At 39.2% G+C, this 57,671-nt stretch carries 35 protein-coding genes; 9 read left to right on the forward strand and 26 right to left on the reverse strand.

Going from position 1 to position 57,671, the window contains the following annotated elements; genetic code table 11:
• Positions 1-384 precede the first annotated feature (384 nt).
• The 8 genes from B3317_RS12950 to B3317_RS12985 all read left to right on the forward strand — a co-directional run bounded on the left by B3317_RS12950 (position 385) and on the right by B3317_RS12985 (position 12,244).
• Positions 385-3,723 carry a glycoside hydrolase family 2 protein gene (locus tag B3317_RS12950; protein ID WP_291112261.1) on the forward strand — a complete coding sequence of 1,113 codons (3,339 nt, stop codon included), beginning with the start codon at positions 385-387 and terminating at the stop codon, positions 3,721-3,723.
• A gap of 124 nt (positions 3,724-3,847) precedes the next feature.
• Positions 3,848-4,237 carry a VOC family protein gene (locus B3317_RS12955; protein ID WP_291112263.1) on the forward strand — a complete coding sequence of 130 codons (390 nt, stop codon included), beginning with the start codon at positions 3,848-3,850 and terminating at the stop codon, positions 4,235-4,237.
• Positions 4,238-4,387: 150 nt separating this feature from the next.
• Positions 4,388-6,061 carry a DUF6377 domain-containing protein gene (locus tag B3317_RS12960; protein WP_291112266.1) on the forward strand — a complete coding sequence of 558 codons (1,674 nt, stop codon included), beginning with the start codon at positions 4,388-4,390 and terminating at the stop codon, positions 6,059-6,061.
• Between the two features lie 242 nt (positions 6,062-6,303).
• A complete protein-coding gene (locus tag B3317_RS12965; protein ID WP_291112268.1) occupies positions 6,304-7,377 on the forward strand; it encodes a Gfo/Idh/MocA family protein in 1,074 nt (357 codons plus the stop codon).
• 34 nt (positions 7,378-7,411) lie between these two features.
• Positions 7,412-8,881: a Gfo/Idh/MocA family protein gene (locus B3317_RS12970; protein ID WP_291112269.1), complete on the forward strand. Its 1,470-nt coding sequence runs from the start codon at positions 7,412-7,414 to the stop codon at positions 8,879-8,881.
• A 34-nt stretch (positions 8,882-8,915) separates the two neighbouring features.
• Positions 8,916-9,803 carry a 3-keto-disaccharide hydrolase gene (locus B3317_RS12975; RefSeq protein WP_291112270.1) on the forward strand — a complete coding sequence of 296 codons (888 nt, stop codon included), beginning with the start codon at positions 8,916-8,918 and terminating at the stop codon, positions 9,801-9,803.
• Between the two features lie 94 nt (positions 9,804-9,897).
• On the forward strand, positions 9,898-10,812 hold the full coding sequence (locus B3317_RS12980) for a sugar phosphate isomerase/epimerase family protein (protein WP_291112271.1): 915 nt from the start codon (positions 9,898-9,900) through the stop codon (positions 10,810-10,812).
• Positions 10,813-10,858: 46 nt separating this feature from the next.
• Positions 10,859-12,244: a DUF1080 domain-containing protein gene (locus tag B3317_RS12985; RefSeq protein WP_291112272.1), complete on the forward strand. Its 1,386-nt coding sequence runs from the start codon at positions 10,859-10,861 to the stop codon at positions 12,242-12,244.
• Positions 12,245-12,299: 55 nt separating this feature from the next.
• Here B3317_RS12985 and B3317_RS12990 read toward each other — a convergent pair whose 3' ends face one another.
• From B3317_RS12990 to B3317_RS13010, 5 genes are all read right to left on the reverse strand, one after another.
• Positions 12,300-13,244 (reverse strand): DMT family transporter, encoded by a 945-nt coding sequence (locus B3317_RS12990; protein ID WP_291112273.1) that lies wholly within the window; start codon positions 13,242-13,244, stop codon positions 12,300-12,302.
• Between the two features lie 102 nt (positions 13,245-13,346).
• Positions 13,347-15,221, reverse strand: coding sequence for a TonB-dependent receptor (locus tag B3317_RS12995; RefSeq protein WP_291112274.1), 1,875 nt, complete (start codon positions 15,219-15,221; stop codon positions 13,347-13,349).
• A 365-nt stretch (positions 15,222-15,586) separates the two neighbouring features.
• Positions 15,587-16,762 carry a PepSY-associated TM helix domain-containing protein gene (locus B3317_RS13000; RefSeq protein ID WP_291112275.1) on the reverse strand — a complete coding sequence of 392 codons (1,176 nt, stop codon included), beginning with the start codon at positions 16,760-16,762 and terminating at the stop codon, positions 15,587-15,589.
• Positions 16,762-19,143, reverse strand: coding sequence for a TonB-dependent receptor (locus B3317_RS13005; RefSeq protein WP_291112276.1), 2,382 nt, complete (start codon positions 19,141-19,143; stop codon positions 16,762-16,764). Before B3317_RS13005 ends, B3317_RS13000 begins: the two co-directional genes overlap by 1 nt.
• 261 nt (positions 19,144-19,404) lie before the next feature.
• A complete protein-coding gene (locus B3317_RS13010) occupies positions 19,405-21,198 on the reverse strand; it encodes a glycoside hydrolase family 15 protein (RefSeq protein ID WP_291112277.1) in 1,794 nt (597 codons plus the stop codon).
• 206 nt (positions 21,199-21,404) lie between these two features.
• Here B3317_RS13010 and B3317_RS13015 point away from each other — a divergent pair, with 206 nt between their 5' ends.
• Positions 21,405-23,591 carry a bifunctional alpha,alpha-trehalose-phosphate synthase (UDP-forming)/trehalose-phosphatase gene (locus tag B3317_RS13015; protein ID WP_291112279.1) on the forward strand — a complete coding sequence of 729 codons (2,187 nt, stop codon included), beginning with the start codon at positions 21,405-21,407 and terminating at the stop codon, positions 23,589-23,591.
• A gap of 53 nt (positions 23,592-23,644) precedes the next feature.
• On the opposite strand, the gene B3317_RS13020 is transcribed toward B3317_RS13015, so the two are convergent.
• From B3317_RS13020 to B3317_RS13120, 21 genes are all read right to left on the reverse strand, one after another.
• The gene (locus B3317_RS13020) at positions 23,645-24,763 is read right to left on the reverse strand and encodes a DEAD/DEAH box helicase (RefSeq protein WP_291112281.1); all 1,119 of its coding nucleotides are present in this window, start codon (positions 24,761-24,763) and stop codon (positions 23,645-23,647) included.
• Between the two features lie 187 nt (positions 24,764-24,950).
• On the reverse strand, positions 24,951-26,174 hold the full coding sequence (locus B3317_RS13025) for a DUF4374 domain-containing protein (RefSeq protein ID WP_291112283.1): 1,224 nt from the start codon (positions 26,172-26,174) through the stop codon (positions 24,951-24,953).
• Positions 26,175-26,211: 37 nt separating this feature from the next.
• The gene (locus B3317_RS13030; protein WP_291112285.1) at positions 26,212-28,629 is read right to left on the reverse strand and encodes a TonB-dependent receptor; all 2,418 of its coding nucleotides are present in this window, start codon (positions 28,627-28,629) and stop codon (positions 26,212-26,214) included.
• A gap of 368 nt (positions 28,630-28,997) precedes the next feature.
• Entirely contained in the window at positions 28,998-29,336 is a 339-nt protein-coding gene (locus tag B3317_RS13035; RefSeq protein ID WP_291112287.1) for a DUF2149 domain-containing protein, read from the reverse strand.
• Positions 29,333-29,935: a MotA/TolQ/ExbB proton channel family protein gene (locus B3317_RS13040; protein WP_291112289.1), complete on the reverse strand. Its 603-nt coding sequence runs from the start codon at positions 29,933-29,935 to the stop codon at positions 29,333-29,335. The genes B3317_RS13035 and B3317_RS13040 overlap by 4 nt, the downstream gene beginning before the upstream one ends.
• Before the next feature lie 9 nt (positions 29,936-29,944).
• Positions 29,945-30,661, reverse strand: coding sequence for a hypothetical protein (locus tag B3317_RS13045; protein WP_291112291.1), 717 nt, complete (start codon positions 30,659-30,661; stop codon positions 29,945-29,947).
• Between the two features lie 50 nt (positions 30,662-30,711).
• Complete coding sequence (locus tag B3317_RS13050) at positions 30,712-34,929, reverse strand: cobaltochelatase subunit CobN (RefSeq protein ID WP_291112293.1); 4,218 nt, start codon at positions 34,927-34,929, stop codon at positions 30,712-30,714.
• Between the two features lie 106 nt (positions 34,930-35,035).
• Positions 35,036-36,436 (reverse strand): HmuY family protein, encoded by a 1,401-nt coding sequence (locus B3317_RS13055; protein WP_291112295.1) that lies wholly within the window; start codon positions 36,434-36,436, stop codon positions 35,036-35,038.
• A gap of 20 nt (positions 36,437-36,456) precedes the next feature.
• Positions 36,457-38,757 (reverse strand): TonB-dependent receptor, encoded by a 2,301-nt coding sequence (locus B3317_RS13060; RefSeq protein WP_291112297.1) that lies wholly within the window; start codon positions 38,755-38,757, stop codon positions 36,457-36,459.
• 313 nt (positions 38,758-39,070) lie between these two features.
• Positions 39,071-39,493 carry a bactofilin family protein gene (locus B3317_RS13065; protein ID WP_291112299.1) on the reverse strand — a complete coding sequence of 141 codons (423 nt, stop codon included), beginning with the start codon at positions 39,491-39,493 and terminating at the stop codon, positions 39,071-39,073.
• An 81-nt stretch (positions 39,494-39,574) separates the two neighbouring features.
• A complete protein-coding gene (locus B3317_RS13070) occupies positions 39,575-39,940 on the reverse strand; it encodes a hypothetical protein (RefSeq protein ID WP_291112301.1) in 366 nt (121 codons plus the stop codon).
• A 302-nt stretch (positions 39,941-40,242) separates the two neighbouring features.
• Positions 40,243-45,369, reverse strand: a complete 5,127-nt coding sequence (locus tag B3317_RS13075; RefSeq protein ID WP_291112303.1) for a choice-of-anchor L domain-containing protein — start codon at positions 45,367-45,369, stop codon at positions 40,243-40,245.
• 138 nt (positions 45,370-45,507) lie between these two features.
• Positions 45,508-46,479, reverse strand: coding sequence for a FimB/Mfa2 family fimbrial subunit (locus B3317_RS13080; RefSeq protein ID WP_291112306.1), 972 nt, complete (start codon positions 46,477-46,479; stop codon positions 45,508-45,510).
• 79 nt (positions 46,480-46,558) lie between these two features.
• Entirely contained in the window at positions 46,559-47,950 is a 1,392-nt protein-coding gene (locus B3317_RS13085; protein ID WP_291112309.1) for a fimbrial protein, read from the reverse strand.
• An 81-nt stretch (positions 47,951-48,031) separates the two neighbouring features.
• The gene (locus B3317_RS13090) at positions 48,032-48,532 is read right to left on the reverse strand and encodes a hypothetical protein (protein WP_291112311.1); all 501 of its coding nucleotides are present in this window, start codon (positions 48,530-48,532) and stop codon (positions 48,032-48,034) included.
• 74 nt (positions 48,533-48,606) lie between these two features.
• A complete protein-coding gene (locus B3317_RS13095) occupies positions 48,607-51,069 on the reverse strand; it encodes a Calx-beta domain-containing protein (RefSeq protein ID WP_291112313.1) in 2,463 nt (820 codons plus the stop codon).
• Positions 51,070-51,085: 16 nt separating this feature from the next.
• Positions 51,086-52,945 carry an OmpA family protein gene (locus B3317_RS13100; RefSeq protein ID WP_291112315.1) on the reverse strand — a complete coding sequence of 620 codons (1,860 nt, stop codon included), beginning with the start codon at positions 52,943-52,945 and terminating at the stop codon, positions 51,086-51,088.
• A gap of 31 nt (positions 52,946-52,976) precedes the next feature.
• Positions 52,977-53,576, reverse strand: coding sequence for a DUF3575 domain-containing protein (locus B3317_RS13105; protein ID WP_291112317.1), 600 nt, complete (start codon positions 53,574-53,576; stop codon positions 52,977-52,979).
• 38 nt (positions 53,577-53,614) lie between these two features.
• Positions 53,615-54,622 carry a hypothetical protein gene (locus tag B3317_RS13110; protein ID WP_291112319.1) on the reverse strand — a complete coding sequence of 336 codons (1,008 nt, stop codon included), beginning with the start codon at positions 54,620-54,622 and terminating at the stop codon, positions 53,615-53,617.
• Positions 54,623-54,761: 139 nt separating this feature from the next.
• Positions 54,762-56,009 carry a FimB/Mfa2 family fimbrial subunit gene (locus tag B3317_RS13115; protein ID WP_291112321.1) on the reverse strand — a complete coding sequence of 416 codons (1,248 nt, stop codon included), beginning with the start codon at positions 56,007-56,009 and terminating at the stop codon, positions 54,762-54,764.
• A gap of 478 nt (positions 56,010-56,487) precedes the next feature.
• The gene (locus B3317_RS13120; RefSeq protein WP_291112323.1) at positions 56,488-57,195 is read right to left on the reverse strand and encodes a helix-turn-helix domain-containing protein; all 708 of its coding nucleotides are present in this window, start codon (positions 57,193-57,195) and stop codon (positions 56,488-56,490) included.
• Positions 57,196-57,671: the final 476 nt, after the last annotated feature.

Consider the following 57,671-nt stretch of genomic DNA (forward strand, 5'->3'; position numbering starts at 1 on the left):
ACATCGGCATATTGGCTAATTAGTACATTAGTTTTCTGTTACTTCTGTTACTTTTCAACTATATACAGTTAAAGAAAGCAAAAACAACAAGATAAAAATAGTAGAAAAAGTGTCAGATGTGTCAGGTTTTAACATTATATAGTTAATAAATGAAAATTAAGCTAATAATTATAAGTGACAATTTTCGTACATTTGCCCGACTTTTTATTACTTCATTTTTATATATAATAAATAAGACCTCACATTTTAATCTTTTTTTTACCTAAAAGTTAATCAGACCGTTAATCAGTTCCGGCTTTATTTGTATAGCCCTTCCGGAAAAGTTTAGCCTTTTCCCGATAGCGGTAATTATGTGTCTTAAATTATTATATAAATACCAGTTTCATGAAAAAAAATTATTTAAAGTTTATAGCAGCTATCCTCCTCTGTACGATATGTACAAATAAAGTACAGGCACAGTCCCGGATAGATTATAAATTTCCATTTAATCCGGTAAGAGGGTTAGTATATGAAGAAGAAAAGCCTTACCGTCAGGAATTATGTTTAAACGGGAAATGGGATTTTATGCCTGTTTATAATGCAAAAGCCACAGATTTCCGGTTCCCGTCCACATTCAAAAAAGAGAATGTTCCTATAAAAATACCATCTCCCTGGAATGTAAATAATTTCACAGATGGACAAGGTGGTGATTTTATAACCTATCCCAGTTATCCTAAAGAATGGAAAAAAGCTCAAATAGGCTGGATGAAGAAGAATATATCTATACCGGCCGACTGGAACGGAAAACAGATAATACTCCATTTTGAAGGAGTAATGGGAAAAAGCGAAGTATATGTGAACGGACAAAAGGTAGCGGACAATTTCGAGCTATTCCTGCCTTTTGAAGCAGATATCACCCCGTATATCAAAGCCGGACAGAAAAATGAAATAATGGTTGGTGTTGCTAAAGGTAGTCTGTTCGACGAACCGGGCAAATACGGACGCCGGACATATGTCGGAGGTTCAATGTGGGGTATAGAAATGGCGGGAATCTGGCAGGATGTATATTTATTTGCATATAATCCTGTGTATATACGAGATATCTTTATTCAGCCTGATGTACAGAACAAAAATCTAAAAATAGAACTCGAAATTAATAATACCACTGCCCAAAAGAAAACAATAAGCCTGAACACAGAAATAAAAAAATGGTATAATCTGGCCGGCCGTTCAATAAATGAAAGTCCTGAAGAAAAGAGCGAGCTTGCAACAAAAGCATCTCTGACCTTTCCTGAAGAGAAAAAAGTGACATTAGCGGCAAATACTGTAACTAAAATAACCATACAGAAAGCCGTTTCTAACGAATTGGATTACTGGACACCTGATACTCCAAATCTGTACGGAGCTGTAGTAAGCCTGAAAGAAAATAACAAGACAATCGACATAAAGCAAGACAGATTCGGATGGCGCCAATTCTCTATATCCGGCGACCGCCTCTTACTTAATGGAGATCCTATCTCATTAAGGGGCGACTCATGGCACTTTATGGGTGTACCTCAAATGACCCGCCGTTATACATGGGCATGGTTCAGCATGCTGAAAGATGCCAATGCCAATGCAGTACGCTTTCATGCCCAGCCTTTTCCCCGTTTTTATCTGGATGTTGCCGACGAAATGGGAATATGCGTACTTGATGAAACCGGCATTTGGTCGAGCGATGGCGGTCCTAAAATTGACAGTGACAACTACTGGGAAAGTTGTGCCGAGCATATCCGCCGTCTGATAAAACGGGATAAAAATCATGCATCGGTATTTGGTTGGAGTGTTTGTAATGAAACGGTACCTGTAGCCATGCATGTTTTTAAAGCCCCGGAACCGCTTATTCAGAAGCAACTGGATGAAATAAACAGATGGGTTAAGATCACAATGGAAGCAGACCCTACCCGCCCCTGGATTTCCGGTGATGGAGAAACCGACCGTCCAACAAATCTTCCTACAGTCATAGGACATTATGGAGGCATGGATGGAATGAAAAAATGGTCATCGGAAGGTAAACCCTGGGGCATAGGAGAACAAAGTATGGCATACTATGGAACGCCCAAACAAGTTTCTGAGTACAATGGAAACAGAGCATACGAAAGTATGCAGGGACGAATGGAAGCCGTTGCTATCGAGAGTTATGGATTAATAAAAACACAACGGGAGTTGAACGCGTCATACAGCTCGATATTCAATATGGCCTGGTACGCCTTGCAACCTCTCGAACTAGGGCTGAAAAATACGAAGCGCCCACCTTTACCCGAAGATGGAATTTTCTTTGGATTCGAAGAAGGAGCATATGGCATGCAGCCTGAAAGGTTGGGGCCATATACAACAACATTGAATCCGGGTTACGACGCCTCACTACCCTTATACCGTACATGGCCCCTATTCGAAGCCGTACGGAATGCAAATGCTACGCCCATACTCCCTTATAGCGGAAAAATAAAAGATAAGATAGAAAAGGAAAAGGAAGTAGATATTGCAGATGCAATCATTGTGTATGCATCGCAAAGTTCTAAACTGAAAGAAGACTTAGAAAACATAGGGTTAAAAATTCTTACAGAGGGTAAAGTGACCAATAAGAGCGTTGTAATAGTCGATGGCAATAATTTAACGGATAATACCCAAAATCTGTTGTCTAAAATACAGAAAGCGATAGAGGCCGGGGCTAAAATATTTGTAATAGGTATTAACAGACAATCAATAGACTTTATTAATAAATTTATGCCATATGTTGTGACTTTAGAAGACAGGCAGGCTACATCTTTCCTGAAAGAAGGGAATCCTTTACTTCTGCAAGGGTTAAATCATTCCGATTTCTATTTCTCTGAACTAATCCCTAGAGGAAAAACAGCTATGCATTATGGCTTATCGGGTGATTTTGCTATGAAAGCAAATATTATCCTGAGAGCTTGTAATACAGATTGGCAGCGCTGGAATTATCAAGCGGAAACATCTAAGACGGGAAATGTTTTTCGTAGCGAACGCGAAGCAAAAGGTTCTGATATCGTAATTGCTTCTATAGAATCAGGAAACGCAGAAATTATCATTTCCTCTTTAGACCTGAGTGAAATCTCGATGGAAACAACCGCTCTATTGACAAAGATTTTGTCTAATCTGGGGGCTGCCATATCAAATGACAATATAAAGAACATGCAAGCTCTCAGTAGTAACGCCAGATTGCACCGCACACTGTTGTTAGGGCCTTTAAGTAAAAATCCCCAGAGCGCAGACAAACTGTTATCTACCGATTTTATACATGGCGAATCATCCATTGTTCCACAACTAAACACTATATCCGATAATGAGAATTGGAAAGTTGCCACCAGTGATAATAATGGAACCTTTACTTTAGCCAAACCCGAAAGAGACAGAGTACCTGTGGCATATATGAGTTTCTGGATATATAGTCCGCGTTCTTTAAGCAACCTGCTGGCTGAGCCGGATATGCCTAGTATGGATATGTATGTAGGATTAGAGGGTGGCATTACGGTTTATCTGAATAGCCATCAGATTGCTTCTATGGAAATTACAGGAAAAGAAGACAGTAAAATTCCCAATATTATGCTTGACAAAGGTTGGAACCATATAATAATAAAACTTGTGAATCCAAAGAATAATTTCCAGATAAAGTCAAATATACGCTTCGACTCTGATGATAAAAACTTTATGAAACAAGTATTATCTTCTGTTGTAAGATAGGACGAACATCAAATTTTCATAGTGCGTTTCCGATACTTATAGGAGGTGAAACACACTATGAAAATTTTGATATAGTTGTCTTAGCATGTATCTTTGGACGACGATAATCATCAGTAAATATATTATGAGAATAGAACATTTAGCTATATGGGTCGAAGATATTGAACGAATGCGCGAATTTTATCTTAAATACTTTGACACAACATCCGGTGAAAAATATTTTAATTCCCAAAAAAGATTTACCTCATATTTTATAAAATTTAATGATGGAGGATGCCGGATAGAATTGATGAACCGTCCCGATATTTCAAGTAATCCCGGAAACAGGGGATTAATTATGGGAAATACTCATTTTGCCGTTACGGTAGGTAGCAAAGAAGCTGTCAATGAACTGACGGAACTACTCCGTAAAGATGGATACATAATAGAAGGCGAGCCCAGAACATCAGGCGACGGTTATTATGAGAGCGTAATATCGGACCCTGAAGGCAATATTGTTGAGATAATAGCTTAACATATGGAGAAGGTTCTTTACGATCAAAGATAGACCTTAAGTTGTGAATTTTATACAAAAATTGACCTGTATCATTTCGCATCTGAATATAATCAGATACATTTGTATTTCAACAAACAGATGTGCCCCGGGACAAGGTTATAAAGAACCATGAGAAACAAAAGAAGTATACGTCAAAAGTATTATATTGTGCCTCTTATTTTTTTCATTTTTTCTATTTCACTATATGGAAAAGATGATCTGAAGTCCATGTCTGATTATCTGGATCATATAATTGATAATAAAGAACAATTTACAGAACAAAAAGAAAAAGGAATCAGCAACCTCAAAAAGCTGTTGGAAAAGAAATCTTCTTCCTCGGAATATGAATATGAGATAAACCTCAGGCTGTACAACGAATACAAGAAATTTAAACTGGATTCGGCAATACATTATGCTGAAAGAAATGTGCAGATTGCAGAATCTCTGAATAACCAAAATCTGAAATATAATTCAGACATTAACCTTGCCAAAGTCTACTCCTATGCCGGAAGATTACTGGAATCGGAGAAAATACTGACAAGCCTGGATTCGCACAAACTTCCAAAAGACCTGTTGGCCGAATATTATGAAACATACTCCCGGTTTTACGAACACTACGGAGCTACAAGCAACCAAAGTAAATACTATCATCAGGTGGAAATGTACAGAGACTCATTGCTAGGTGTTTTGGATCAATCTTCTTTTTTATATAAGATTAATATTGCCCACAGATATATCACTTTGCGCAATACGGAAAAAGCATCCGAGTTACTGAACGACCTGCTTAACACAGAAGATATCGACACTCCTGAATATGCTTTGATTACTCATTATCTGGGAACAATAAACGCGATGAAGGGCAATACGGAACTGGAAAAAAAATATTATACTATGTCGGCCATAGCTGATATAAAAAATTCCATAAAGGAAAATGCCTCTTTTCAACGTCTGGCGGTTATATATTATAACAGTGACGATATATCAAAAGCCTTCAAGTATACACAATCTGCTATCGAGGATGCTGTCTTTTCGGGAGTTCAATTCCGTACCGCAGAAATGTCAAAGTTCTATTCGATTATCAATGCTTCGTATCAGGCAAAAGAAGCAAAGACAAACAGTAAATTAAAAACTTATCTGGTATTGATAAGCCTACTGTCTCTATTTCTCATTTTATTGGTGATATATATCTATAAACAGATGAAAAAATTATCCCGGATTAAAGAAGAACTGTCCGGAACCAATAAAAAGCTGATTACTCTGAATGAAGAGATTAATGGTACCAATAATTTGCTGAACGAAAGGAATGAGCAGTTATGGGAATCGAACCAGATCAAGGAGCAGTATATTGCTCAATTTCTGGATCTTTGCTCGACTTACATCGACAAAATGGAGGATTATCGTAAGACCCTTTACAAGTTGGGTATAAACAGGCACTATGAAGAACTGATTAAAAAATTGAAATCGACCACAGTAGTTGATAAAGAACTGGATGACTTATATGCACATTTTGACAATACCTTTTTAAGTTTATACCCCACATTTGTTTCCGATTTTAATTCTCTTCTGGCAAAGGAAGAACAGGTTACACTCAAAACGGAAGATCTGCTAAATAAGGAATTACGGATTTATGCCCTCTTACGGTTAGGCATAACAGACAGTACTAAGATTGCTAGTTTTCTTCGCTGCTCTATGAGTACAATTTACAACTACCGGACAAAGATGAGAAACAAAGCCGCTTCCAATCGTGATGAGTTTGAAGAAATGGTTATGAAAATAGGGACAATAAGCAAAAAAACAGAATAAATTTATTCTAACCGGTCTACATTTTTTAACTTCAAAAAAAACCTTATCCATTACATATCAACAACATACAGAAAAACTACTTCTACAAAATACTACTTAGAAAAACCGACCGGTATCATTTGCTGCTAGTTTTGTAATCAAGAGGAAAATCCGAATATTTTTTACCATGAAAGGCAATTGAAATGTTTTTGCCTGACGCTTTTCCTCTATAAATTAACAAATGATCTTTTATCGTTAATAGCATGAATACTAAAATTAAAGTCGGACTCATAGGGTTTGGCAGGATGGGAAGGTTTTATCTTCAGGAGATGCAGAAGAGTGGACGGTGGAATGTGGCTTATATATGTGACGTAAGCCCAAGCTCACGGGAACTAGCCAGAAAACTTTCTCCGGAATCTGAAATTATAGAAAACGAACAGAAAATATTTGATGACCCGACAGTACAGGTTGTTGGTCTGTTTGCTCTGGCCAACTCAAGAAAGGAACAAATAGAGAAAGCGATTCAAAGCGGAAAACACGTCATTTCCGAAAAACCGATAGCAGATACTATTACAAGGGAATGGAATGCTGTGAGTGTTGCAGAAAGTACACATTTGTTCTCTACAGTAAATCTTTATCTGCGCAACTCGTGGTATCATAAATTAATCAAAGACTTTATACAAAAAGGCGAAATCGGCGAGTTGGCCATCATACGCATATGCCATCTTACACCGGGATTAGCCCCGGGAGAAGGGCATGAATACGAAGGCCCGTCATTTCACGATTGCGGAATGCATTATGTAGACATCGCACGCTGGTACACCGACTGTAATTTCAGGACATGGAACGCGCAGGCTGTACGGATGTGGAATTATAAAGACCCGTGGTGGCTACAGTGTCACGGGACATTTGAGAATGGTGTTGTCTTCGATATTACACAGGGACATGTCTATGGACAATTATCAGCCAAGCAGACACACAACTCATATATAGATATGATTGGAACTGAAGGTATTGCCCGTATGACACACGACTTTAAAACAGCTGTGGTCGAACTACACGGAGTCACCCAGACTATACGGGAAGAAAGGCCATTCGGGGGGAAAAACATAGACGTATTATGTAACTTGTTTGCCGATTCCATAGAATCAGGTATCAGACACCCCAACTTGCCAACACTCCGAGACTCGGCCATATCCTCAGAATATGCATGGGAATTTCTGGAAGATGCCAAGAGTAAGGACTTGCCGGCTATAGGAGAAATACAGACTCTGGAAAAAATATTGCAAAGGAGAAAAACAATGAAAAACGGGTATGGCCTGTTACAACAAATATAATATTTCAGTTACTAATAAATACAATTTTTAAATTATGTCAGACTTTTCAAGAAGAAAGTTCCTGAAAACAGGAGCTACAGCATTAGCCGGACTAGCAGTAGTGCCAAATACCGTTCTGGGAAAATCATTCGGACATGTTGCTCCCAGTGATAAACTTAACATCATAGGTGTAGGTGTAGGCGGTCGCGGGGCACACGTCTTAAGAAGTATGAATTCTCAGAATATCATAGGACTATGCGATGTGGACTGGAAATATAGCGCAAATGTATTTAAGGAATACCCTAACGCGAAGAAATATTACGATTATCGCAAGATGTTTGAGGAACTGGGAAAAGAGGCTGACGGGGTAATGATTGCAACGGCAGACCATACACATGCTATTGTAGCGGCTGAAGCTATGACAATGGGAAAACACGTGTATGTAGAAAAACCATTGACCCATACTGTCTATGAATCACGCCTACTCACAAAACTGGCTGAAAAACATAAAGTTGCGACACAAATGGGTAATCAGGGTGCATCCGGTGAAGGCGTGCGCAAAATGTGTGAATGGATATGGAATGGTGAGATAGGTGAAATAACAAAAGTGGAAGCCTTTACCGACCGTCCTATCTGGCCACAAGGGCTTAACCGTCCCGAAAAAGGAGAAAAAGCCCCAAATACCCTTAACTGGGATCTATTCCTCGGACCTGCAAAATATCGTGAATATAACTCTATTTATACACCGTGGAACTGGCGTGGCTGGTGGGATTTCGGAACAGGCGCGTTAGGAGATATGGCCTGCCATATCCTGCATCCTGTTTTTAAGGGTTTAAAGTTAAGTTATCCAACCAAGGCACAGGCGAGCTCAACTCTTCTTCTGACTGATAGTGCACCTAGTGCCCAAACTGTAGAACTAACATTCCCGGCCCGGGAAAACATGCCTAAAGTAGCAATGCCTGAGGTTAAAGTAATCTGGTACGACGGAGGATTGAGACCAAGACTGCCTGAAGGATTCCCTGCCAATAAAGATCTGAATGATGAAGGGGGTGGCGTGATATTTCATGGAACAAAAGACACTCTTATCTGTGGTTGCTATGGTGTACGCCCATGGTTGCTTTCCGGCAGAACCCCGAATGCGCCTAAAGTATTAAGAGAAGTGACAACTTCCCACGAAATGGATTGGGTACGTGCATGTAAAGAAGATGCTTCGAACCGTGTTCAGACTGCATCACCTTTCAGTGAGGCCGGTCCGTTTAACGAAATGGTGGTTATGGGTGTGCTTGCGGTGAGATTACAATCTCTTAATCAGGAATTGCATTGGGACGGACCAAATATGAAATTTACCAATATCGGTCCGAACGCAACCATTCGCACTGTTATCAAAGATGGCTTTCAGATTAAAGACGGGCATCCGACATTCGACAAGACATGGACTGACCCGGTAAATGCGCAAGCTTATGCACAGGAGTTAATCAAACATACATACCGTGAAGGATGGAAACTCCCCGAAATGCCAAGATAAACCATATAATTATTACAATATAAAAAATAGAGAGATGAATAAATCTTTATATACAATCAGTTGCATCCTGCTATCAGGCTTTATGGCAGCATGCGGAGGTAGTTCAAACAAGGCTGAAAGCAGCAATACTAATATGGACGAAAGTAAAACAGAAGAAAGCAAGTTGCCTGAATATAGAGCTCTTGATAAGCCGCAGGTTAACTTATCCGAGTTTAAAACAGACAAAGATGGCTACATTATCCTGTTTGATGGAAAAGACCTGAAAGGCTGGCGTGGATACGGCAAAGATAATGTTCCGGGAAAATGGACAATAGATAATGGAGCTATTAAATTCAAAGGTTCGGGTGGTGGAGAAGCACAGGACGGAGACGGAGGTGATCTGATTTTTGCACATAAGTTCAAAAATTTCGAACTCGAACTGGAATACAAAGTAGCTAAGGGAAGTAATTCCGGTATATTTATTCTGGCGCAAGAAATAGAATCCAAAGATCCCAAAACAGGAGAGATGAGAATGGAGCCTATTTATATTTCTTCTCCTGAAGCACAGGTTTTAGATAACGAAAATCACCCTGATGCAAAATTGGGTAAAGATAACAACCGCAAGTCAATGTCATTATATGATATGATCCCGGCTAAACCACAAAACGCGAAGCCTTTCGGCGAGTGGAACCAGGCTAAGATAATGGTCTATAAAGGGACTGTGATACATGGGCAAAACGGTGAAAACGTGGTTGAATATCATCTTTGGACTCCACAATGGACAGATATGCTGCAAGCAAGCAAATTCAGCAAGGAAAAATGGCCGCTGGCTTTCGAATTATTGAATAATGTAGGAGGACCAGACCGGGAAGGATATATCGGACTCCAGGATCATGGAGATGATGTATGGTTCCGCAATATACGTATAAAGGTTTTAGATTAATAGTTTTTTAGAGTTTGGTTATCAATTCCGTAGGGGAGTTTAAAGACTCTCCTATGGAGTATGTTTCAGTATTAACAATCCAGAAATAAATATCATGAAAAATAAGGTTTATTTACTGTTGGTATTAGCTTCATTAATAATATTACCACAAACGATTCATGCACAGAACAAAGGAAATGCAAAAAAAGATATAGCCATACAGTTATATTCAGTCAGAGATAGAATTGGCAGTTATGTAAATCAAACAGGGAAGTATGATGCCGATTATACAGCAATACTCAAAGAACTGGCACAAATGGGGTATACCGCAGTAGAAGCAGCCGGATATAATGATGGCAAATTCTATAACCGCACACCACAGGAATTCAGAAAAGACGTAGAAACAGCCGGGTTGAAAGTCCTGTCTTCACATTGCACCAAACCATTGGCACCCGAAGAGCTGGCTTCCGGCGATTTTACAGAATCTTTAAAATGGTGGGATACAGCAATTAAAGCACATAAAGATGCCGGAATGACTTATATTGTTACCCCATGGCTGGAGATACCTAAGACAGTTAAAGACTTAAAAACGTATTGTGATTATTACAACGAAATAGGTAAAAGATGTAAAGCTAACGGGCTGAAATACGGATATCATAACCATGCCCATGAATTCCAGAAAGTAGAAGACGAAGTAGTGATGATGGACTACATGATTGAAAATACAAATCCGGAATTTGTATTTATTGAGATGGACGTATATTGGGTCGTAATAGGCAAAAATAGTCCGGTCGATTATTTTAACAAATATCCGGGCAGATTCTCTGTCCTGCATATAAAAGACCATCGTGAAATCGGACAAAGCGGGATGGTCGGATTTGACGCTATCTTTAAGAATGCCGAAACAGCCGGTGTAAAACATATCATCGTTGAAGTAGAAAAATATAGCACGACTATTGAAGAAAGTATAAAAACCAGTCTGGAGTATCTGCTCGATGCCCAATTTGTGAAAGCCAGCTATAGTAAATAATTAAGCTTTTTCTATCTGTAGAAAAATTGAATTAAGCCTTTGATATATGAGCCGGATAATAATATTATTACTCGTTTTAAGTTTCATTTGGTTAAATTCCTGCACTGATTCGAAAAGCAGGATATTATTTAATGGTAACGGCAATAAAGATTGGCAAACTGTCGGTAATGTTTCTATAAATGACAGCATACTAATACTCTCAGGACCAAATTCCCGTGCCACACTGAAAAACGGTAAATATAAAGATTTCGACTTAAAGTTAGTATTACGAACCACACAAAATGGCAAAGGCTTTATCTGTTTTCATACTGATGATTCCGGTAAAGGCTACCGGATAGCAATTAACAATGACGCTACTGACCCGATATGGTGGAGAATGACTGGTAGCCTCTTATCTGTACGCAATCTCACCAAAAGTCTGGTAAAAGATAATCAATGGTTTACTATGAATATCCGGGTAGAAGGTCAATCCATAGTAGTGAAAGTGAACGGAGAGCCTGTTGTAGAATATATAGAACCCGCAGATCCGTTGCGTATATCACCAAACGATAAATGTATTCTCTCGAGCGGTACAATTTCGGTAGCAGGCAAAGGGGACGGAGCTATAGAGCTTAAAAATATTTCAATTGAAACACTCGACAGAAAAGATATAAACATTCCTGCGCAACTGACCATTGCTAAAGACGAACAAAACGATGACATACTTCATCTTCATCAGGAAGATTTTCCGGTTCTCGATTATCATGTACATTTAAAAGGAGGATTTACAAAGGAAGCAGCGGCAAAGCAATCACGAAAGACAGGTATTAACTATGCCGTTGCTCCTAACTGCGGAATTGGATTTCCGGTTACAAACGACAAAGATGCCTTTAATTTTCTGGACACAATGCATACCCAACCCTTCATACTTGCTATGCAGGGCGAAGGCCGGGAATGGGTAACAACTTTCTCTGAAAAGGCCCGGCACGGGTTTGACTTTGTATTTACAGATGCTTTGACCTTTAATGACCTAAGAGGGCGACGGGTGCACTTATGGGTAAATGAAGAAGTTGTAATCAATGATGAGCAACAATACATGGACATGATTGTTGATCGAATATGTTCGGTTTTACAAGAGCCGGCTGATGTATATGTCAACCCATTCTTTCTTCCTGAACAAATGAACGACCGTTATGATGCATTCTGGACTGAAGACAGGATAAATAAAGTCATCGATGCGCTCGCTAAAAGTGGTATGGCTTTAGAAATAAATGAACTATATAACATTCCCAACAAAACGATCATAATGAAGGCAAAAAGAGCCGGAGTTAAATTTACTTTTGGCTCAAATAATATTAGCCCGGAAGTAGGAAGATTGGAATATTCCATACGCATGAAAAAAGAATGTAACTTAATGCAACTGGATATGTACAAGCCAAAAGTTAAACTTTGAATATTCGCAATCGATATTTCCTCAATCACAGGTATAAGAGTCTACCTAAAATATTTTATTTCCATCTGAAATATTTTTTCAGAACCCGCCCAACGCTATTAACGGCTGCATGAAGTTTAAGAGGCGTAATGGATTTTCCGGCTATGATGATAATAACAGCGGATAAAATCAAAACAATACCTGTAGCTAACCTTACAGTAAGAATCTCTCCAAAAATCGCTATGCCGATAACTACAGCTGTAAGTGGCTCCAGTGCGCCCATTATTGCAGTCGGTGTAGAACCGATAGCATGCACTGCTTTAACCATTGTAATCAGGGATATAACAGTAGGAACCAATGCCAGCATGGCAGCCCACATCCACATAGAAGGTGTTGTAAGTAGTTGTAGATGGTTCTTTGTTTCGGAGAATGAATGTACTACAATTACCAGCATGCAAAAAATCAGAACATAAAATGTAAGTTTTACGGATGACATCATTAATGTTGATTTGTTCACAACTATTATGTAGACTGCATATGTTAGGGATGACAACATCACCAGTAATACCCCTATTGAACTTAATGTACTCCCACCCTCTCCATTATAAAGTAGAGCTATCCCTCCCAGAGCCAATGAAATAGACAATACGGTCACCATAGATAGTTTCTCTTTAAAGAATAGAGCCATTATAACAGCCACCATTACAGGATAAACAAAAAGAATGGTAGATGCTACCCCTGCATCCATATAGTGAAAACTGGTGAATAAGGACAAAGCTGAAGTGGCAAACAATATACCTAAAATACCTAACAGGCCTAATTCCTTTCGGGTTACGCCAAACGATTTCTTTTGTACGAAGATTATCCCGGCGAGGATTATAGCTGCCAAAGAGAACCTGTAAAATAATACCGAATTCACATTTAGTCCTTCCTTATACAGGAACAATGCGCCAAGAGGATTTGTCCCATAGCTTACAGCTGCAATAACACCGTATATAGTACCTTTTAGTTTTGTGCTCATTTTTTCAACTTTTCTATGGGATGCAAAAGTAGATAAATAGTCTGTTAATTCTTTTTATAGTAAATGAGAATTATTGGGACTTATGGTTTGCCCTTTACTATGTTAAAAATTAAAGTTTACTCCGCCCATGAATGTAGCACGTGGCATAGGAAAGCCAAGCATTGTCTCGTATTTTCTTGCTAATAGGTTATCTCCCTTAGCAAAAACTTCGAGCCATTTCATTGCACGATAAGACGCACGGGCATCTACTAATGTATAGCTGCTTTTTTGAGCATTGTCTCCGGTAGAAAGATACAGTTTATCTATAAGTTGTGCACCTGCACTAAATGAAAACTTACCCGGATTGTACGACATACCTGCATATAGCTTATGTCTCGGGGCACCTGTTATGGGTGTATCCATATGGAGATAACTGTAATTAGTATGCAATCTGAAGTTTTTCAGCAGTTGATAATTGAGGCTGAATTCTATTCCTTTGTTGGTAAACTCACCCACATTACGGTTTTGCGGACGACCATCTACCTGAACGGTCTCTACTATGTTATCCCCTTCGGTGTAGAAAAAAGTCAATTCTGCTGACATACGATTGTCAAACAAGCCTTGTGTTATGGAAAGATCATAACTCCAGCTACGTTCGGGCAATAAATCTTCATTGGCAGAAGCATACATATACAATTCACGCAAATTAGGTGTACGAAAGCCTTTGGACGCAGAGAATTTCAAGTGTGTATAATCAGATGCCTTTACCGAAAAACCTGCTTGTGGTATCCATTCAGTCCCATATAACTTGTGATTTTCCAAACGGATTCCAACATTCAGCATAAATATATCCACTTCTTGTTGTGCAAAAAGATAGCCGGCTACTTCGTGAAGTTTAATATGATCGGCATATACCTCTGTCTCAGGATCACGGTAAGCGTTTCCACCATATATCTTTGCATCGAATCCTCCTGTTATTGTATTTCCTTTAAACAGGCTTGCCGACTGGTAAATATTCGCACCACCCATATAGTCTGTGGAATTGAAAAGATACGGACGAGGTGTTTCTCCTGCAAAATAACCGTCGTTTATTTCATGGTCACCCCAGTTGTAATACAGGTTTACGGCTCCACTGGTTTTACCATAATTATTCTCGATAGACAGGCCCGACATACCGCGCAGTACATCGGCTGTTCCATCCAGCATAGGCTTGCTTTCTGTTCCCGGATTTTGGGATTTGGACCTGGCAATATTTACATTACCTGTTACATTCCATTCCTCTGTAAGTTCATAACCCAGTTTTGTAAATCCACTGAAAGATTCGAAACCGGAATTGATACGATGCCCGTCGGTGCGTTCGTAATTACCGCTTACCACACCTGCAAACCGCCCATTACGATAGGTATCTGTAATGGAATAGCGTTGTGTACCATAGGAGCCTCCCGTCAATCTTGCCGAAAGCTTATTACCATCTGCCGTCGCCCTGCGGGTTATGATATTGATGGCTCCCCCCATCGCATTGGAACCGTAGAGAATAGATGCCGCACCGCGTGAAACTTCTACACGTTGCGCATCTGATGCAATATAAGCATCAGCCACAGGATGCCCATAAATGGTCGCATATTGGGGATGTCCGTCTATCAGGATAAGCACGCGTCCGGCCCCTCCACCGAAACCACGCAGGCTGATACCACCCGCCGCACCGGTAGATACTCCGTATCCTGCTATCCCGCGGGATGTAACGAACAGGCTGGGAACATATTTCATCAAAACGGGAAGGAGATTAGTCTCTTCACTCTGTTCTATTATTTCACGGTCTACGATACTTACCGGCACAGGGATTATATCGCGCTGAACAGGTATACGCGAACCTGTTACTACGACTTCGTTCAGGGCATATTTTCTTGTTGATGCAGTATCAGTCACTTGTTGGTTTTGAGCCTGAACCGATGTTGACAGCAGGATACTGCAAATAATCAGGTTTCGTATTCTTTTCATTATTCTCTATTAATTTCCTTTTTGCTTAGATATAAACTAATGAATATTAATACAAATATCTGTTTTTTTTCTCAAATTATTCTCTACGTTTGACAAATGAGAAAAAAATATTCATAAAAGTGAATAATAGCAAATCTGAAGGAATAAAGTTATCAGGAAATATCCTGAATCAGTCAACAACCCAAGCTAAATAGTGTTACATGATGAAAACGAAAAAGTGAGCAGGCATTAATACTGCTGTGTATATTTCCAAAGCATACTTTATACATAGATGACACACTGCAATACCGCGAGATATCAAAAGAACAAAGGCCGCCTGCTATAATGCCGACAGCCTCATTTATATATTCAATGGTTATTCCAATTTATTTCTCCACTTTCGGCTTCTTTTTCTTAAGCCATATAATAAAACCGGTCACGGGTAAACTGGCAATAATAAAGCTTGCCAGAAACATGATTATCTTGCCCGGTAAACCTCCTATTGCCCCAACATGAATATCATAAGTCATACGGTAGAACTTATCCGCATTGGAAGATTCCTCATAACTTATGCCATATATACCTCCGCCTTCCAATTCCTGCAATGAGTTACGGTCAAAAAAACGAAAATGCCGCTTGTAATACGTCTCATTATTATCAGCCGAATTAAAACAAATACGGTAAGCACCTGTTTCCCCGATAGGGAAATCAAATATAAATACACCTTGTTCTCCTATTTTATATTCCTGCTTAACACGTTCCCACAATACATCATCCGGATTTGAAAATGAGGAAACCAAAGTAGTATCGGAAAAAGCCGGAGTCCACTCTTTGAGTTCTTCTCCTCCGGAGATTACTTTATAATAAGTATTTGAATACCATTTGAAACTCCATGTCAGCCCTGTTAGAGCGAAAATAAGGGCAAACAAGACCGTATAAAATCCTAATACTTTATGCAATTCGTAGAATAACATAAATGATCTGCTTTTCCGTTTTATAACCAGCCCCGCCTTTATTGCCTTTTTCTTCCATTTACGCGGAATCCACAGCACAATTCCGGTTATTGTTACTATCGCAAATATAACAACTGCCCAACCCACTATCTGATGCCCTATGGCATAAGGTAACCAGAGATTGCGATGACCGGAAAGAATAAAACCGAAAAAATCGCCACTATAAGTTTGTTCTCCAATATATTCGCCCGAATAAGGGTTTAACAACAGAAGAGTATATCCTTTTTCGCTATGATTATATGCCACTGTAACGGGTTTGTCCCGTTTACTGTAACTTACGCCGTAAATTGCATTCAGGCTGTCACCGGGTAGTTTGAATACATATGGCTCTGCCTTCTCTTTGAGCTGATGGGGTGACAAAAACGGCTTATCTTCCTCTACAACAGATTGCTGAGGCTGGAAGATGCTGCGTAGTTCTTCCTGAAAAGTATAAATGCAACCGGTGATAGCTATAATAAAAACAATAATCCCTGATATTAAACCAAGCCAAAGGTGCGCCCAATGGCACACCTTACGGAATGAAAAGCTTTTCTTCTGTTTTGTGTTCATTAAAAGTGAAATGAAATATTTCCGATTACCTGTCTTAACTTCTGAGGTTCAACAGTGCTCCAGCCCTTCCAATATTTTTTATCGGTTAGGTTATCCACTTTCAAACCAAAACGGAATGCCCCTGTCGCATAAAAAGCGGTGGCATTCAATATTGTATATGCCGGAATAACGAATCTGCCTGTTTCTGCGGTATTAGTTATTGCATTCTCACTTGCATAATTACCGCCGAATCCGAATCCAAGACCTTTGGCAACACCATTCTGTATTGTGTAACTTACCCATCCGTTTACTAAGTTTCTGGGGCCTGCGCTTATCTCCCTGCGACCATCAACAGATGGACTTGTCTTTTTGTTTACGCTTTCGTTGTAACTGTATCCGGCGATAATACTAAGACCAGCGATAGGATTAACAGTAAAGTCAAACTCCACTCCACGGCTATAAACATCTCCGTTCTGAATTGTAAAACCGACTTGATCGGGGTCAGGACGAGTTACGTTAGTCACATATATATCATAATAACTCGCTGTACCTACCAGTTTTCCATCAAACAATGATGTTTTAATACCTCCCTCTATTTGGTTTGCCTGCTTTGGTTTGAACGTACGGACAGAACCGTCCGGCTGAACCGAAGAACCTACATTCTCAAATCCATTCATATAGTTGGCAAAAATAGAAAGTTTTTCCGGTAATATCTGATAAACGGCCCCAAACTTAGGAGAGAAAGCTGTCTGACTATAATCGCCTGATGTTTCCCCGCTACTAACATCATAATAACCTTTGTCGTCAAAATAATCGAGCCGTAAACTCGCCATCAATAGAAGCCGGTCGGTAGCATTCAATACATCAGAGAAATATACGCTATATGTATTTGCATTCGAATTCGACTTGGAAGGGGTATTTCCTGATAGTTTGGCATTTACAGCAGCCTCACTCAGATTTGTATAGTTTGGATCGGCTCCGGTACTACTTATTTTATCAAACAATATATAGTTGCTGCTACCATTCGATTTACTGTTGAAATAATCAAATCCAACCACCAGGCGGTTTCTCATATTTCCTATTTTGAAATCTCCTATAAAATTTTGCTGGATATCAACTGTTGTTCCTGTTGTATTCTGCGAACCGACATACCTGCTCAATGTATCGTCTCTGAGAGGTTGGAGAAACATCACATACGAGTATAAACCTTTCGACTGACGGTTGCTGTACGAAACAGATGTTTGCGACGTCCATTTATCAGATAATTTATATTCCATCATACCAAACAACTTAGTGGTAGGTGTTTTTATTGTTATGTCATTACTTGTAAATGAACGTTTATAGTCCATTCCCAGTTCATCAGGTGTCTTAAATTCCAATTCCCGGCTTCTGTTAAGGAATACCATCAACGGATTTGTACTTTCCGACGTATAAAATTCTGTATTCACGGTAAATGTCAATTTATCATTCGCCTTATATAGCAAAGATGGCGCAAGAAATACAGACTTCTTAAAGCCTGCGTCCTGAAAACTGTTTTCTGTCTGATAGGCTGCATTTGTCCTTAACAACAATTTCTTTTCCTTGTCTATCGGTGTATTTATATCGGCTGCGATCCGGCTTAACCCGTAGCTACCCATGGTATATGATATATCACCGGCAAAATTCTCAAATGGCCTCTTAGTTACAATATTTATCAATCCGCCAAAAGAAACGAGACTACTTCCAAACAGTGTTCCCGAAGGGCCTTTCAGCACTTCAATACGTTCTATATTTGCCGGATCGAGACCTCCGTTTGTTTGTCCACCCAGACCATTTACCATTGTTGGCTGAACAGCGAACCCCCTTATTGTAAAGTAGGCAGCACCGTCACCACCGCGTCCGGTAGAAGACCAGAGTTTATCAATTCCCGAGCTATTTTTAAGAGCATCGTCAAAATTGACGATTATTTGCTCTTTAATCAGATCCTTTCCAATTACGGAATATACCTGCGGATTTTCAAGATTCTTGAGCGGGAGTCTGGCTATATACTCAGACTCTTTGTTCGAGAATCTGTTTACAGCAGCTTCAACAACCACTTCTGTTAATTCATGGGCCTTTTCCGTCAATACAATATTGAACGTATTTTCGCCCCGTTTAAGGTTTACAGCCGATTTATACGGCTTATGATCCAATGACGAAACAACAAGCATATATTGGCCTATTGGCCCGCTGAAACGGAATTTCCCATTTTCATCACTTAAAGCCCCATAATGGGTACCTTCAATCGAAACAGATACATTCTCCAAGGGTATCTTATCAGGAGATACAACTGTGCCCGATACAGTAGAACGGGCATTCTGGGCATGTATAGATATACTGGTTATAAATAGCATAACCATGAAACAAAATCGCAAAGTTTTCATCGCTTTATTTAAAATGTCAATTTGTGAAATAAAATCGACACAAACCTACAATAATGACACATTTCGTACAATCACTATATATGATTATATATATACCATTTGATACCAAATTATAGTGATACCAAAAACAAAAAAATTAAATTAAATGAATAAATGTAGCAATAACATATATAACAAAGAAAATAGCATACATAATAACAACAAGAACATTAACCTGATTTTAGCCTGTACAAAATCTTTTATTTGTATAATTATTATCAATTACGCCCTTACAAATTTAGAGAATGGACGCTCATCTGAAAATAATAAAGCCGTATTTATCAATGCCAGATGTGAATAAGCCTGTGGGAAATTTCCCAACTGCCTCTTCGTATCAAAATCCAAATCCTCACTGAATAATCCCAAGTGATTTGAATATGTAAGCAATTCATTAAATATCCTCAATGCTTCATCTTTCTCTCCTGTAACATACAATGCGCGTATCAGCCAGAATGTGCAAATAGTAAAAGAAGAAGATGGTAAACCAAAATCATCCTTATTCTTATAACGGTACATCAACCCGTTGTGAAAGAGTTCTTCCTTTATTTTCTTCACGGTTTTGATAAACTTCTCATTATCCGGTTCAATAAATCCGTATTGTTCCATCAACAAAAGGGAAGAATCTACATCGCAATTATCGTAGGCCTGCGTAAAACTCTGAATCTCCTCACTCCATCCATTTGTCAACACATCGTTTTTTATAAGCTCAGCCTGCTCTTTCCATTCCGTCTCATACTCATGCATATTCAGGAAGATAGCAATACTGACAGCCCTGTCAAGCGCTACCCAGCACATTACTTTCGAAAATACAAAATGCTTTTCCGTATTCCGGAATTCCCAGATACTCTGGTCGGTATTCCGCCATTCGATAGTTACCGTTTTAACGATAGTTTTCACGACTTCCCACATCTCCTCAATTTCGTCCAAAGTACCCGGAAAATGAATATAATAGTTGTAGATAACATCCATAAGATATCCTAACGAATCGTTTTGCCGCTGATTATAGGCTGCGTTTCCGATTCTTACGGGTTGAGAATTCTCATATCCTGACAAATGCTCCAGTATTTCCTCCCGGAGAATACGGTTGCCATCTATCGCGTACATAATCTGGAAAGAATCGGATTTGGATTTCAATATTCTTTTTATGAATCCCATAAACCGCTTGGCTGATGCCTGATGCCCCATTTTCAGCAAAGTCTCTATCGACATGGAAGCATCCCTTATCCAACAAAAGCGATAGTCCCAGTTGCGCACCTCCCCTATCGTTTCGGGCATACTGGTCGTCAGAGCGGCAATTACCGCCCCCGAATCCTGCGTAGACATCAATTTTAGTATCAACAAACTACGGGATATAACATCATTGTATTGAACAAATTTACGGGACCGGCTATTCCAGTTAAGCCAGTAGACTTTAGTCCGCTGATATTCGAGATAAACCCGGTCGATATCTATGGAAACAAGCTTCTGACTGTATGATAACATCAGAAACTCCTCTTTTTCGAGTATCATTTCGTCTTCATTAAGAATCGTATCAAAATCAATGCTCGAATACAGATACATATTATCCTTGGCATTCTCGCACGAAGATGTTTTTATACAATCCTCAAATTTACGGTGAACGGCTGTTTCTTTAGCATAATTCATTACAGGTTCATATTTGACACGGAAACGCGGCTTGCCTGCAATTAAACGGATATACCGGTAAATCTCAGCAGGATAAAAGTAATCCATTTGCATAGTCCTGTATCTGGGCATAAAATCAAGGACTTCGAAACTCCCTTCATCTGATACAAATCTGGTACAAAGAATATTAGTACCTTTCAAATATTGCTGCGAACATTTATAATCTTCCGATACTATGAAAGCAAAACTTCCGCCTGATTTTTCATCCAGAATTTTAGAAAATACCGATGGAGAATCAAAATTAGGTACACATAGCCAATCTATGCTCCCGCTTTCAGATACTAATGCCGACGACTTGCAATTCCCTATAACTCCGTAATTTAGATTATGCATGCTTATATTTTTTTTATTCAATGATTATGACGTTCTTTGCAACACAATATAGCCTTTGATTGAACCAAATACGCTATTTTTCTGTTTTAATTAGTATTAATTCACATTTTTACTATTATTTATTTCTCTCCTTGTTCTGAAAGAAATACATTGTCTGGAATATCTCTTGGTATTCCGGCAACTTTTAATTATTAAAAATCGAAAAGATGAAACTTATTATTATATCTAACAGGTTACCACTGAAAATAGTTGAAAAAAATAACATATATAAAGTAATATCCAGTCCGGGAGGATTGTCTACAGGCCTCGATTCTTTGGAAATGAATATGGAAAAGCACTGGATCGGCTGGCCGGGAATGTACCTCGACGATTGTAAAGAAAAAGAAGTTATAGATCACCAGCTCGAAGGGCAAAATTTTCATCCGGTCTATTTATCCCCTGAGCAAATTGAAAACTACTACGAGGGGTATAGCAATAGCGTACTTTGGCCACTCTGCCATTATTTCTCCAACTATATGCACTACGAAAATAAATACTGGGAGGCTTACAAAGAGGTGAATAATTTATTTTGCGAAGCAGCTCTGGAAATTATAAAACCCGGAGATATTGTATGGATACAGGATTATCAATTGATGTTATTGCCCAAAATGATCCGGGACAAGATATCCGATATCAGCATCGGATATTTCCATCACATTCCTTTCCCTTCTTACGAACTGTTTCGTGGTTTGCCCGAAAGGGCTGAAATACTGAACGGACTGCTGGGCGCGGATTTAGTAGCTTTCCATACTCACAGCTATATGCGCCACTTCATAAGTGCTGTTTACAGGGTATTGAAGCTGGATTGTAATCTGGATGAAATACAAATGGACAGGCGCGTAGTCGATGTGGATGCTTTCCCTATGGGTATCAACTATGATATGTTTCACAGTGCTTTATTAAATCCCGATATAAACAAAAATGCAGAAGAGCTCAGAGCTAGTTTCGGGACGGGTAAGCTAATCTTATCTGTAGACAGATTAGATTACAGCAAGGGAATTATGATCCGGCTCAAAAGTTTTGAAGAGTTTCTTGACAATCATCCGGAATATACGGGTAAAGTCTCATTGGTAATGATTGTAGCCCCTTCCCGCGACAATGTGGATATTTATGCCGATCTAAAGAAGGATATAGATATGAAAGTGGGAGCGATCAACGGGAAGCATTCAACGATAGACTGGACTCCTGTCTATTATTTTTACCGGGCATTCAATTTCGAGGAATTGGCTGCCCTTTATCATATAGCAGATATAGCTCTGGTAACCCCGCTACGGGACGGAATGAATCTGGTTGCCAAAGAATATCTGGCGACCAAAAGAAATGAGCCGGGTGTTCTTATTCTGAGTGAAATGGCAGGTGCTTCCATAGAATTGTCAGATGCCATTATAGTGAACCCTACAGATACCAAAGAGATCGAAAATGCAATAGTACAAGCCTTGGAGATGCCTGTGGATGAACAATTAGAAACGATAGCATCCATGCAGGAAATCATATCTGCTCAAACAGTCAATCAATGGGCTAAAGATTTCATAGAAGAACTGACCGACATAAAATCTAAAAACGACGCATTGCAACAAAAGATAGTTGAGAAAACGAACTTTGATATTATTAAACAAGCATATGATAAAGCTCAAAACAGGCTGATTATACTTGACTATGACGGAACATTATCACCATTCAGAAAAGAGCCGATGCAAGCATATCCGACACCCGACCTGCTCAAAATATTGGAAGAATTAAGTACCTACCCGGGAAATCATGTAGTCATAAGTAGCGGACGCGATAAGAAAACCCTCGAAAAATGGCTTGGACATCTGCCAATAGGACTGGCCGCCGAACATGGCGCCTTTTACCGGGAAAACGGGATATGGTATCAAACCGCCCAGAAAGTAGAATGGGATGAGGAGATACCAAATATAATCAAACAAACTGTAAAAAGAACTCCACGTTCGAAAATGGAGGTAAAAGATACAGCACTAGTGTGGCATTACCGGAACGTAGATATCTGGCTTGCCGACCTGCGTGTCACCCAACTTATCAATGCTTTGTTAAACCCTTGCGCCCGTCATAATTTACAGATAATGAAAGGAAATAAGATAGTAGAAGTAAAATACGGTGATATAAGCAAAGGCTCGGAAGCCAGAAGGCTGATAGAAAAAGGGAGCTACGATTTCATAATGGCTATAGGAGATGATACTACCGATGAAGAAATGTTTCTGGCATTGCCTCAAAATGCGATAACAATTAAAGTCGGCCAGAGTTCCAATGCTGCATTATACAATCTGCCGACACAGGAACAAACCGTATTATTTCTGAATAAACTGATGAAGAAAAAAAAGACCGGCTACATTTAAGTATCCGGCCCTGATCTTTTGTTTTATCTCCGGATTCCTGTCCGGAAATCCGTTTAAATAGCTACAGGTAATACTTTTCCGGTCAGCTTTTGAATATCTTTAAGCATCGGCCGTTCATCCTCAGCACAGAATGTCAGGGCCGTGCCACTATGACCGGCCCTCCCTGTACGTCCTATACGGTGCACATAAGTTTCAGGGACATCCGGCAGATCATAATTAATAACCAGTTCCAATTGATTGACATCTATTCCGCGGGCGGCAATATCGGTGGCAATAAGTACACGTGTCTTATGCGATTTGAAATTTGCCAATGCTCTTTGACGGGCATTCTGTGATTTGTTCCCGTGAATGGCTTCACTGCCAATCCCCGCTTTACAAAGTAAACGTGCTATCTTATCGGCTCCGTGCTTCGTACGGGAAAATACCAGAACCGATTGTTTCTTATCTTTTTTTAGTAAGCTGATAAGCAAATCTTTCTTATCCTGCTTTTCTACAAAGTAAACACTTTGCTCGATCACATCCACTACAGACGAAACGGGAGCAACTTCCACCCTGACAGGATTCCTTAATATAGAACGCGAAAGTGCAGCTATAGCCGGAGGCATTGTAGCCGAGAAGAACAGAGTCTGCTTATCCTTTGGCAGTTTGGGCAATAAACGCTTTATATCATGTATAAAGCCCATATCCAGCATCCGGTCAGCTTCATCGAGTACGAAGTGAGTTATAGCATTCAGGTTTATAAAGCCCTGATTCATTAAGTCCAGTAATCGCCCGGGTGTAGCAACGAGGATGTCGATACCTTTATGCAGTTCATCTGTCTGAGCCTTTTGCTTCACACCTCCGAATATCACACAATGGCGTAATCCTGTATATAGCGTATATTCCTTGATACAATCGTTAATCTGAATTGCAAGTTCACGGGTGGGAGTGATAATCAACGCCCTTATTTCTCTTTTTCTCCCGCTTATTTTATTCTGATACAAATGTTGTATAATCGGTATTGAGAATGCTGCCGTTTTGCCTGTACCGGTTTGTGCCAGTCCAAGCATATCTTGCTTTTTGAGAACTACGGGGATTGCGTCTTGTTGTATCGGGGTCGGATTTGTATATCCTTTTTCTTGCAGAGCCCTCAATATCGGCTCTATAATGTCTAATTCTTGAAATGATGTCATCTAATATCCAGTCTGCTCTTCCGGCAGTCATCTTTAATTTATTAATGTGCAAAATCGTGGAGGAAAATAACCTCAATACGAATTGTTTTGCGCAACAAAGGTAAGACTAATAATCGATTTGACAACATAAACCTGATTTATTCACCGATATCTCAGGTTTATCCGATCAGAAAGATTAAACAATATCTCAATTAAGTTTGAAAAAGCCACCGACAAAATTAGTAGAGACTTTAGCTCCCCGCTCCGCTGTTGCCGTTTTAGGATCGATACGATAAATATAGACGCCTTCATCCTTTACCTTTACGGGGAAATAAACGTATCCGCCGTCAACCAGGACAGAAAAGCGGCGTCCTCCATCCCCGTCATGTACAGGAATCTCCGGTATTTTTTTAAATGACTGGTTGTTCAGATCTATTATATAACATGCCAGCGATTTATCTCCCCATCTGTCATTTGCTGTCTGGGGATTAATGGTACTAACCTCAGCGAATACCAGACCGTCGCTAATATACTTTACATGGGCAGGTTTCAAGCCTCCCGACTTAGTCTCGAAATCGAAAAAATAATCGTCGAACCCGGTCGTGCCTGCCGGTATACGCAAAAATCCGGCTTTTTTCGTACTCTGCGAATATCCGTTGGCAATGGCAGAATTAGACATGATATACATATCCCCTGATTCGACCTTGAATATACCATTATGCGCATACCACGATCCCGCCGGGCCTGTACGCGTATCTTTCATCACCTTATCCAATGTCATTTCAGGATAAGAATATACAGCGACATAAGTGGTATCGGTATATTTGGTTTCGTACGTCTTCGGATTCATATGGAAGTAAGTCATGTAAATCTTATTACCGCTCATACACAAGCCAGTAATGCTCGGCCATTCGAATTGGGAAAGAGGCGCTATCGGAGCAGTCTTGCGACTGGTAATAGCAACACTGTTAATATCAACATTATAAAACGTTATATTACTTCCCTCTTCGGCATTACCGGGAATCTCTATTCCCATCATACTATTATTGTCAATCTGTGTAAATGCACTAAGAGACTGATTGAAGGTGAATTCACCTTTTTCAAGCAAGTAACCGTCCCCACCCCTTACTACTCCGGTAGTATTGGTAACTCCAAGACCACCTACACAAAAAATAGTTTGGTTGCCCTGCTCATAATCATGGAATCCGCTTTGCTCTATTCCTTTGCCTACCGCATTGATGTTCCCCAACATAAGGTCTTCCGCTGTAACGAGATAATAGGCTGTTGTCCCACCGGATGTAATCCCCAGGCTTAGAACATAAGGAGCAAAAGGAATTTCTTCAGTGCCAAATTCATCGTCATCGCATGAGGAAGCAAATAAGATGATACATCCTACAATTATATATGCTGTAATTTTATTTATATATTTCATGCTCGTTTTCATTAAGTAAATCTGATTGTATAGTTTATTATTTCAGAAAATAACGGAATTTCAGATTAAATGCCCTACCCGGCTTCTGTAATCTGTAGTTATCATATAATTTTTCATCCGTGAAATTCGTACATTCCAGCATAACGCTATAACGCCCATTCTGCATCGTGTAGCCCAGGGAGATATCATGCGAAGTCTGTTCGGGAATTACATCTTTGGTCGACTTTGCCCCAAGACCGGGAAAAGACAGATAATACTTCCACATATAATTGATCGAATAGTCTAAAGACAATTCCGAATCTTTTAGCCCTATATTCTGAAACTGCACCCCTATGTCTCCATGACCGAAAAAGTAAGGGATATTAGGCAAACGACGCTTATAATTGAGGTTCTCGGATTTTCCGTTTCCTACATAAGTGCCCGTATTCTCTTCATATTTCTGATTATCCTTTATGTCCTGATAAGTCAGATTTGCTCCCGCATGAAGGCGGTTTTTCCATTGATACTTTATTCCGCCCTCTACACCTTTGGTAAGGACTTTCCCCATATTTTTATAACCGGTAACAGCCGAAGCTTCTGTCAGGTCTTTTAATATAAAGTCTTTCGTATCCCTGTATATAAAGTTACCTTCGAAAAAGATAGTATGTTCTTTTAAATTCTGTTCGAATATGAAACCTAAATTCGCATTATTACTACTCTCCGGTTTCAGATCGGGATTACGCAACTGATTAAGTCCGTCTCCAAACATTTCGGTGCTTTCCGGCAAGCGGTAGGCCTTTTCATAAGAAAGTTTAGCCTGTAATTTGGGTAAAATAAAATAAGTAAATGCAGCCCCGTATCCAATATTTGTTTTATCGTCATCTACTTTATCGAGCCTTTCATCTTCTTTATACTGGTTTATTATCTTATAAGTAGAACTGCTTGTACTGTATAATTTAGTAAAAACATTGGCGTTCCACCTATCGTATTTTACCTGCCAACCCAGACCTGTTATGTTCTTCGTCAATTTTTGAGGTATTTTGTTCGATTCATTGTCTGGATCTACCTTGTCATGAATTTTCCGGTTTAAAGATGAAAACACATGATTCAGCGTAACGGACTGATGATTATCTATCATATAGCTGATATTGGCATTGGCTACCCATTCTCTATTCCTTATTTTGGAATCGGTATAAGAATTAGTTCCCCGTTCGCCCTTTGTATCAGAAGGTTGCCATTCACCCAGCCAGTTATAGTTACGTGCCAGAGTATCTATGCTGAATGAATTGACCATGCTGTATGCTCCATAGAATGAAGCGGATAATCCTTCAACGAACAGATCATCCTTTTTGTAGCGGATAGACGGTATCATCGACTCGCTTTTGGATTTTACACCACCGTATACAGCATCTATTACGGCACCGGTTTGCACATCTTTATCATTCTTTGACAAAATAACGCCAGCTAACAGATAATCAGCATATGATTTATTGGTTATCCCTGTTTCAAATTTTATCCCCATCGACTGGTAGTCGTCATGGAAACGTTTCACCCATCGTTCTTCGATTGTTTTTCCGTTACTCAAATCCTTAATAGGAGCAAATACCTTATAGTCGTTATCCGAGTAATTGAAGAATGTATTGGCACGGACGGTAAAGCCTGTTTTCAGGTCAGTATATGCTCCATTCAGAGATATCCGGTGCGTATTGAATGACCCGATGGAGTATGATGCATCCAGATAGTTGGCATCTTTGCGACTGATAATATTCACCGCTCCGCCCAAGGCATCGGCGCCTAAGCTTACAGGCAAAACTCCTTTGTAGACTTCGATGCGCTCAGCCATATTCACAGAGATATTACTCAGATTGAACGAAGAGCCGAAGTTATCCATCGGAATCCCATCCAGAAAGAATTTCACCTGATTTCCTGAAAAGCCATTGAGACTGAAATTGTAGTTAGACCCTACTCCTCCGTCTTCCCGGATACGGACACTTGAGATATTACTCAGCATCTTGCTCAGGGGGGCCACAGTGTTATATGACTTTTTCAGGTCGACCACAGTTATAGCATAGGCTTGCTCCTGCTTCTGACGGGCTTCGGTTTTTCCTTCTATAGCTATTTCAGTTAATTCGACAGAATTATTAATTTCAATATCTGGAATGCGGATTGTTTTATCCGCCTCAACCAGTATCTTTACTCTGGTCGTCTTAGATCCCACTCCCGATACTACAATAGTTTGATTCCCTGACGGTACATTGGCCAGCTTAAATTCTCCACTCTCGTTCGTATATTCCCCGATTGTGGTTCCTTCTACCGATACAGCTATCGAATAAACAGCTTTTTTCTGCATATCTGTCACACGTCCGGTAATAATTCCACTTTTCAATTGCTGGGCTGATATATTTAATGTATTGCTTATAAAAAACAATAAAAGGAAGGAGCATAAAAGGCTAGCTCCGGATAGTTTGTTACTCATTTTGATTCTTAATTTTCGAACGCGTAAAAGTAGCACACCGCGCCCCTCCTCACAATCACCATAAATAGGTATTTACAGGGTACTTTATACCTAAATAGTATGAGTGGCCATTACTGATCGAATAACCACATTAACTCCTGTGCTATAATATTTTAATGTCAAAATTTCATTTAAGTCTATCAGGATTATAGTAATTATTAATCATAACCGAAAAAGCCATTACTTCTACCTGTGACCGTTGGTGGTTACTTTTTAGGAAACTCCTACCTTTATACACACCTAAAACAAAAAACCGATGAATCAAAATCCATCGGTTCTTATAATATTTTAGTATAAATCCTGTCAACATATTTTAGGGCAGGGCTATATTATTCCGGCACATAAATTATTTCTCCGTTCTCCAATTCGTAGGCTATGCCTACTTTCTTTCCCTTTTGCTGGGATGAAGACTGGTCTTGCGACGGGGTATATCTATTAATCTTATTTCCCTCTTTGGTAATAATCTCCATGTTATCTTTACCCGGATTTTTTACAATAGTATAATCTTCCTGCGTAAAAACCTCCGTCATATTCATATGCATTACCATTGCCACCATCAGAGCCACAGCAAAGACCATTGCCACATCGAAAAGGTTAACTATCACGCTTAACGGATCGGTGTCCTCTTCTTTCGAAAACTTGCTTATTCTCCTTTGCCTCCGTCTCATGCCTGTTCCTCTTTATCGGTTAATATCCTCGATACATAATCGAGATTATTCACATCCTTAGCATACCAGCGTTGCTTGAACTGAAGCGTGACCAGACCTACTGCACTCACAACTAGTCCCACAACCGTGGTCGCAAATACGACCTGCATATTGTAAGCCATACCCGATATATCTCCCGTGGACAAGCCTACCAAAGCCGGACTCATAGCAATCAATGTCCCGATAAGTCCGAGTACAGGGCCCATTTTGGCTAAAAGTTTCGATAGAGATACATCTTTCTCAGCTTCATTCTCGAAGTTGGAGATAAGATAGTCTGAATATGCATCACTAGCCGGAGTAGCAAGCAGATCACGAAGATATCTGACAAACAAAGAGTTGTCCTTTTCGGGCAAAGAGCTTTTCAGAGTATCTATGTTTGTTATACTTAGATTTTTAATCCTATCGTTCAGTTCTTTATCATTTTTCCTTTTTACCATAAACTGATTATAGAAACTACCAATTAATAGTAATGAGCGTGCAAAAAGGAATAACAGGATAATGATGTCGGGTATAAGTAAACTATTGGCTACCCAGAATAATACTTTTGAAATTGCTTCCATTAATAATTCTTATTTAGTTGATTGTGATAATTTGTTCTTTGATTCTTTCTTTTGTCTGATAATCCATTTTACCTTATTCCACACAAAACCCAGTACGAAAGCTGCACCGAAAAGGCCGAGCGATAATAGCATCGCCTTTATATTTACGGGTTCTTCTACTGCGGCGTAAGTCACATTTCCATTCACTGTAGTTATGAGACCTATAATGCAGACAAAAAGGCTCACAAGGAAATACACCTCCAGCCTTAGTTCCTTTTCCGGATATATATACCTGACCAGATAGCTTAATGCCGGTAAAACAATGAGAACAGCCACGGCCAGGATATAAGATATGATATCAAAGTCTGTTCCCGGAAAACTGAATATCAGTTGAGTGAGAAGATAGAATAATACAGGAAATATAAGTAAACCGGGATACCAATAGAGAGGTTGTATCCACCGTTTCACTTTCTTCCCGAACATGTCCCGCAAAGCTGCAAAACAAAAAGCAAAGCAAATAGCTGACTCAATAGTAATGAGAACGGCGGCATCCTGCATCACCTTTATATTTTTAAGATAGTCTGCCAATTGGGTCTTCGACTGCATAGTGGCATACTGACATGCCCACAGGACGAAAACAGCACAAACCAGACCGAAAATAACAGCCTGCCAAGGCTTCCAGAAGCTTAGTTTTACAATGCAATTTATAATAATAAAAAGCATCAATATCTGAATAATTAATTCCATAAAACAATCAGCCGGAGAAACCGTACAGACAATTCCTCCGACCTCTGTATTTAGTTATTACTCTTACGTTTCTTACGCAGTATAAATAATAGAATCAGGAATGCAACCAAAACGACTGCAACTACAATGATACCGTTCAATGAGTTTTCTTCCCCATTATCGGACTGATTCACCGAGTCTTTTTTCAGTACAGTTCCATTCTTGTTAATCTCCGAAGAAGCATCTGCGGTCTTCATCCTTTGAAGCTGTTGCTTATAGCCTGTCGCATTTTCGGGAGTAGATTTCTGCGCTATAAAATCCTGTAGTTTCGCATTCGAACCCGAAAAGCCTGATCCTGTTGCACCGAATTCATTTACCAAGTCGGTATGCAGTTTGGCAACATCTGCTAATTGCTGCTCCGATGCTTTCCACATCCCTTTTCGGGCGGTTTCCATCATTACTGCCGTAATTTCCTGCATGGCTGCCGGATTTTCTTGCTTAAAAAAGCTCTGAACGCCCAGATTATGAGAATCCTTTACATATACATCGTACAGCTGATCCCACATTTCGTTGTCGATAACATCGGGTTTCATCACGTTCCATGCATAGGTATTGGTTACTACTTCTGTTATTTGCGAGGCACTGGACGCCTTGCCTTTCATTACTTCTTTTATATAAGCCGGATTGAAGACCGTAGAGCGTGATTCTACACCAATAGCTTCTTTCAGCTCCTGCATCTTCACATTGTTGCGGTTACGATAATCGGCAAAGTAAGCATCGGGGTCCTTGCCCGTCACATCTCGTACTGCCAGATTCATTCCTCCCATGAATTCATATACATGGTCGAGGCTCAATGCACCCCATGTATTACTTTGGCGAGGTTGTACAACAACATCCGTATTGTGAAGCACCGCACGAAGCAGTCCGGCTTTGTATTCGCCCCACTCTTTATCACTTCCGTACACAGCCCCCATATTATTGATATAGGTATCAGCGATTTCTTTCTCATTTTCCCATTTGTCGCCACTGGTAACCATACCCTGAATGCCTGTCCCATACATACCGTTTATACCTCCAAATACACGCTGGGTAGACATTTCGCGCGCATTTTTAGGTGGAATACCCTGCTCTACCAACTGACGCTCTATTTCGGTTGTACCGGACGATACATAATTACCATTCTTGTCATCTTTGGCCGAAGCCGCCATTTCTACGGCACGCGTAATAAGGGATAAACGAGACGCAGCCAGATCACGGAATTGACCCGAAGTCTGTACTACAACATCAATACGGGGACGCCCCAAGGTTTCGGAAGAAATCAGCTGAATATCAGATACCCGGCCAAAAGCATCACGCACAGGTTCTACACCGAGCATATAGAGTGCCTGCGCAATAGTAGTACCTTCGCTTTCGATAAATTCACTGCTCCAGAATGTATAACTTACTTTCTTCGGATATTCTCCATGTTGCTTCTTATACTGGTCCAGCGTTGCATTAACAAGAGAGACTCCTTTGTCCCATGCTACTTCCGATGGTGTAGCTTCGGCATTTATAGAATAGAGATTGCGCCCCGTAGGCACAGCGTTAGGGTTTGCCACAGCATCTCCACCCGACGATGGAGCGATATAGCCACCCGAAAGTGCGTTCAATATAGATTTCATTTCCAATTCAGGACTCTGTAGCAATGCATTTTTATAATTGACAATATTATTGATCGTACGTTCAACTTCGGTAATAGCACGGGCACGATCTTTCTGCTCTTTCGTATATTCGGGTTGTTTAGGTTTTTCCGCAGGTTTGGGAGTTTCCTCTTTTTTAGTTTTCGTTTCAGCAGGCCTTTCACCTATTTTAGGTATCCAGGAAGGATGTCCCCCACCCGATTTAGTTGTGGGTTTCCCTCCTGTACCGGAAGATGCAGCCATCGCCATCATACCACGTCGTGGGGGAGTCAGTATTTTTTTTGCTTCGCTCAGGTCTTTTGTAGAAACGCCAGCCACTTGGCAGATGAATGTACTGTCTACGGCTTTACCACTTAATACCTGATTTACCAACATTTTAGCAGGTTCTAAATAACGCTGTGTAAATACAACTTTATTTTTCAATTGCTGTTCAGTTACTTTACCCCGCTGTTTGTCCAGTGCAGCCAGACTGTATGCAATAGGATCGGCACTCATAGCCAATACAGATGATTTAATCTTCTCGGCATCGTAAGGTACACCGGTAGTATATAGTTGCCCTGTCATCTTCTCATTGGCAATCTCTTCCGAGAAGTTTTCGATACGTTCTATATCTGCCGTAGAATATGGAGTTGTAAGAACACTGTCTAATCGCAATTCGCGATGTAATCCCATCTGCACTGCTATTTTCTTCACCGCCAACGAAGCCTTTGACTGATTTGCCTCGTCGGTCTTATAATAATCGCGGATTCTATCCTGCAAAGATTTAAACTGCGAACGGGTATTGCTTTCCATAAACGGCGGTGTCAGGTAGGATAGTGTAGTGGCATACGAACGGCGTTTAGCCATCATACTTTCTCCGATATTGCCAATGGTGTAATAGTAGAAGTGCGGAATGGTCCCAACCAGACGATCCGGCCAGTCGTTGCTGCTTAAAGCCACTTGTTTTTGAGGAGTGAACTCCAGACTGCCATGTGTACCAAAATGCAGCATAGCATCTGCCTTGAATGCATACTGCGACCACAGATATGCCCCGATATATGTGTGCGGCGGTGCTGATTTTGCTCCGTGAACAATGGCAAAGGCATCGCCTCCAAGTGCAGCCATAGGCTGAGGCAGAAGCACTATATTCCCCAATTGGACACGGGCAACTGCCAGATAGTATTTGTTATCTTTATGAACGCTCATATATGCTCCGGGAGCCTCTCCATATGTATTTACGACATCAGCATAGAGTTCTTTCGAAAGCGATTGGTTAATCCATGATTCATATTCCGATTTCTCGACCAATGCCGGTTTACCGTTTTTCAGATAATTATCAAACGCTCCTTCCGCATATGTGCTTAATACTGCACCCTGAGCCATCAGTAGTTTTTCGAACTCCTGCTCCGTTGCTGGTAGATTATCCACTTTATAACCTTCTGCCTTTAACCGCTTCAGTAAATTAAAGAGAGACGGTACTGTTTCCAGCCCCTGTGCCGTCAGCGTTTCCTGTCCTGCTCCTTTGAAGTAATAGATAGCAACTTTCTTATCTACATTATTTTTCTTTTGCAGGCTGATGAAATTATTGACGATCTGCGTAAGATTCTTCAACCTGTCGGGTATAGCCTTGAAAAGATACAAGCCGTCATCGTCAACTTCCTGTGCATTTACTACATATGGATAGATAGCCCCGTCCAATTCGGGCATAACAATACTTTGAGACATGAAACCGCCAAACATCCCCATCGGGTCTTTCATCCAATCGTCCTTCGTTTGCAGAATAGTAAGAGGGGAGAACATAGGAATATTTCTTTCTTTGAGCCATTCCACAGCGGCATCAGCCTGTCCCATAGCCAAACGGCCATGCGCATAATAAACTACTGCATCGGGTTGTATTTGTTTCAGAAAATCGAGACGTTTCATGGCTGATGATACAGGGTAGACGTTCATTCCTGCATTCTGAAATGAAACAATCATACTGTCTATATTAGCCCGGTTGCCACTAAAGGGATCGTTAAGCCCACCTACTATGGCCACACTCGCGCCGCCTTCTTTATAGAAGTTATGCTCCTTGATATATTTTTCATATTCACCCACAGTATTGAACGACACATTCTCATCTAAATGATAAAGCACATCGGATGCACTTTCGACTACCGAATCGGCTGGAGTAACAAAGAATGATTTTTTATCAATATGCTGACGGATATACCTTGCCAGATTCTGATAATTCTTTCTATTTCCATTGCTGATATATGAAGAAACGCTCTCTTTCTGTATACTATCGAGGTTACATATATTATTGTCGGGATTGGTAGCAGCGTATATATAAATAGGAACTCCATTATCGGCAGCACTTTGTATTTTATCGCGTTGTTCTGCCGAGACATTCATTCCCATACCGAATCCCAGGACGAAATCATACTTTTTCAGTTTATCGAGTTCATCAAGAGAAACTTCTTCAAAGCTTATAAAATCGTCCGTATTTGATTTTATAAGGCTGGTAAGCTGAAATTGCTGAAAATTAACAAGACCGATCTTGGTGGTGGAAGCAAGCTTACCCCAGACAATCCATCCGGCAATAATTACCAGTACAGCGCATATTATAATTATAATTTTAGACTTAGACATACTTTGTAACAATTACTTAATTTATTTGTCAGATATTTTAACGCAAGTCGGCAAACCGAAAGAATCGGTCTGCCATACTTGTATTTATTCTATCTGAATATATTTTTTATTTAATTAATGCATATTCTATCTGCGGACGTCCTCTGTCTCCCTTATCATTAGCCAACCCCATTGTCAGGAAGCGCAGTTTATAATAGAATCCATTAGCATCTCTTATCACATAGTAGCGGTCGTACTGTATCCCAAGAGGAGCCGTAGAGCCACCCATCTGCGAGGTCACGCGCCAATTGCTACCAATTACGTTACGAACTTTCGATAGTGTGAGACTTGCAATTTTAGATTCGTTGAAATCTTCATATGCAATATCCGAAACCATTACTTGTACAGCTTCTGTTCCGGCAACATTATTAATAAGCACTAAATCCTGCATAAAGTAAGGCATGCCCATCGTAGAACCGATATTATACCCCCATACGATATCCCATTTCTTAGCTTCCGGTTCTACATTAACCGTTGTTCCTGTCTCCAGAGACAAGAATGTGAAATTATAGGCGGCATTTTTAGCTATTTCGACAGTCTTGATTGTGGTTTCACTAACTTTGGCGTATTGCACTTTGTAACCTTCCCCATTACGGCTGACTTTCACTTTATACCATTGGTCCCGGCTTGATTTATTTCCTTCCGAAGCAACAAAATAAACCTTGTTTTCACTATCTGTAGCAGATATTGTAGCAAATACGGTTTTTGAAAGATCACCGTCAAAACTGTCTATTACTTCTGTAGATAACCCTTCTACAGTCATAGGACTTGCCGCTATATCTTTTGCTGCTTCTGCATCGGCAAGAGTTACGGCAGTAATATCTGTCTTAGCCGAAGCTGTAGCCGTAGTTGCATAGGCTCCATTCAATACAACTTTGAAGTCACTGCCACCGTAGAAGCCTAAATTCCAGCTTTTACGGTCCACTGGTGTCTGTGTATTACTACTTAAATCCACATATACAGAATTAGCATAAGCTACAGTACCCACTTTTCCTTCGAGAATCAGCTTTTGACCTTCCGATACTATTGCACCGAATTTAAGGGTGGCTTCTTTCTTATCGCCAATAACGATTCCATTATTCAGAGATATTGATGATATGGTAAAGGCCAGAGTTTCCGTACCTTCAAATAAAGCTTCGCTAACTTTGGATACTTTAAATGAAGCTGATGTACTTCCTGCAGGAATATTCACTACAAGTTGGTTATTTGTAACGACAGGATTAGTTGTAAACTGTGTGCCATAAATGGCTCCGGTTGCGGTCACACCTACTGTAACATCAATTGCAGATTCAGCCTTACGACTCAAATTTATTGTAATATCTATAGATTCATTATCTTCATCGAGTCCCAATTCAGCAGATGTAAAATTGACTGTAATATCCGGCAATTTTACATCGTCTTCACTATCACTACATGAGTTGAAGCCTATCAAGGCCGTAAAAAGAAATAAATACAGTAATTTTTTCATTTTGTCTATTTATTGATTAATTATTTATTAAAAAGGAAACTTAGACCGATAAAATAAGAGCGTCCACACCCCTTCAGTGTGGAAGGACCACTGACGTCGTGTCCGCTGCCACCGGTTGTATTTCTTACGGTTGTTATATCAAATATATTTTTAACTCCGGCATTTATATTGAGATATTTGCCTGCGCGCTGGCTAATTGTAAAATCGGCCCAATTGAAACTACCTACACCTCCGAGATATAATTCCTTAGTAGTACTATCATACTGATACTCATCACGGCTGCCTGTAAATTTATAAAACAGGTTCAGGTTTGTTTTACTTTTTGCAATATGGTAAGTAATACTGGTACTCAATTCGGGAGAGAATCTAAAATTCGGCATATCCTTATTTTCTGCCGCTACATCTTCATTATCTTGCAGGTTATTGTAACGTCCGACCAGGGAAAAACCAATATTTGCCTGTAGATTTTTCCATATTAAGGCATTTTCTAAGGTTCCGCCGGTTGTTTTATACTTGGATATATTCTTATATGTCGTTTTTGTCGAATTCTCCGATTCATAAGCCGTTTCAATCCGGTCTTGAAAATCATTGTAGAAAGCAGATACTGTTGAAGTAAGTCTTATATTCTCATTATGAAATATACGCCATGTATATGCTCCTGTAAAATTATTCGAATACTCGGCTTTCAGATCGGGATTCCCCTCTATGTCATGATTTGCATTATGAAAAGAGAAATACAACTCCTGCAAAGTCGGTGCCCTGAACCCATATGCATATGACAGGCGCAAATCCATATCCGGAGTCAGTGAAAACTTTGTACTCACCGACGGGATGGCCACTGGGGCATCGTAATCGGCAGCTATAATGGAACGTACTCCGGGACGAATGCTAAACCATTCTGTGGCACGCCACTCAGCTGACAGAAAAGCGGCAAAGGTAGAAATATCAGGTTCTCCGAATATACGCCCTCCTGAGCCTTTGTCCCAATTGTATTCGATTCCCGGCTGTAAATCGATAGTCGATGTTGCTTTCCATGTAGCTGTGGCGCGCATAAACGCCCCCTGGAATTTTGATATATCCTGAGCCGATTCATCTGTCGATAACCATTTCTCTCCACTCTCGAGATCTGAGACAATTGTACGTGTGCGGCGTTTATAATCCTGATAGGAAGAAACTACATTGAAGCCCAAGCGGTTGTTTACTTTCCAATCAGCCTGAAGGTTATGGGTATATCTGTCGACAAGAAAATCGACATCTACAATTTCGTTAGAGGTTTCTGTTTTGGGATTTTCCGGTTTAAATGTAGTCTCATCCAAATAACTAAGCCGATACCATACATTCAACCCTTTTTTCTTATATCCGACAGTTCCATCATAATAAAACTGATCTTTAGGAGTCCATGTCCTTGCTCTACCAATTTCATCACCTTTCCATCCACCTGTAACATTACGCGAGTATGCACCATCCAGATAGAGACCAAATTTAGAGCCCCAATTAAGATTCACACTTTCGTTATGTATACCTTCCCCCGAAAAAGCTTCATATTCATCTCCTATCGACTCCTCCTGTACACGTGCCGATACGGAATAAGTATTCTTATCGGGTACTACCCTCGCTTTTTTGGTTATCACATTTACCACTCCGGCTAAGGCATCAGTACCATATATGACAGACATAGGTCCTTCTATAATCTCTATCTGTTCGATCGTATTTATATCTATCTGGCTAAGGCTTTGCTTAGTAGCGCCTCTATCGACAAGAGGAACCCCATCTACGAGAATTTTTATATTGTTGCCCCCCATCCCCATCAGTTCGAACTTATTCTCTCCCAAAGCTATATCATTGGTAATCCGTACTCCGATTTCAGTATTCAACAACGATTGCATATCAGTTGCTGCTTTTTGCTGGATGGCCTGATTATTTATTACTCTTACTTTGTAAAGAGAGTTACGAAGAGACTGTGGGGCAAACTGCCCGGTTACAACCACTTCTTCCAACTGATTTTTATTTTCTATAATAGTAAGGTCTGGAAAGAAATTTGAAACACCAGTTTTAATAACAACAGGAGTTTCTTTACGGTGAGCCGCAATAGAATATACAACTAAGATATATTCCCCGGCAGGAGCTTCAAATTCGAAGCGACCATTTTCATCTGTTATACAACCATAAGTTGTATTCTTCAATGAGACTGAAATACACTCAGCCGGCTGTCCATCAGTTGTTTTTACTATTCCTGAAACTTTTTCTTTTGTCGTTTTTTGCGCAAGAGTATTCAAGGTGACTGCAAAAGATGCAATCACTATAAATATATACTTTAACATATGTTTATAGAATTATATTAGATATTCTAAATAATATCCGGGATTATTGTTTTTTCATAAAATTCAGTATAATAGTGCCAATTTTACGATTACAAATGTACGGGTAAGGTATAGTCTGTACAATCCCTAAAAATAATGAAAATTGAAATTAACCGTACCTATTATTAATGATTACATGCGTAATATCGAAATAGGAATTGAGACCGCCACTATTATAGCAAAAGCCGCCTGATATAAACTTATATCAAACGGCCTTTATGTACTTCAAGTACACTATACAAAATTTCAATTGTGCCTTATTTTTATAAGGCAGCTATTCTATAGCTAAGACTTCCGGCACAAGAATTGCCTTTTCAATTGTATCTTGTTCTGTAACCATCTTACAAGTACCAAAGAAGTTGGCCCCTGCCTCGATTTCTAAATTTAAAGCTGTTATCTCTCCTTTGAAATAAGATGATGATTTAAGCCGAACAATATCATAAGCAATAACATCGCCGTTAATCTTACCCATCAGTTCTATACTACTGCTTTTGATATTACCATTGACTCTGCCATCAGGACCAATGATAATTTTTCCTTCGCAATTAATATTACCCTCAATACTACCGTCAATCCTTAGATCTCCTTTTGAATTTATCTCTCCGGAAAACATTGTTGATTGAGACAGAACACTATGTGTCTTATCCAAAGAGGCAGTCGACACAATACCTGACATATTGTTTTTTTTATTAAACATATTCAATTTTTTATATTACTTTGACTTCTGATATTTAAAATATATAAGATACAATCGATAATCATTTACCTATTCTTTCATTCATAATTTACACAATGAGCGATAAAATTCCTGAATAATCTGGACAAAACAACGGTCTTTAAATAAGGTTATCCATCCGTCTTTCCATTGTTGAAAACCTTTACATTTAATACCGCAATTGAGAACCATTTGATGTTCTGTTCTTTCTACAACCCTTAGTTGAGGATTACCAGCCTTTTCATATCCATTCTTTAAGACGGATATCAGTATTACTTTCTTATTTTCAGGCTCTACGTATTTAAAAACGGCATCAACGCAACAAATAGAGTATAGATAAAATGCCGAATATTCGTATGCAAACCAATAATCATCAATTTTATACAAGTATATCTGGTTATTATCAGAACCATTTTTACTTTCTTTCATCAATATTTGTTGCATGCTATCCATTAGCTCACCTACTTTTATAATTTAATTCAAGTTGCTATTTCAGTTCAAAAAAACAGACTTGAGTAACAGGATTTTTATCCATCTATCCCCGCTATATATTTATACAAAAATATGAGTCAATTTTGTAGAATTTTTGAATTTTAAATCAAGTTTGTTAATTTGGCGAATATTAACAGACAACCCAAAGGACCATAATATTATTCTTCGCCCTCTTCCGACTAAACTCACAACCCTTTTGGGAATAAAATATATTACGTGATATAGTATGTAATTAATATTTACAAAGCCATTATTTTCTCCACTTTAGTTTTGCCATTTACAGTTTGCACTTTTACAATATACAAACCTTGGGCTAACGATAGAGGTTGGCTATAAACAGTTAAGTTTATCTGCCTATTTGAATGTATCAGCCTTCCATACAAGTCATATACATGAACAGTTTTAATTGTCCTGCCCGATTTCACATTCAAGACATCATTTTGGTAAACTATATGAATGTCTTCGTTTACATTTCCAACAATATCGTCTGGAGATGCCATACGCAAAACAAACCTGTCTGCATCTATATATCTGTTTTCTACTGTTGTCTTTCGCTGATTAAAATGATATGTATAATTATCTGTCAGATCCTGCTCTATAGACATAAATTTGTCCACCAATACAGGACGCACGCCATAGGTCGAATAAAATTCAGACACATTCTCAAACGTAAACTTCAGAGGTTTTTGAGTATTGGAGCATTTGACACCTATACCGATTTCTTTGATACCTTCCTCAAACGCCTGAACAAGATTATAGTCCTTACCATCAGAAGTGATGAAGAATGTTTCAGGTACAACATGCCCCTCTGTATATATCATTTTTTTTACATTATTCAGATTATCACCTGTTTGGGATGCATTCAATATAGCATAGTCTCCGGCCGCATCATTGTTATCACTTGTTTTAAGATAAAGAGAGCTGCCTTCCGGCAATACTTGGGATAGTCCTCTGAAAGTAGGTCCGGTTAAAGCATACGTTCCCTCGAATGGATATAATAGTTCTGTATTATTTACCCCTTCGGCCAATGTCACAATAAATGCCTGCTGAGGTCCAATATTGTTTGTTGCCGAAAATGGAAGATTCTGCCAGATCTGCAATGTACTATTGAATACAAAATATCCATCACTGGCCAATAATTTCGGAGCTCCCGGATCTATATTATTAGCATCAAGGAAACGCTTTGAGTTTATAGATGCCATAAACGGATTCCCAATCATAACTTTCTGTGATGAGGCAATGTGTTTCGATATTTCCTGGGCATATCCGGGTACATTATTTCCTCCTACACTAATGTTTTTAACCTCATTCGAAGATGTTTCGTATATAAAGCGATAAGACTCTGCTCCACGTTTCATTCGTCCTACCGGAGAATATATCAATTGAAGTGTTTTAGTATCAAAATAGAAGAATTTACTTTCCCTTGTAAATTTATCATAAGTATGAGCCGGATAAAACGGCGCTTTTGCTTCATTTTCAAAGTATGGGAATTCCATGACTCCCTCAAGGCCATCCATATGGCAGTGATTATTATAACCTATTTGATTTCTGTATGAGGGAACTTTTATTGCAACCGCATTGTTAGTTTCTGCCAGATTAATATCGTTTCTCGCATATGCTTTACTGAAGTCTCCGGCTTCTACCTCTACAGACTGTCCGGTTACAGGGTCTTGTATATTAAAACCACCCTGCCATGTTACGGGAAAACCACCAAATGAAAAGTCTCCGGATGCCATATTCTTTAATGGGGCTGCTAACGCATACCAGGTATCCCGTTCTTTCACCAAGCATGGAGAACCTGATCCGTTCTTGTCTGGCTGAATACCTTCCGGCAACCCGCTTGTATTACTGTAATATCCCCAGTTATACTGTACAAAGGCTTTTTCATAGGCTAGTTTATACTGGTATGCAACTTCTGCTCCATACTGGAAAGTAATATTCCTACATTGCGGAGTCCCATATAAATCAACTGGTGTACTCGCCAAATCCAATGAAGGGTAATTATCAGAACCTCCTGTTATCTGGACATCAGTACAAGCCAATGGCACCATTCCTAGCTGATTGCCATCCTTGTCTATCCAGTTGTCCGGATTATTCCAATTGCTGTCTCCGGCCGTTGATTTCCAATATAATGCTGTCGGCTGAGTCACAACCTTTATGGTAAATGTGTTGCTTTCAAATTGCTGTCCACAGAATCCATCGATAGTCATTCTTTTGAAATGTGTATCAGTAGCAAGAATGCCGGGCGTATAACTTATACTTTTTGCCCCCGGTATATCTGTCCATATTATAGCATCTATACTGGACTTCCACTGATATGTGAATGAATTGCTTCCACCCGAAGCAGCTGCAATTTCTTTTATTTCCAACGGGTTCTGATTTTGACATACAAAAGAATTACCCTTTATAACTCCCGCCATAACAGGGGCATTTACTATAATAGTAAACGTAAGTTTAGTACCTTCACAATTTTCGTATTTCGGTGTTACTTCTATTGCTGCTGTAACAGGATTATTTGTTGAATTAGTTGCCGTAAAAGAAGGTAAACCCGATCCCGAACCACTGGCAGCTAGACCGATAGCCGTATTACTGTTTTTCCATGTATATGTCACTTTGCCGGATGGAGTAGCTGTAGTTTCAAATGGTACAGGTGATACCAAACTGTTATTGCATACTGTCAAATTAGCAATAGGCTTCACTATGGCTGTCGGGTTGACCGTAATAGTGAATGTCAACGGTGTGCCGATACAATCTTCATATTTGGGTGTTACCTCTATTGTTGCTGTTACAGGGGCAGTACCTGAATTTATAGCAGTAAAAGACGGTAGATTCGAACCCGAACCGCTGGCAACAAGACCGATAGCAGCATTATTATTTTTCCATGTGTATGTCACTTTATTAGTTGGTGTTGCCGTGGTCTCGAATGGAATGGATGAAACCAGACTGTTATTACATACCGTCAGATTAGTAATAGGCTTCACTATGGCTGTCGGGTTGACCGTAATAGTGAATGTCAATGGCGTACCAATACAATCTTCATATTTGGGTGTCACTTCTATTGTGGCTGTTATGGGTGCAATACCCGGGTTTACAGCAGTAAAAGATGGTAGATTTGAACCGGTGCCACTGGTAACAAGGCCAATAGCCGTATTACTGTTTTTCCATGTGTATGTCACTTTATTAGTTGGTGTTGCTGTAGTTTCAAATGGTACAGGTGATACCAAACTGTTATTGCATACCGTCAGATTGGAGATAGGTTTCACGATTGCTGTCGGATTAACCGTAATGGTGAATGACAACGGCGTGCCGATACAATCTTCATATTTGGGTGTTACTTCTATTGTTGCTGTTACAGGGGCAGTACCCGGATTTATCGCAGTAAAGGATGGTAGATTCGAACCCGAACCGCTGGCAACAAGACCGATAGCAGCATTATTGTTTTTCCATGTATATGTTACCTTATTTGTTGGCATTGCCGTAGTTTCGAATGGGATAGACGATACCAGGCTGTTATTACATACTGTCAGATTAGAAATAGGTTTTACATCGGCAACCGGATTGACTATTATCTTATAACTTTTTGAAACACCAACACAACCAAATGCCGTAGGAGTAACTGTTATCGTAGCTTCCAACTGCCCTGTAGTTGTATTCTTCGCGGTAAATTGAGGAATATCCCCTGTACCTGATGTTAAACCGATGGCAGAATTATTGCATGTCCAGACATAAGTAGTTCCGGCGACAGTACTTGTAAGTGTTACTTTAGGTACAATAGTTCCCGCACAGACAGTAGTTTCGGTAAAGGTGTTATTTATAACAGGTTTACCTGTTACAACGGCAGTAAGTGTCTCTGTATTACATCCGATAGAGTCACGTACCATAACTGTATATGAGCCCGGTGCCAGTCCGGTAAAAGGTACAGCTATCTTCTGCCAGTCGCCCCCTCCATTCCGGCTCATTTCTACCCGTGGAGAACCTCCGGTGGCCTCAACATATAAACTGCCGTCATTTCCATTACATGAAGGTGTAGTCTTTACCGTAGCAGATAAGAACTGTTGATATACATATATTGTTTTTGTAATTTCACCACAGCCCGGAATCGTAGCCTTAATATTAAAGTCTCCACCGTTTGTAGACACAGTACTCAATACTTTGTAAGGTACACTTACTTCTGTCGAATATGCAGGTACATTAATTGTCGCAGGCATATTACTTCCATCCGGCTGTTTGATAAAATTCAGGGCTGCTCCGGAATAAGTCATACCTATTGTCCTTGCCACAGAACTTTTGTTTATCTTCAATGTGAATTTATTACTTTCGCAAGCCTGAAAGACATTGTCCATACCCTGAATCTCGTTCCCATGATTAGTGATACCAAGCCCTAAGTCGAAGCTACCAGCTTTAAGAAATACTCCCGACCCATAACTGCTATCCCCTACATTGGCTATCGCAAGCTTTAATCTGTACTTTTTCCCCGGCTCAACATTGGCTTTTGCTGTCAGTACAGTTGTATGTCCGTTATATTCTACTTGTTGTCCGGCAGTAGTATAACAATTAACAAAATATTCAGTATTCCTTAGTTGGTTTACATTATAGATTGCAACCGGTAAATCGGTAGTTCCGGGTACTATCGCAATATTTCTTTTGTTGGAAACACCATCCTCATCCGATATAAAAAAACCAAATACGTCATTATAAGTCTGGTTGTTAGAATAATTAGGATATTCTTCCGACCCGAATACATATTCAAAACTAATTTGAGATGATTGTGGGGTAAAAGTAAATTCCAATACCGTACCACAATTTATACCATTAGTTGTTAAAGCTTGTAAATCAGCATCACTAAGCGTTTTACCTCCATTCAATGCACTCTGAGCCCCACTTCCACTACCATTGGGACCTTCAGCATACAGCCCCGGCCCAGTAGTCAGTAATATTCCGCTTTCTATCCCCAATACACGGGTTCCCGTGGTTTGTCCTCCACTAAAATATGACATGGACCTGTTGTATTCGGGACTCGTTGCTGACCATGCAGTACCTGTCCAGTTTAGTGCATGAAGTGTAACATCTTCAATAACTCCTTCCGTTGCACAATCACCACCCTGGCTTTTAAGGAATATTTTTTCTACAAGTTCAGCCGGGGTATATGTGACAATGGCCGCATCTCTGTTTACAGAAATACTATTCGCATTAGGTACTGCCGGACGGTTAGATGTTCGTGGCATTATAGAGCCCCTGGCCCTCTCTTTAGCTATTGCAATACTATCCTCGGTACTAATATATTGAGCATTAGCTCCAAGAAAAACCAGAAGAAATCCGGATAAAAATATTGCTTTTAAATTGTTATGTATTTTTCTGATTTTCATCTTTTCTAAAATGTTTAAAATCTAATTATGAAATACTTCGATTAAAAGAAACCTGCGAATCTCCCGACTCACAGGATTCACCTTAACACAAACTTTACAAAACTTCGAATAACCCACTTTGGGCTACATCATTATTCGCTAATCGAATGTTATTTCCTGATCTATGAAATCCTCCCAATCTTTGACCGTTACCTTTACATCCAGTTTCGTGTCGGGCTCACCCCTAAATTTCAACACTACTTGAACAATACGGTTAATTTTAGGTACAAAAGGTATTTCGATAGGAGTTTTTCCATAATAACTTGCATTATTTAACGGCATACTTACACGCAAGCGTAATTTGTGGTGCGTAGTATCACTATGTGTAGCGGCAAACGCATCGTCACCTCTATGCGCCGGCACAATAAAATCGACCGTATCTGCTTTTAATTCACTATTAAAATTGAAATATTCCCTTATCGGCTTATCAGATTGGTAGGGAGCATCTCTGGATGGGAGGTATTTCCCACTCCATGCTAAAGTTGTCGGTACATCAAGTAACTCTACGAAGGAAAGAGTATTATTCTGTCCGGCATTGATTTGGTCAAAGCCAGTATACTCTTCTAATATTACCTGTATTTTTCCAACATTTCTGTTTAGGGAAGCATTCTTATAAGTCGTTCCACCTTGTTGAATTTGAGTATTAAAGATAGGCGCATAGCTTAATTCTGCGGGAGTCTGTGAAAGAAACTGATTTGCCGGGGCTATCAATTTGGTTTCCCACATAGGGGAATTTTCTATATTGCCTCCGTATGGAATCATAAGTTCACCCGAAATATCAGTATTGCAACTTAAAAGGATCAGATTCCATTTGCCAACCGTCATGGTAGTAGAAAGTTTATCTCCTGACTTATCAATATTAAATTGTTCCTTGACAAATTGACTGTATTCATCAAATACATACAAGCGCGAATTATTTATCAATTCAGCAGGTACAGATTTCATCTGCATCGACAGATTAGACTGCCCGTCTTCTTGTTTCTGATTAGTCTGCATAACATTACTGTCCGTACAACCTTGTAAAAGAAACACCGGTGCCAATGTTATGAAGGCCAAAAGAAATAAAGTCATGTATGTTTTCAAGAAGAAAACACAACGGGATAAAGATGTATATATAATAGTTTTTATTCTCATAATCATTCCTTTCTTCTTACTTATATGTATTCCCGATCCAAGGAAAGAGGTTTTTACCGATTGTTTCATCCACTTCAACAGCAGGGTCGGAACTTTGTACACTCTTTAAAAGAACCGGATTATTACCATAAACATTCCCCAGGCCTTTTATTTTAGCTTTAATCCCATATTGATAATTACGCTTTATATAATCATGGTCCGCCGTTTTTCCTGAAGCAGGGGCATTCACTATTACCGGATAATAACATTTAACCGTTTTAATAACTCCGGCGTCTTTTGTACTCTCAAAGTTGTATCTTACTCCTATTACAAAATAGGTAGGATAAAGATTGCTCTCGTCATTTTCGAAGACGTAATACCATAATGGTGTATCATTGGCTGTGACATCAGATGTTATATCATATTTTTGTGTAAAGATTGGCTCGGTCAGATAGGTTGTTAGTTGGCTTTCCGGGCTAAGATTATTTAGTAATGCCGGTTTATTAAGAAACTGATATCCTGTACTGCATCCATGTCCGAAATTCTTAGTTAATACACTCCCCATTCCGGCTGGGAACCATGATGCAACCTTCACATTCATCATAAATACCGAATCGATATGATATGTATAATTATTTGATGGATAATTCTTTTCAAATTCAATATCAGTCGCCAGGTCAAATTCAATCTTTTGAATCGCTACCCTTGCCACCAGCCGTTCCAACAGAAACGGATTAACACCAAACAGAGCATGCCCATAATCAGACGCAACATCTCCGGGACGACCATTATTCGATGTGTATCCCAGATAATGCTGTTCTTCTGTATTTTTAAAGTTTACATTCTTTTCATAGTGGCACATTGTCAGATTAGTTTTTAGATCTGAAGGGTTGATGCCCCCGATTGGGGGATTTTCACCCGGATCGGGAGTTACAGGCCCGGGATGAGGAAACAGACCCTGTGTACTCAGTTTCTCATATTTCTGTAAAAATTGTGTAATATTTTTGACAGAAGCAAAATGTCCTTCCGGAGCATTGGCTATAACATATATATCGCGTTTCCCGGCAGTGAGGCTGATTCCCTTTATTTCATCTATGGTTTGATACTCATTTCCATTGATTATTTTACGCGGTACAGAATCATGTCCGTCAACTTTCCCTGCTTCATATTCTCCTGTAGATTTAAATATTAAAACGTCGAGCCTGTAAATCTGACTTTCGAAATCAGAATCATCAATATTCCCTACCGATTTTTCCTTTGCCTCTCCGTCAGAGTTCAGCAACATGGAAAGAAAAATTTTCTTTTCTCCATCTGTATTTACGCCCTCATCAATGAAGACACTATCTCCGGAACAGGAACATACAAATCCCATTATCCCCAGAAGTATAAAGGTCCTATTTATATGTTCTTTTATATTCATTTTTTTCATTGCTTGTACCATTTATCCTTATAATTGTATTGATTCCCATCTCTTAATTGCCAAGAACCAATCATATTACTTTTCAGGATGTTATTGAAAAGTGTAATGTACATTACACCAAGCTATAGTCGCTTTTTTATCTTTCAGATAGGATAATGAATTTATACCTGCATAATTTAAAGCACCAAAACAGGTTTCGTCCCTATCTTTTGCCCTGTGCTGCATAAAAGATAATTCTTTTCCAACACCGGTAAGTCCTTGTTTTATTACCAGTTTATTCCTGTCGCCATAAGCAAAGTTGCTCCAGTAATTATGCATGGTATTATATATTTGCAAAACCCCGTTTTCGAATCTATAGGTATAAGTATATTTTTCAGGAAAGAAAGCAAGTATTGTCTCATCTATAAACGCCAGCATTAACTCCTGACAAAGATTTTTTTTATGTAAAATATATTGTTTCCAAATGGCCATCGGGTCAAACCCGGATGAATCCAACTCCACTGCCCCTTTACGGGAACCAGTATATACCTTAAACTCTTTAATTACAGAATGTCTAAAAGACAGAATAGAAGGGACGTTTAAATATTCCATATTTCTCATTCTTTAAATTAGTTATTCAAAAACAGGGTCAGCATATAAAAAACAAAACAGATACTTTTTAATTCTTAATCATTAATCACAAAGCTTGCTGATTTGCCTTCGGTTGAAATGGATATTTGTGGGCTATACTCCGGTGTGGTTACAGAATTAATTTCCATCACTAATTTTTTAGGCCCCGCCTTATCTTTATCGAAGAGAACGATACCATTCAGATTGACTGTGCTACGATTGCCATCTCCCCAGATACGGAGGTCATGGAGATTAGTTAATACAAAGTCTTTACCTTCTGTGGCTGTAGTTTCCGCCCCAATCGAACAAGTCACATTCACATCTCCTCCTGTAGCATTTGTAAGTAACGCTCCGTCGGACGCCCTCAATAGTGATATGCGATAAAAACCCGAGACAATATTATTCATTCTGCCATGGTCACCCAAAGAAGTAATCGCAATCATAGCCTGTTGGTCGATAATATTACCGGCACAGCTTAACAGCGAACTCTCAAAGTTGATATTCGCATCGTTTATAGCATGTATTTTATTGAAATCCACGACCACTGATTTAGGTAACTCATAGCGTGTATCATTCAGGGTCTTCACATTAAATGTTCCTGTTTTTTGCCCTTTGCTTATGACAACACGCGGTATTACTCCCATATCAAAATCCAAAGCGTCAGCAGTTCCTTTACCGTATATACCGTCTATAACAATGTCCGATCCGGTTGAATTGACGAGCATTTCACCATTTGTCTTGAATATTCCCAGTTCGTATGTAACATCTTTCTGATCTTCTACACCATCTTCGGTATTTACCAATTTTACCAAAACTTCCTGGTCCTCAATAGTACCAATACCTACAGGCTTAACCAGATAACTATGATTTACATTAGCCAGATGCATTTCAAATACTTTGCGTCCTTCCATGAGGTTATTAGCCTTGATAGGCACTTCCACATCTTGTTTTATCATGTAGCGGGTAGCACCGTCATTGGCAGGAACAAAAGAAAGGCTTCCTTTGATCGGAGAGTAGTTGTCGGCTTCGGTAGCCGTTCCTGCTTTAGTTCCATATTCAACGGTTACAGGCACTGGTACACCTTGCTCTGTCGTAGAATATCCGGTAAGTGTTACTGTAAACAATGCTGTTGTATAACCGTTGACAGGCTTATTTATCCTCACATCAGACACATATACTCCATGGCCGAGCTTAACCACGCGGTTGTTTCTTCCTTTGAATAATATGTCGCCATTGGATGTAAAGTTGATCTCTTCAAAAATATTCCTCTCATTTTCGATAGCATACCGGTCAAAGAGCATATCGCCCATATTTGAGAGCATGCAAATACGACCTGTTGCTGTACTGGCAAGGAAAATACCATTTTGGGACAGTTGGGTTTTATCGAAATTACCATCGGTAGATTTCTGATATATCTGCCGTCCGTCTTTAGCTAACCCTACGATCGTTCCACGGCTGCGGTCCGCATCGAAACCAACGACTACCGATTCACCCGAAACGGGGTTCAATCCCATACCCGATATATTTCCCCTTAATATATATTTAAGCAGGTCTGTTCCATCGTTACGCAAAAGGGAGTAATAACATTTATCACCACCATTGCCTCCAACCAATATGTTCCCATTATTTGCCAAATATAGATGCTCTAATGTAGAAAACTCAGATGCAGGAACAATTTCCTTATTAAAGACAACATCTCCTTCCGTTCTGATTTTTATAACGCGTCCACCTGTAGAAGCACTACTCCCTATAAGGAAAATATGATCGTCAGGCGCTGTTATCATTTTGTGTATATGAAAACCCTGATCGGGCAGATTGGTGACAAAAAACGGTTTACCCTTACTATCCAAACGAACCACAGAAGCCGTTTTCCCGTCTTCTCCGGTAAATGCTGCATGTATATATTCGGTCGTACTGCCTAGAACATCGAAGCCGATACACGCTCCGCTTTCGCCTGATACATATTTATATATAACTTTCCCTGTAGCATCTACTTTTCCCAACAATCCGGCTCTTATATCACCTGTCTTCGGCTCATATCCACCAAGTACGAGATTGCCGTCTTTTAATACTTTTCCACAGAATAATTCGCTACCGTCTTCTCCCAGATACACATCCGTCTGAATTTTTCCTGTGTTATCTACAATGATGGCACGACCACATACCTTATTGGTTTTCTTTTTCAGAATAAGATAATTAGACTGCCCCAGAATCAATATCTTATCTTTCTCTATGTAAGATACACTGTTCACCGACGTGAAACCTGATGGCAATGAGTGCGAGAAATAAATATCCCCTCCACGCTTCACCCATGTTATTGTGGTCTTCTCGTCTACAGACCCTACCAATACAACCTGACCATCTGAAGCCGGATAAATATGCTGATATTGAATACCTTCGCCGTCATATGTCCTGTCATAGACTACCGGCATATACTGGGCATTAGCCTTTTGTACTGAAAACCCAATCAATAGAGCACAAATCAGTAAACTTTCGAATATTTTTCTTCTGTACTTCATGTATATATTTGTTATGTTATTTAATTACTGCTTTTATATCTACTCTTCTGGCTTTTCTATTCATCCATATTCTATGGTTCCAAATAGAAGTATTCCGGGTATCATCATAAAATGGGACTTCCAGCAAAGAATCATTGTTAACGAATATCTGACCTTTCCCTGTCACCCTTGCGCGTGCTTTAATACCTTGTTGTGATAGCCATTGAGCCACAACCTCAGCCCTTCTTTTCGACAGATCGTAGTTGTAGGCTTCTGTTCCCATTTCGTCTGCATATCCATCAATAATCAAAGATTCTATATTATTGAGATCCGTCCCTGCAAGCCACATCCTTAATTCCTGAATAGCAGAAGGAAGTAAAACCGATTTATCAAAGTCGAAATACACACTCAGTAAAGACTCAGATTCAAGGCTGAACACAGGCACAGATTCGCGGCGAGGCTTATTGAAACTACCTTCGTTATTGACTAAAACGATAGCTCCATTTGTTATTGCATCTACTTCCGACATACCGTATATAAGATTTTCACGGCCAAAATTCCTATTACGTTCGAAATAAAAAATATCATCTTTATTGAAACGCTGCCTGTCTGACACTACATATCCCCTATCCTTGTCTATCCTGAGCATGCTGAAATCGTTTAGAACAGTATTTATCGGATAATCGAAATGAGTAAGGCTTCCATCTATTATCTTTCCGTTTTCGTAGCTGATACCGTATATATCATATCCGCCAAAGCCGACATGCCCGTTTGATGAAAAAACCAGCATATCATTAAATATGGCAGGAGATATTTCGTCGCCTTCTGTATTTACCTGCGCACCCAGATTAATAGGATCGCCCCAGCTCTGAAGCTTTTCATCCCAATGAACAATGTATATATCATAACCGCCATATCCGCCGTCCATATCGGATGAGAAAAGGACAGAACGATTCCTGTTGAATATAAAAGGATGCGCATAAGAAGCACCTTCCTTCTGAGGGAAAGCAGCTCTGAATGCCGACCAGCCTTTGCGATTCTTATTATATTCGGAATAACACAATTTTGTTTTATATGTATTCACGCCACCGGAAGACATCTCTACTGATTCACCCTTGTCATATGCAACTTCCGTCACTATCATTTTTGACATATCATCGGAAAATGATAGAGGACCATTCTGCAAATCGACAGGAATCATATGCAGCAATGGTTTCGATTTCCCTTTTTTGGTTGAATTGATCGAATACTCGGAATTTTCATCCAAAGAATAATATCTGGTCCTGTGATAAAACTTTTTATTCGGATCATGAAATCTGCTGTTGCTTGTAGCATAGAAATATTCATTTTTCATTTTCCCCACCCAGAATTCGGAATATGGCGTATTAAACTTATCGAGTTTCTGAATATTAAATTCCGGCGTGCCTACAGGCAAGAAACCATCTTCATAATTCAATGCATGTAATATATTCAGATAGCGTTGATCCTTTCTGTATACGTCCCTATAAGCATATTCCCTTGCTATTCTGATCGCTTTCAATTTTTCGCCGGAATACCTCAATGCATCCAAATAGTTACAGATATCTACTGATGTAAATAGGTTTTCGTTCGATACTATTGCTGCATCGTAATGAGGTATTGCCGATACATAATCCAGTAATGTCAGATACAATCTTGCGGCTTTCAGATGAAGTATGGCTGTATAAGTATCTGTCTTTACCTCTTTTAATGCAGATTCGTAAAGTTTCATTGCTTTATCGAAATCCTGTTCAACAAACTTGCGGTCAGCCTTCACCTCTATTTTGCGGGCTTTATTATCGAGCTTATCCTGCCGCACATCCTGCGCGTATGCATTAAAAGATAATGCAACCAAACAGCATAAGGATAAAAATCGCATTCTTATTTTTCTGTTTATCATTAGTTATATATTATCTGAATATATTATACACTAAGTGAACTCCAAACTTAGTCGGTCCCCAATAACTCTTCGTTTTCTTACTTTCCAGAGGGAAATCAGCATATTCTCCTCCCAGTTCGAATTTATCGTATTGGAGATGGGCATACCCGACTCCGGCATTGATATCTAACCGGAATCTGCTCGATAGATAAAACTTATAGCCAATGGTAGCACCAGTGGAAAGCCCCCATCCTTTTCTCCGATAACTTGTTTTTGTATCATCGCTGTTTTTGAGGCCAATATTAAAATTCCCGGCCATGGCATAAGGACCGATATACAACCCATCCCAAAGATCATTGGTATAATAATATTTTGGTTTGATATAATATCGCAGATCGACGCTTCCGATCAGTGTTCTGAATACCTCTTCATTCTTTTTGAACAGATAAGGCGCCCAAAGGACGTCGCCATTAACTGTTAGCTGTTTCCCGACCGACCATTCAATCCCGATATTGGGATTTCCGGTCACAATCAGGGGTATGTTTGTTTTTATAGCCTGAGCGTCGGCTCCGGGACAACAGACTATGAATAAAAGTAAGCTACTAAATATGTACCGCAAAGGACGTTTCATTTATTCAATTGTGTTTATTTATTAGTTATTAGTTCTTATCATATCTCTGTTCCTCCACCTCCGGGAGTATTGTTTCCACCCGATTCGATGTTAGAATTCCAGTCTGATGGATCTTCCAGATGAAGTATCTGTATATTATTTCCATCCACCGTCACAAGAAGTGTTTCATTCGTATGAAGAATTGTCGCTTCCCCGGTAACTCTGTCAATCAGGTCTATGGCAAGTGTACTTATTATATTGTCATTTCCGTTCAGGAAACTCAATTGAAGGCTTATGGGCTCCGTGATGCCATCCACTGCGCTTAGAGAAGGAAAATAGTAATTATCAAATCCAAAGTCAAAATCCGGATATGGATTTTCAGATAAGTGTGAAGTAAGTAAAATTCTGTCATCGATACTGTTGCGTGAAGACCGTGTATCAAGCGGGTCTGTTATTCCTATTTGAGATAAATATTGTGTAACTCCGACTCCTTTTGCCAATATTTCAACTTTTTTGATATTATTATAAGTGAGTGAAGAATTCAGATTGGCCATATTTTTGAAAGCAACACATATACGCCCTACATATTTCTTTTCAAACCATGCAGTATCTGTCACTACAGGTCCCGGAAAATGTATAAAAGGCTTCATGCTTTCCAGAAAAATTACTGACGGCTCTTCATAATATCCTTCTTCATTTTGCTTCAATCCGAACCGTGCTGTGCTGAATGCTCCGGTCTCTGAAAAATTGACTCCGGAAATATTTGTGAAACAATATACAGAATGCTCTCCGGGAAAAAGCTTAAAGTTGAAATTACCGACTCTAGTACGGGCATTATCCTCGAACGGATGGGATGAATAACGCTCTTTTTCCAGGTTATCATTATATATAAAGATGCTGATATTGTCTATTTTATAAGTATCTGTCCTCGTATTTACGTCAACCTTGGGAACATATATTACATAATTCGATTCATCTTCGAAATAATCATATGTACAAGATGGCGCAAAACAAATGCATACCGATAATATAAGATAAAGAAAACCGCTATATACTCTATTTGTCATTTGTTCTTTTGCTTTGTGAAGAGAAAGCTTCTGTTTGGGTAACTCCTTCCCGGGCAACAATCCGGATTTAACTCCGGATCATTGCACCTCAAGGAGAAGATCAAGTAATAGATCGATGTGTCTGAATACTGATATTTAATTAAACTTCCTGATCTGTTCTTTGTATGTTATCATTCCAGTCCTGCGGAGGTTCAACTGTGATTATCAAATCACCCTCTTCTTCCGGCCCCGGAGGATTTACTATCGAACCACGTGATCTGATAGTAAGGTTTACTTCACGGATTACATTTGGAGTAAATGCTCCTTTTATAGTTCCCGACCAGTATAAAGGAGTTGGAGTAGTTATTTCAGTTCCATCATCAAGTTTATATCCGGCTGGAGCAAGTGCACTGATTACTACATAATATTTTCTATTATCTGCAGCATCTCCGCTGATATCCATACTTGTAGTTGTCAAAACATTAGGTGATACAATTATGTCCTGCCACAATGTGAAGTCAGCATCCAGGATCTCAGGGTTTTTATACTTATCGGAGCCCGGATTGGCGTCATTGAATGTTTTATTGCCTGTGGCACCTATCATTACCCTGTTTTCATTGGAATTTTGAATCAAAATTCCCCCGAGGAATACTGGTGTTGTATGTGGAGTCTTGATCCCAAAACCAACAGGCAGCCTATGAATTACAATAAAGTTAGATGCATCGGCAAAATTTACCTTTTTCCCTGTTTCATTAAGGAAATCAGCATTCTTATTGATTCTTACACGCATAAGTGAGACATCGCGCTTGAGTTTTAAAGTACCGAGGTTAGCCGGAGTTCCTTCTGCTATATGAACATCTTCAGCATAAGCAGTGAAGACTTCCGGAGCAGGAGCATAAGCTTCATCTCCCGTTTCAAAAACATGTCCTGTAGGAAAAGTGATTTTTTTGAGGTCCATAAAAATCTGGGAATTTAGGATTCTTCCCCTTACATTAAAATCTGTAATCACCTCGCTGGTTGTGCCTCCGGCTACATAAGTAGTGATATTATTTTTTGTACTATTTTTCATATTCGCAACCAGTGCCAGGTCATAATCACCTACAGGAATATTAGACCACGGAAAAGTCGTATTGCCATCCGACGGCAGTATTTCGTAAGAAAAGGCAACTTTACCGGTTCCCTGTTCATACAAAAACATCTGTGCACGCTCAATATTGCTCCAATTTGTGATTGGTATAGCTTTAGAGAGGGCTGTTGCTTTAATACCCGAACCCGCTTCTTCAAACGCAAGATTGAAAGATAATGAACCCGTCTTGTTTTCGTCTCCATCAGGCTTTTGCCCGTCATCGTTACTACATGCAGAGAACAATAGTGTAGCAGTAAATAAACTAATAAAAACTTTCTTCATTTGTTAAATAAATTAAATTATATTCTGTCATAAATAATAAAATACCGTTAACATTGGCCTCGTAATATTTTATTATTATAACTGTCTGGCTTCCTTTTCATAAAAGAGGAACAGCTTCAACATTTGATTTTAAGTGATTAATTTTTTTGTAATTTGTTACAATTAAAAACTAAAATTTACCTTTGTATCACAAAACAGTGATAGATGAACACTAACTGGAAAAAACCTTTGCAAACTTAGACTAATAAACGCTTTGTACACTTATTAATATTTACCCCTTATTACATAATTCTGACATATATTTTAATTGACCGGGTAAAAACATCATATATCATTCTTTCTTTGAAGATTCTAGTACACCCGAAATCAGCTTAATTTATAATACGTTTACAATGCATAAAAAAAATCGGCGCAACTGATAAATTCAGTTACGCCGAGATTGATATTTTAACGCTTGTATTATTTACAATCTATTTTTTCAGAACGCCTTATTCTTCCTTATATAACTAGGAGGATATCCAAAATTAGATTTACAAAAATCGTTAAATTGAGACAAAGAACTAAAATCATGTTCGTCGCAGATCTCTTTCAGAGTTTTGTCCGTACAATTAATCTCATGCAAAATACGGCTGGCTTTCTGCTGCTTGATCCATTGATATGCAGGCACTCCAAATGTCTTTTTAAAGCGCTTGATAAAGCCCGAATGGCTGTAATTAGACAACGATGCCAATTCCTGTACTGTTTTCACCTTATTATAATTATTGTATACAAATTCAGAGAAACTTGTATCATTACTCAATAATGGGTAAAAAAAACGCGCCAACTCTTCCTTTGTATAATAAGACCTTATAAGATAGAAAAACTCCTTCATTTTCAATTCGAAATAATAACGGCAACGGAGACCATCCGCCAAACAAGCCTTCAACCCCTTTAGAAAATAAGATACATCTTCCTTTATATCCAATAGGTTGAAACTATTTTCAGGTTCTTTAAACTTATGAAATAATTGTTCTAAACCGATACGGTCACATAATTCAATCTTATCCCGAAGTCTAAAAATAAAAACAGAAGTATCTTCTTCAGCCCTTGCAATATATTTACTGCTGGACGGGAGCAAGAGCATCTTTCCTTCTTTTACTTTTTTATCGATATGTCTTTCATACGATATACGAAATTCCCCTTTCATAACTAACATGATTTTAGATTCGGAGAGAGTTTTCTCCTTGATTTTTCCTTTCAAGAATTCAGTAATTTCAATAATTGGTTTTTTATTTGAGTTAGTGTTAACATCTTCATAATTGACACATGTTTTATGCTCATGGAAGTCCGTAATGATACCCATAATCAATATATATGTTATTTTGACGTGTTAACAAGTACCCAAGCAGAAGTAAATATATAAGAAAAAGAAACCATCTAAGAGATAGTAAATTCCATCACTCATTATATACACTTCGTTTCAGGTAAATTATTTTATTCTCGGCTTATTCAGTTAAGATCCCTCTGCTTTGTCAATACAATATAGTTTTTATTACATTTGCGAAATATTATCCCCTCTTTATTTATAGAAGAAGCCTGCTCCTATATTTTTTATATTAGTGTCCGCAAATATATTAATTTTTTTAATATAAACTTGACACCCGTTTTCATTAATAAAAAAAT

Source organism: Dysgonomonas sp. UBA7710, from assembly GCF_002482385.1.
GTDB lineage: Bacteria > Bacteroidota > Bacteroidia > Bacteroidales > Dysgonomonadaceae > Dysgonomonas.

Excerpts from the sequence above, each read along its gene's own strand:
- B3317_RS12950 (WP_291112261.1), top strand. The coding sequence starts at position 385 with ATGAAAAAAAATTATTTAAAGTTTATAGCAGCTATCCTCCTCTGTACG.
- B3317_RS12955 (WP_291112263.1), top strand. The coding sequence starts at position 3,848 with ATGAGAATAGAACATTTAGCTATATGGGTCGAAGATATTGAACGAATG.
- B3317_RS12960 (WP_291112266.1), top strand. The coding sequence starts at position 4,388 with ATGAGAAACAAAAGAAGTATACGTCAAAAGTATTATATTGTGCCTCTT.
- B3317_RS12965 (WP_291112268.1), top strand. The coding sequence starts at position 6,304 with ATGAATACTAAAATTAAAGTCGGACTCATAGGGTTTGGCAGGATGGGA.
- B3317_RS12970 (WP_291112269.1), top strand. The coding sequence starts at position 7,412 with ATGTCAGACTTTTCAAGAAGAAAGTTCCTGAAAACAGGAGCTACAGCA.
- B3317_RS12975 (WP_291112270.1), top strand. The coding sequence starts at position 8,916 with ATGAATAAATCTTTATATACAATCAGTTGCATCCTGCTATCAGGCTTT.
- B3317_RS12980 (WP_291112271.1), top strand. The coding sequence starts at position 9,898 with ATGAAAAATAAGGTTTATTTACTGTTGGTATTAGCTTCATTAATAATA.
- B3317_RS12985 (WP_291112272.1), top strand. The coding sequence starts at position 10,859 with ATGAGCCGGATAATAATATTATTACTCGTTTTAAGTTTCATTTGGTTA.
- B3317_RS12990 (WP_291112273.1), bottom strand. The coding sequence starts at position 13,244 with ATGAGCACAAAACTAAAAGGTACTATATACGGTGTTATTGCAGCTGTA.
- B3317_RS12995 (WP_291112274.1), bottom strand. The coding sequence starts at position 15,221 with ATGAAAAGAATACGAAACCTGATTATTTGCAGTATCCTGCTGTCAACA.
- B3317_RS13000 (WP_291112275.1), bottom strand. The coding sequence starts at position 16,762 with ATGAACACAAAACAGAAGAAAAGCTTTTCATTCCGTAAGGTGTGCCAT.
- B3317_RS13005 (WP_291112276.1), bottom strand. The coding sequence starts at position 19,143 with ATGAAAACTTTGCGATTTTGTTTCATGGTTATGCTATTTATAACCAGT.
- B3317_RS13010 (WP_291112277.1), bottom strand. The coding sequence starts at position 21,198 with ATGCATAATCTAAATTACGGAGTTATAGGGAATTGCAAGTCGTCGGCA.
- B3317_RS13015 (WP_291112279.1), top strand. The coding sequence starts at position 21,405 with ATGAAACTTATTATTATATCTAACAGGTTACCACTGAAAATAGTTGAA.
- B3317_RS13020 (WP_291112281.1), bottom strand. The coding sequence starts at position 24,763 with ATGACATCATTTCAAGAATTAGACATTATAGAGCCGATATTGAGGGCT.
- B3317_RS13025 (WP_291112283.1), bottom strand. The coding sequence starts at position 26,174 with ATGAAATATATAAATAAAATTACAGCATATATAATTGTAGGATGTATC.
- B3317_RS13030 (WP_291112285.1), bottom strand. The coding sequence starts at position 28,629 with ATGAGTAACAAACTATCCGGAGCTAGCCTTTTATGCTCCTTCCTTTTA.
- B3317_RS13035 (WP_291112287.1), bottom strand. The coding sequence starts at position 29,336 with ATGAGACGGAGGCAAAGGAGAATAAGCAAGTTTTCGAAAGAAGAGGAC.
- B3317_RS13040 (WP_291112289.1), bottom strand. The coding sequence starts at position 29,935 with ATGGAAGCAATTTCAAAAGTATTATTCTGGGTAGCCAATAGTTTACTT.
- B3317_RS13045 (WP_291112291.1), bottom strand. The coding sequence starts at position 30,661 with ATGGAATTAATTATTCAGATATTGATGCTTTTTATTATTATAAATTGC.
- B3317_RS13050 (WP_291112293.1), bottom strand. The coding sequence starts at position 34,929 with ATGTCTAAGTCTAAAATTATAATTATAATATGCGCTGTACTGGTAATT.
- B3317_RS13055 (WP_291112295.1), bottom strand. The coding sequence starts at position 36,436 with ATGAAAAAATTACTGTATTTATTTCTTTTTACGGCCTTGATAGGCTTC.
- B3317_RS13060 (WP_291112297.1), bottom strand. The coding sequence starts at position 38,757 with ATGTTAAAGTATATATTTATAGTGATTGCATCTTTTGCAGTCACCTTG.
- B3317_RS13065 (WP_291112299.1), bottom strand. The coding sequence starts at position 39,493 with ATGTTTAATAAAAAAAACAATATGTCAGGTATTGTGTCGACTGCCTCT.
- B3317_RS13070 (WP_291112301.1), bottom strand. The coding sequence starts at position 39,940 with ATGAAAGAAAGTAAAAATGGTTCTGATAATAACCAGATATACTTGTAT.
- B3317_RS13075 (WP_291112303.1), bottom strand. The coding sequence starts at position 45,369 with ATGAAAATCAGAAAAATACATAACAATTTAAAAGCAATATTTTTATCC.
- B3317_RS13080 (WP_291112306.1), bottom strand. The coding sequence starts at position 46,479 with ATGACTTTATTTCTTTTGGCCTTCATAACATTGGCACCGGTGTTTCTT.
- B3317_RS13085 (WP_291112309.1), bottom strand. The coding sequence starts at position 47,950 with ATGAAAAAAATGAATATAAAAGAACATATAAATAGGACCTTTATACTT.
- B3317_RS13090 (WP_291112311.1), bottom strand. The coding sequence starts at position 48,532 with ATGGAATATTTAAACGTCCCTTCTATTCTGTCTTTTAGACATTCTGTA.
- B3317_RS13095 (WP_291112313.1), bottom strand. The coding sequence starts at position 51,069 with ATGAAGTACAGAAGAAAAATATTCGAAAGTTTACTGATTTGTGCTCTA.
- B3317_RS13100 (WP_291112315.1), bottom strand. The coding sequence starts at position 52,945 with ATGCGATTTTTATCCTTATGCTGTTTGGTTGCATTATCTTTTAATGCA.
- B3317_RS13105 (WP_291112317.1), bottom strand. The coding sequence starts at position 53,576 with ATGAAACGTCCTTTGCGGTACATATTTAGTAGCTTACTTTTATTCATA.
- B3317_RS13110 (WP_291112319.1), bottom strand. The coding sequence starts at position 54,622 with ATGACAAATAGAGTATATAGCGGTTTTCTTTATCTTATATTATCGGTA.
- B3317_RS13115 (WP_291112321.1), bottom strand. The coding sequence starts at position 56,009 with ATGAAGAAAGTTTTTATTAGTTTATTTACTGCTACACTATTGTTCTCT.
- B3317_RS13120 (WP_291112323.1), bottom strand. The coding sequence starts at position 57,195 with ATGAAAGGGGAATTTCGTATATCGTATGAAAGACATATCGATAAAAAA.